At 61.1% G+C, this 57,671-nt stretch carries 43 protein-coding genes; 28 read left to right on the top strand and 15 right to left on the bottom strand.

Annotated features, from left to right (window positions below; translation table 11 throughout):
• Positions 1 to 114 precede the first annotated feature (114 nt).
• Positions 115 to 288 (top strand): DUF2970 domain-containing protein, encoded by a 174-nt coding sequence (locus tag QD356_RS05445; protein WP_082388754.1) that lies wholly within the window; start codon positions 115 to 117, stop codon positions 286 to 288.
• Between the two features lie 189 nt (positions 289 to 477).
• On the opposite strand, the gene QD356_RS05440 is transcribed toward QD356_RS05445, so the two are convergent.
• The 7 genes from QD356_RS05440 to metH all read right to left on the bottom strand — a co-directional run bounded on the left by QD356_RS05440 (position 478) and on the right by metH (position 13,721).
• Positions 478 to 1,029, bottom strand: a complete 552-nt coding sequence (locus tag QD356_RS05440) for a DUF934 domain-containing protein (protein WP_082388755.1) — start codon at positions 1,027 to 1,029, stop codon at positions 478 to 480.
• A complete protein-coding gene (locus QD356_RS05435) occupies positions 1,022 to 2,674 on the bottom strand; it encodes a nitrite/sulfite reductase (RefSeq protein WP_192838809.1) in 1,653 nt (550 codons plus the stop codon). The genes QD356_RS05440 and QD356_RS05435 overlap by 8 nt, the downstream gene beginning before the upstream one ends.
• A gap of 289 nt (positions 2,675 to 2,963) precedes the next feature.
• Positions 2,964 to 5,204 carry a bifunctional diguanylate cyclase/phosphodiesterase gene (locus QD356_RS05430; protein WP_192838808.1) on the bottom strand — a complete coding sequence of 747 codons (2,241 nt, stop codon included), beginning with the start codon at positions 5,202 to 5,204 and terminating at the stop codon, positions 2,964 to 2,966.
• 193 nt (positions 5,205 to 5,397) lie between these two features.
• Positions 5,398 to 6,645, bottom strand: a complete 1,248-nt coding sequence (locus QD356_RS05425; RefSeq protein ID WP_192838807.1) for an ABC transporter substrate-binding protein — start codon at positions 6,643 to 6,645, stop codon at positions 5,398 to 5,400.
• Between the two features lie 77 nt (positions 6,646 to 6,722).
• Positions 6,723 to 8,063 carry an ABC transporter substrate-binding protein gene (locus QD356_RS05420; RefSeq protein WP_192838806.1) on the bottom strand — a complete coding sequence of 447 codons (1,341 nt, stop codon included), beginning with the start codon at positions 8,061 to 8,063 and terminating at the stop codon, positions 6,723 to 6,725.
• 240 nt (positions 8,064 to 8,303) lie between these two features.
• Complete coding sequence (locus tag QD356_RS05415) at positions 8,304 to 9,632, bottom strand: MATE family efflux transporter (RefSeq protein WP_192838805.1); 1,329 nt, start codon at positions 9,630 to 9,632, stop codon at positions 8,304 to 8,306.
• A gap of 363 nt (positions 9,633 to 9,995) precedes the next feature.
• Complete coding sequence (metH, locus tag QD356_RS05410) at positions 9,996 to 13,721, bottom strand: methionine synthase (RefSeq protein ID WP_192838804.1); 3,726 nt, start codon at positions 13,719 to 13,721, stop codon at positions 9,996 to 9,998.
• Between the two features lie 408 nt (positions 13,722 to 14,129).
• On the opposite strand from metH, the gene nfuA reads away from it, so the two are divergent.
• The 6 genes from nfuA to QD356_RS05380 all read left to right on the top strand — a co-directional run bounded on the left by nfuA (position 14,130) and on the right by QD356_RS05380 (position 22,032).
• Positions 14,130 to 14,720: a Fe-S biogenesis protein NfuA gene (gene nfuA / locus QD356_RS05405; RefSeq protein WP_054556652.1), complete on the top strand. Its 591-nt coding sequence runs from the start codon at positions 14,130 to 14,132 to the stop codon at positions 14,718 to 14,720.
• Between the two features lie 320 nt (positions 14,721 to 15,040).
• Positions 15,041 to 16,840 carry a sensor domain-containing diguanylate cyclase gene (locus tag QD356_RS05400; protein ID WP_192838803.1) on the top strand — a complete coding sequence of 600 codons (1,800 nt, stop codon included), beginning with the start codon at positions 15,041 to 15,043 and terminating at the stop codon, positions 16,838 to 16,840.
• 350 nt (positions 16,841 to 17,190) lie between these two features.
• On the top strand, positions 17,191 to 17,754 hold the full coding sequence (gene ectA, locus QD356_RS05395; protein ID WP_225996561.1) for a diaminobutyrate acetyltransferase: 564 nt from the start codon (positions 17,191 to 17,193) through the stop codon (positions 17,752 to 17,754).
• A gap of 286 nt (positions 17,755 to 18,040) precedes the next feature.
• A complete protein-coding gene (gene ectB, locus QD356_RS05390; RefSeq protein ID WP_192838801.1) occupies positions 18,041 to 19,306 on the top strand; it encodes a diaminobutyrate--2-oxoglutarate transaminase in 1,266 nt (421 codons plus the stop codon).
• A 159-nt stretch (positions 19,307 to 19,465) separates the two neighbouring features.
• Positions 19,466 to 19,858: an ectoine synthase gene (locus tag QD356_RS05385; protein WP_043334232.1), complete on the top strand. Its 393-nt coding sequence runs from the start codon at positions 19,466 to 19,468 to the stop codon at positions 19,856 to 19,858.
• Positions 19,859 to 20,136: 278 nt separating this feature from the next.
• Entirely contained in the window at positions 20,137 to 22,032 is a 1,896-nt protein-coding gene (locus QD356_RS05380) for a sensor domain-containing phosphodiesterase (RefSeq protein WP_192838800.1), read from the top strand.
• A 111-nt stretch (positions 22,033 to 22,143) separates the two neighbouring features.
• Here QD356_RS05380 and QD356_RS05375 read toward each other — a convergent pair whose 3' ends face one another.
• Complete coding sequence (locus QD356_RS05375; protein ID WP_264158083.1) at positions 22,144 to 22,659, bottom strand: DUF3833 domain-containing protein; 516 nt, start codon at positions 22,657 to 22,659, stop codon at positions 22,144 to 22,146.
• 1,208 nt (positions 22,660 to 23,867) lie between these two features.
• On the opposite strand from QD356_RS05375, the gene QD356_RS05370 reads away from it, so the two are divergent.
• The 3 genes from QD356_RS05370 (at position 23,868) to QD356_RS05360 (ending at position 27,381) form a co-directional block, all read left to right on the top strand.
• The gene (locus tag QD356_RS05370; protein WP_043334233.1) at positions 23,868 to 24,698 is read left to right on the top strand and encodes an ATP-dependent zinc protease; all 831 of its coding nucleotides are present in this window, start codon (positions 23,868 to 23,870) and stop codon (positions 24,696 to 24,698) included.
• 102 nt (positions 24,699 to 24,800) lie between these two features.
• Complete coding sequence (locus QD356_RS05365) at positions 24,801 to 26,363, top strand: inactive transglutaminase family protein (RefSeq protein ID WP_043334234.1); 1,563 nt, start codon at positions 24,801 to 24,803, stop codon at positions 26,361 to 26,363.
• 1 nt (position 26,364) lies between these two features.
• Positions 26,365 to 27,381 (top strand): alpha-L-glutamate ligase-like protein, encoded by a 1,017-nt coding sequence (locus QD356_RS05360; RefSeq protein ID WP_043334235.1) that lies wholly within the window; start codon positions 26,365 to 26,367, stop codon positions 27,379 to 27,381.
• Between the two features lie 159 nt (positions 27,382 to 27,540).
• On the opposite strand, the gene QD356_RS05355 is transcribed toward QD356_RS05360, so the two are convergent.
• A complete protein-coding gene (locus tag QD356_RS05355) occupies positions 27,541 to 28,254 on the bottom strand; it encodes a DUF1826 domain-containing protein (RefSeq protein ID WP_192838798.1) in 714 nt (237 codons plus the stop codon).
• A 283-nt stretch (positions 28,255 to 28,537) separates the two neighbouring features.
• Here QD356_RS05355 and QD356_RS05350 point away from each other — a divergent pair, with 283 nt between their 5' ends.
• The 9 genes from QD356_RS05350 to QD356_RS05310 all read left to right on the top strand — a co-directional run bounded on the left by QD356_RS05350 (position 28,538) and on the right by QD356_RS05310 (position 35,648).
• Positions 28,538 to 29,005, top strand: a complete 468-nt coding sequence (locus tag QD356_RS05350) for a transcriptional repressor (RefSeq protein ID WP_043334236.1) — start codon at positions 28,538 to 28,540, stop codon at positions 29,003 to 29,005.
• 59 nt (positions 29,006 to 29,064) lie between these two features.
• Positions 29,065 to 30,402 (top strand): dihydroorotase, encoded by a 1,338-nt coding sequence (locus tag QD356_RS05345; RefSeq protein WP_107334788.1) that lies wholly within the window; start codon positions 29,065 to 29,067, stop codon positions 30,400 to 30,402.
• A gap of 76 nt (positions 30,403 to 30,478) precedes the next feature.
• Entirely contained in the window at positions 30,479 to 31,657 is a 1,179-nt protein-coding gene (locus QD356_RS05340; RefSeq protein ID WP_192838797.1) for a zinc ABC transporter substrate-binding protein, read from the top strand.
• A gap of 112 nt (positions 31,658 to 31,769) precedes the next feature.
• Positions 31,770 to 32,600, top strand: coding sequence for a metal ABC transporter ATP-binding protein (locus QD356_RS05335; protein ID WP_192838796.1), 831 nt, complete (start codon positions 31,770 to 31,772; stop codon positions 32,598 to 32,600).
• A 78-nt stretch (positions 32,601 to 32,678) separates the two neighbouring features.
• Entirely contained in the window at positions 32,679 to 33,503 is an 825-nt protein-coding gene (locus tag QD356_RS05330; RefSeq protein ID WP_043334239.1) for a metal ABC transporter permease, read from the top strand.
• A gap of 97 nt (positions 33,504 to 33,600) precedes the next feature.
• A complete protein-coding gene (gene hisI / locus QD356_RS05325) occupies positions 33,601 to 34,047 on the top strand; it encodes a phosphoribosyl-AMP cyclohydrolase (RefSeq protein ID WP_192838795.1) in 447 nt (148 codons plus the stop codon).
• Between the two features lie 37 nt (positions 34,048 to 34,084).
• Positions 34,085 to 34,366, top strand: a complete 282-nt coding sequence (gene yidD / locus QD356_RS05320) for a membrane protein insertion efficiency factor YidD (RefSeq protein ID WP_225996560.1) — start codon at positions 34,085 to 34,087, stop codon at positions 34,364 to 34,366.
• 149 nt (positions 34,367 to 34,515) lie between these two features.
• Positions 34,516 to 34,917: an MbcA/ParS/Xre antitoxin family protein gene (locus QD356_RS05315; RefSeq protein WP_052384668.1), complete on the top strand. Its 402-nt coding sequence runs from the start codon at positions 34,516 to 34,518 to the stop codon at positions 34,915 to 34,917.
• Positions 34,914 to 35,648: an RES family NAD+ phosphorylase gene (locus tag QD356_RS05310; protein WP_192838793.1), complete on the top strand. Its 735-nt coding sequence runs from the start codon at positions 34,914 to 34,916 to the stop codon at positions 35,646 to 35,648. Before QD356_RS05315 ends, QD356_RS05310 begins: the two co-directional genes overlap by 4 nt.
• Positions 35,649 to 35,845: 197 nt before the next feature.
• On the opposite strand, the gene QD356_RS05305 is transcribed toward QD356_RS05310, so the two are convergent.
• Positions 35,846 to 36,277, bottom strand: coding sequence for a SufE family protein (locus QD356_RS05305; protein WP_054556665.1), 432 nt, complete (start codon positions 36,275 to 36,277; stop codon positions 35,846 to 35,848).
• Between the two features lie 111 nt (positions 36,278 to 36,388).
• Complete coding sequence (locus QD356_RS05300; protein WP_279877050.1) at positions 36,389 to 37,651, bottom strand: tyrosine-type recombinase/integrase; 1,263 nt, start codon at positions 37,649 to 37,651, stop codon at positions 36,389 to 36,391.
• A 477-nt stretch (positions 37,652 to 38,128) separates the two neighbouring features.
• Here QD356_RS05300 and QD356_RS05295 point away from each other — a divergent pair, with 477 nt between their 5' ends.
• Positions 38,129 to 39,094 carry a DNA-binding protein gene (locus QD356_RS05295; RefSeq protein WP_192838792.1) on the top strand — a complete coding sequence of 322 codons (966 nt, stop codon included), beginning with the start codon at positions 38,129 to 38,131 and terminating at the stop codon, positions 39,092 to 39,094.
• 188 nt (positions 39,095 to 39,282) lie between these two features.
• On the opposite strand, the gene QD356_RS05290 is transcribed toward QD356_RS05295, so the two are convergent.
• The 4 genes from QD356_RS05290 to gorA form a co-directional block, all read right to left on the bottom strand.
• Positions 39,283 to 40,689 carry a PhoH family protein gene (locus tag QD356_RS05290; protein ID WP_043334244.1) on the bottom strand — a complete coding sequence of 469 codons (1,407 nt, stop codon included), beginning with the start codon at positions 40,687 to 40,689 and terminating at the stop codon, positions 39,283 to 39,285.
• 376 nt (positions 40,690 to 41,065) lie between these two features.
• Positions 41,066 to 43,648, bottom strand: a complete 2,583-nt coding sequence (locus QD356_RS05285) for a TRAP transporter permease (RefSeq protein WP_192838791.1) — start codon at positions 43,646 to 43,648, stop codon at positions 41,066 to 41,068.
• Between the two features lie 528 nt (positions 43,649 to 44,176).
• Entirely contained in the window at positions 44,177 to 45,166 is a 990-nt protein-coding gene (locus tag QD356_RS05280; RefSeq protein ID WP_054556669.1) for a TAXI family TRAP transporter solute-binding subunit, read from the bottom strand.
• Between the two features lie 528 nt (positions 45,167 to 45,694).
• Entirely contained in the window at positions 45,695 to 47,083 is a 1,389-nt protein-coding gene (gorA, locus tag QD356_RS05275) for a glutathione-disulfide reductase (protein WP_192838790.1), read from the bottom strand.
• 384 nt (positions 47,084 to 47,467) lie between these two features.
• Here gorA and can point away from each other — a divergent pair, with 384 nt between their 5' ends.
• The 8 genes from can to pepQ all read left to right on the top strand — a co-directional run.
• Positions 47,468 to 48,121: a carbonate dehydratase gene (gene can / locus QD356_RS05270; protein ID WP_192838789.1), complete on the top strand. Its 654-nt coding sequence runs from the start codon at positions 47,468 to 47,470 to the stop codon at positions 48,119 to 48,121.
• 956 nt (positions 48,122 to 49,077) lie between these two features.
• Positions 49,078 to 50,673, top strand: a complete 1,596-nt coding sequence (locus QD356_RS05265; RefSeq protein WP_107334799.1) for an ABC transporter substrate-binding protein — start codon at positions 49,078 to 49,080, stop codon at positions 50,671 to 50,673.
• 323 nt (positions 50,674 to 50,996) lie between these two features.
• Complete coding sequence (locus QD356_RS05260; protein ID WP_054556671.1) at positions 50,997 to 52,043, top strand: ABC transporter permease; 1,047 nt, start codon at positions 50,997 to 50,999, stop codon at positions 52,041 to 52,043.
• Positions 52,040 to 53,023 carry an ABC transporter permease gene (locus tag QD356_RS05255; protein WP_052384673.1) on the top strand — a complete coding sequence of 328 codons (984 nt, stop codon included), beginning with the start codon at positions 52,040 to 52,042 and terminating at the stop codon, positions 53,021 to 53,023. Before QD356_RS05260 ends, QD356_RS05255 begins: the two co-directional genes overlap by 4 nt.
• A gap of 20 nt (positions 53,024 to 53,043) precedes the next feature.
• Positions 53,044 to 54,096, top strand: coding sequence for an ABC transporter ATP-binding protein (locus QD356_RS05250; protein ID WP_082388765.1), 1,053 nt, complete (start codon positions 53,044 to 53,046; stop codon positions 54,094 to 54,096).
• Positions 54,093 to 55,184, top strand: coding sequence for an oligopeptide/dipeptide ABC transporter ATP-binding protein (locus QD356_RS05245; RefSeq protein WP_192838787.1), 1,092 nt, complete (start codon positions 54,093 to 54,095; stop codon positions 55,182 to 55,184). Before QD356_RS05250 ends, QD356_RS05245 begins: the two co-directional genes overlap by 4 nt.
• 351 nt (positions 55,185 to 55,535) lie before the next feature.
• Positions 55,536 to 56,447 carry a LysR family transcriptional regulator gene (locus QD356_RS05240; protein WP_192838786.1) on the top strand — a complete coding sequence of 304 codons (912 nt, stop codon included), beginning with the start codon at positions 55,536 to 55,538 and terminating at the stop codon, positions 56,445 to 56,447.
• Positions 56,448 to 56,580: 133 nt separating this feature from the next.
• On the top strand, positions 56,581 to 57,671 hold a 1,091-nt coding region (gene pepQ / locus QD356_RS05235), incomplete at its 3' end, for a Xaa-Pro dipeptidase (protein ID WP_279877044.1).

Raw genomic sequence — 57,671 nt, 5'->3', positions numbered from 1 at the left:
CTCCCTCTGCTGGAATGCGCGCGAGCATCCTGTGCTTGTCCCCAGTCAACTCAGGCTTCAACAACCCTGTGCCCAGATGATGAATTGCGTGAGGTCACCGACTAGGAGGCGATCATGATCAATGAAGTCAAATCCGTACTGGCAGCATTTTTTGGTGTCCAGAAGGAGGCCAATCGCAAGCGTGATTTCGAGCACGGCCATGCGCTGGACTTTCTGGTGGTGGGACTGGTGATGGCCGCACTGCTGGTGGGAGGGATGGCGCTGCTGTCCACGGTCGTCGCCGGCTGATGAGCCGCTCAGGCGACAGAGACGAAATGTCAGACAAGATTCTTCAGATACGAAACATCAGACATGGAAAAAGCCCCCGCCCAGGAGGCCATCCTGGACGGGGGCTTTTGCTTGGCTCACTCGACTGCGATTGCCTTCTATCCAGTGTCTATCCGAAGGCAGAAGCAGTGAGTGATCAAGAGCGGGCGATCAGCGACGCGCGAACAGCGGCGTCTTCTGGTCGACGCCGGTCTGGTAGCTGACGCTGAACGAGCTCAGGGCATGCAAGGCATCTTCCACATACTGATCATCACGCAGGGCAAAGGCACTGATGCCGCAACGGCTCATGTAGTGGAGTTGATCCACCAGAACGTCACCGATGGCGCGAATCTCACCCTGGTATCCGAAGCGCTCTCGCATCAGACGGGCGATGGTGTAACCGCGGCCATCATTGAAATTCGGGAAGTCGACCGCCAGCAGCGGTGCGTCCGCCAGTGCCTTACCCAGCTCCGGCGTGAGCTCGGTGTCACTGGCAAGCCAAGGCGCCAGATGATCAGAGCCTTCGCCGGCGGCGACCAGCGCCTGCCATTCTGCCAGCGGCAGCAGGGCGGGTTGCTGATAGCTCGGCAGATTGCCGTCTTCATCCAGACGCACGACCTGCCAGGCATCTTCGCTCACCAGCTGATTCTGACGGATGACGCCACCCTGGCGCTGATCGGTCAATTCACGTGCTGATGTCATTTCTGCAGTCACCTCAGGCATAGACCCGCTCCTTGAACGGCTTCATGCCGATGCGGTGGTAGGTATCGACGAAGACTTCATCTTCCAGACGCTGCTCTACATACACCTGCAGCACCTTGTCGATGACGTTCGGCATGTCTTCGGCATTGAAGGACGGGCCGAGGATCTTGCCGAGCGTGGCGTTGTCGTCGCTGCGCCCGCCCAGCGAGACCTGGTAGAACTCCTGGCCTTTCTTGTCGACACCGAGGATACCGATGTTGCCGACGTGGTGATGGCCACAGGCGTTCATGCAGCCCGAGATGTTCAGGTCCAGCGGGCCGAGGTCGTACAGGAAGTCGAGGTCTTCGAAGCGGTCCTGCAGTGCCTGAGCGATGGGAATCGACTTGGCATTGGCCAGCGAGCAGAAATCGCCACCCGGGCAGCAGATCATGTCCGCCAGCGTGCCCACGGTCGGGTTGGCCATGCCGAGTTCTTCCAGCGCCTTCCAGAGTGTCTCGAGTTCATCGACCGGCACGTCAGACAGCACCAGGTTCTGCTCGTGTGTCACGCGCAGTTCACCGAAGCCATATTGCTCCGCGAGGTCAGCCACGGCGTCCATCTGGTCGGCAGTGACGTCACCCGGGGCCAGTTCACGACGCTTGAGCGACAGGGTGACGGCCTTGTAGCCCGGCACCTTGTGGCCGACGACGTTGTTGGTCACGAAACGCGCGAAGGCACGGTTCTCGCGGCGCAGGGTCTCGTAGGCCTCGATGGCCTCGGAGCTGACTTCACGGCGCTCAGGCTCGGGGAAGTAGCTGGTCGCCTTGGTGACGGCGGAGTCGGTGAGGGTTTCCGGGCCATCCTTGAGGTGGGCCCATTCTTCCTCGACGCGACGACGGAATTCCTCGATTCCCAGTGCCTTGACCAGGATCTTGATGCGCGCCTTGTACTTGTTGTCGCGACGGCCCCACTGGTTGTAGACACGCACGATGGCGTCCAGATAGGTCAGCAGGTGCTGCCAGTCGAGGTCTTCGCGCACGATGTCGCCGACCATCGGCGTACGGCCGAGACCGCCACCCGCCAGGATGGTGGCCTTGACGCTGCCATCGTCGGCGCGGTTGAGACGAATGCCGATATCGTGGACCTGGATGGCAGCACGGTCGGCGCTGGCACCGGTGACGGCAATCTTGAACTTGCGCGGCAGATAGGCAAATTCCGGGTGAAGCGTGGACCACTGACGGATCAGCTCACACCAGGGACGCGGATCGACGGTCTCGTCTTCCGCGATACCGGCGAACTGGTCAGTCGTGGTATTGCGGATGCAGTTGCCGCTGGTCTGGATCGCATGCATCTCGACCTGAGCCAGTTCGGCGAGAATCGCCGGGACATCTTCCAGCTTCGGCCAGTTCAGCTGCAGATTCTGACGGGTGGTGAAGTGTCCATAGGAACGGTCATAACGACGGCTGATGGCCGCCATGGCGCGCAGTTGAACAGCGCTCAACATGCCGTAGGGAATGGCGATACGCAGCATCGGGGCATGACGCTGGATGTAGAGGCCGTTCTGCAGGCGCAGAGGACGGAATTCTTCATCTCCCAGACGGCCCGCCAGATAGCGATCCATCTGGTCCTTGAACTGAGCTACCCGCTCGTCGACCAGTGTCTGGTCGTAGGTGTCATAGCGATACATGTCAGGGGTGTCCTGCGGTCGGGCATCAGATGATCGTCCACTGATGCGAATCTTGTTGATGCTGAAGCCACCATACCCTCTATTCTTTATTCTTTAAAAGAATAAATCCTCATAGTTTTCGATGATGACGTTATTAAGAAGGCGCGTTGAGTTTGCCTACCAGCAGTGAAAAAGAAAAGACCAGACGCCGGAGGGGAGGCGTCTGGTCATGTTGCCCGGGGCCTCACGAAAGGCACGGGCCTGCCGCATGCCGGGCTTGCGCAGAACGGAGGGCCTCAGTCAGACGCCATCAGCCCGGATCATTGCCTGTGCCTGGTGCCCTCCTGACAGGTTTCAGCAGACTGACACGCGCATCCGCGTTGGCGGGAAAGCGCGTCTCGAAGGCCTGCTGCGGCATCGGGCGACCGAAGAGATAGCCCTGGAAGGCGTAGACGCCCATATCCCTGAAGAATTCGGCTTGCCCCCGTTCCTCGACCCCCTCGACAACGATTTGCATACCGAGTGATTGGCCCATCGCGACGATGACCCGTGCCAGCTCCCTGTCCCGGCGACTGGTCTCGACATTCATGACGAAGGAGCGATCGACCTTCAGGATGCCGAAAGGCAGTTCGTGCAGATAAGAGAGGCATGAGAAGCCTGTTCCGAAATCATCCAGCGAAAGGTTGACGCCCAGCCTACGTATGGCCTGCAGTTGATAACGCAGGCTGTCTTTGCTGTCGAGCATCAAGTTCTCGGTGACCTCGACCACCAGCTGCGAGGGACGAATCGGGTAGCGCTCGAGCAGTGACTCGAGCTGGTGCAGAATACCTTGATCCCTGAACTGGATGACGGAGGCATTGACGGACAGATAGCGCTCCTCGATCCCGAGTCGTCGCCATTCGCACAGAATGATGGCAGCCTCTTCCAATACCCAGTTGCCGATCTCGACGATCTGTCCGGTCTTTTCTGCCGCCGCAATGAACTCATCGGGGGGCACCAGGCCGAGCTCAGGGTGCTCAAGGCGGATCAGTGCCTCCGCGCCGAGCAGTTCCGGAGCCTCCAGGTCCGCGCTGGCCGCCCGGAAGATGGGCTGTAGATAAAGGCGGAACCAGCCCATGGTCAAGGCTTCGCGAATCATGCGCTCCTTCAGGAACAACGGCTCACCGTCTTCCAGCGCGCTATCACGGACGCAGGTGCGGTATTGATTGCCCCCCTCGTGCTTGATGTCCACCACGGTAAGTTCCAGCAGACGCATCAGGCGGCTGGGGCTCTCGTCATCTGCCTGCGCCTGCAGGCCCGCCATGCTCAGGCTGAGATGGATGGGTTCGCCAGCCTTGAGCAGCGGATGGGAGAAAGCGATTTGAATCCGGTGGACAAGTGGGCGCAAGTCATTGATAACACAGGTCATGACGAATTCATCACCACCAGTACGTCCGATCCAGTCGGGGTCACACTCCTTGAGTCGTGCGCCAACCTCTTTCAACAGCAGATCGCCGTCCATCGGCCCCAGGTGGTGATTGATGCTGTGGAATCGATCGATATTGACCAGCAGCAAACCAAAGACAGCGTCACGTGCGATCAACTGCTGGACATGCTGATTGAGCGACAGCCGGTTGGGTAACTGCGTCAAGGGGTCAATCAGCTCATGCTCCAACAGCCGTTGCTGGGTCCTGGTCAGTTCGGTGATGTCCGTCAGCAGCATCATCGTGCCCCGGGCCTGGCTGCCATTGGCGGCCGGAATGACCACCTGAACCTGACGGTCTTCCTGGTGTTGGCAGTTCAATGTCATCACCAGGTCGTTGCAGGCATTGCCCAGTCGCAAGGCTGTGCTGATGCGATGGATGTGCTTGCCATTCTGACTGCTGATGAGAGCATGGAAGGGCATGCCGACAAGATGTTCACGAGCCCAACCGGTCACCTCCAGCATTTGCTCGCTGGCATCCTGTACCGTGCCCTTGTCGTCGATCACCAGCAGCAACGCGGGGGTATCACGATAGAAGTGTTGATAGCGCTCTTCGTTATCGCGCAGCGCTTCCATCATGTTGAAGATTCGCTCCCCCAGCTTGTTCAGCTCCACGATGACCTTGTTGATCTCGCGCGAGTGAACGGGGGGGATGCGTTGGAAGGTGGCATGCTGGCCCTCCAGCTGCCGCATGCGCCTCACGGCATTGCTCAAGGGGTCCATCACATAGCGCTTCAACTGCCAGGAAAGCATCAGCAGGATCGACAGAATGATGGTCAGGGCGATCCCGAACAGCACAGCTCCACCCTGATAACGGGCGGCAAGCAACGGGGCGTTGGTGCTCTCCAGCTCAAGCCTGCCAACAGCCTGCGTGACCAGTGAATTCTGGTAGACAAGATTCTTCGAATGCGTGATGGGGTCCAACGCTGTGCCGCTCTTGGCAATCTCCTCGACAAGTTCACCCTCATGATTGAAGTAGCGCACGGCGTGAACGCTGGCGTGGTGACTGAGTGCCTCGAGGTAGACATGAACTTTCTCATCGTCAAAGTTCCATATCGCGTCCGGCATCGACAGCGCCACGATATCCATCATTTCCTGATGGTCATCATGCATGTGCTCGACGGCCTCGCTGGTATACAGGTAATAACTCACGATTCCACTGATGGCACAGATGGCAAACACCAGCGGTGCAAGTATCCGCAGTATGCGCCATCTGAGCGGTGACGCATTCTCGCCATCACTATTGGGCACCGCATCGGGAGTCTTTGTGAGTCTCTGGTCATCAATCATGACGCTGTTCCCCCTCAGTGGCGGAAGCCGGAGGTTCAGGTTTCAATGCACCGGCAGTGGAGGCCTGACGTGGCGATGGCGGCAGGAAAGGCGCGGCGTTGTCGGACAATATCGCCACCACCTCTACCAGATGACTCATCGGCTTGAGCGCCAGCACTTCCAGTGGGATCTCGTCGAGATAAGAGTCGGGGTCAGCACTCGTGGCGAGGCCCATGCTGTAGTAGCGGGTGCCGAGCGCTTCAGGCGTGATCACCTCTTGCTGCACAGCGGCCAGCAACACCAGTGCCCAGGCAGTCGCTAGGGCGCCACCCCCCGCGCTGGCCTCCATTTCACCGGAACGTAGATGGTCTATCCCTTCGCGTGTCCAGCCCATGCCAGCGACAACTACATCCTCGCCCGGACGCAAGCCATTGAGCTTCAGCGCGTCGATCGCGGCGATCGCCATCAGGTCACTGGCAGCCCAGATGACCCGCAGCGGCAAGCTGCCGTCCTGGCGCTTCACATAGCGGTCTACTGCCTTGAATGCATCCTCATAGTTCCAATTGGCTTGAAATGTTCTATCCACGGACAGGTAAGGGGCTTTACGCAGAGCATCCTGCATCCCACGCAGCCTCAGGTGAGTCGCTTCGTCGTGTTGTCCGCCCACAAGGGCGATGCCCGTGCCCTCGGTTTCGCCATGCACTTGGCGATGGCGTTCGATGAGAGCCTGCATGGTGTCATGGCCACCTTGTTGATGATCAGGCGCTACACTGCCCAGCCAATGGGCATGACCGCCGAGGGGTTTGCCCTCGACCTGGTGTTGCTCAGGGGATAGGCTGTTCAGCACTATCATCACTGGAACACCAGTGGTGTCACTGGTGGCCAGTAGCGGAATAGCCAGGCCATGATTGTTGGTGGTGATCAGTAGATCGGGTGGATCCGGGCGCGTCATCACCTCCGTACCCAGACGAATGAATTCATCGGTATTGCGCTTGGCACTGATGACTTCCAATGTCATTCCCAGCGAGGCTGCGGTAGTGGAGGCCGCCTTGATCATCTGTTCCCAGAAGTTTTCTGTAGCATGAGCAGGATTCAGGAATACGACCTCTTTGATGGGCTTGGTCGATATGGCGGTCTCGGCCCCTGGCTCTGCCTGAGCCTGAGCATGGAACATCATGGGGGAGCTTAATAATGCCGTCACGATGCCTGCCCAGACCACATTGAGATACCGAAGTGAAGAAAGCAGACGTGTCAGCTTCATGCTGACTCCGTGATTCAGGCAACGTGGTGAGGTCCAGCGGCGATGAAAGTCGCCCTGCGAGCTCTCCTTGAGCCTCCTCATTGAGGGGCGTCCATGAGCGCGCTGGAACGTGCAGTCTTCCTCTGGGTGGCAGGAGCCTGACGGGGCAATCCGGATGCCGTGGCCTGGTGGCCAAGCATCTGCGTCAATACCCTCATCGGATCAAACTCATAGTCATCCCGCGATGCCTGCAAGCCGAAGGCGGCGAAATCTGCAGCTTCCCAGTCAGGGTTTTCCAGAAGCGGGCCATATCGCGCCACATTGTCATGCGTGATGGCGCTCATCGGGAAGTTGACGGTTCTGGGGGTCCATTCCTCTATATCGGCATGGTCTCTTGCCATCACCATTGCCCAGGCTCCCGCCATGAAATGACCGCCGTCCGTCAACAGCATGCGCTGGTCCTTCACCATGCTGATCCCCTCCGGTGACCAGTTGAGCCCTGCCACCAGCACATCCACGCCGGGCGTGAGGCCCGCTGACTCGAGCGCAAGAATGGCCCCCTCGGCCATGGCATCATTCGCCGCCCAGATCAGATCATTCTGACCGCTTGAGCGGCTGACCCACTTGAGATATTGCGCAGTAAGATGTTCGGCATCCTGAGTATTCCAGCGCGCCTCGAGTATGCGGTCTATCTGGACGTCCTGGTCCTGGGAAAAGCCGACCACCATGCCGGTATTGCGGGCAATCGAGGCAGGGGTTCGGGTATCGCCGATCAAGGCAAGCCCATGCAATTGGCCGGTGGGCGAGCCTTCTCGCGCCACCTTGATCAGCTGGGTCGCCATGCGTTTGCCCGCAGTGTGGTTGTCCGGGATGATGCTGCCGATCCAGGAGGGGTGGAGGGACCCCGGGGTGCCATGGGTCAGCGCCTCTTCGCGGCTCAGTCCGTTCAACAGCATCACGACATGAGTGTCGTGGCCATCCGCAATCGTCAACAACTCGGAGGCCGCCTGCTCTTCATTGACCAGCAGGAGGTAATCCGGAGCGGCAGGGCTTTCCAAAGCCTGATTCGCGAGTTTCTTGAGCAGGTAGGGATTGCGCTCGGCGTAGACGACTTCCAGTGAGATATTCAGGTCCAGGGCGGCTGCTTGCATGGTGTCGGTCACCATGTCCCAGAAGCGTTCGCCACGCAGTCCGGGGTTCACGAAGGTGGCGGTCAGCGGGCGTCCTGGCATCGCCTCCTGTGCACCACGCGCCCTCGATTGGCCTGTAGGGTAGGCAGAGGCTTGAGTGTTTTCGGAGGTTCGAGACGTGAGATCGGAGGAGGAAGAGCCAGAGGATGAGGCGTCGACCAGCCCGCTGAGGGCAAGGCAACCACACAGGACGATCAGCCTTGGCAAGCCAAGTTGTGCTCGTCCTGTCCTGATGGTGGCAGCGGACATGGTGTTCTCCCTAGTGCATTTACTTTTGTTTCTATCAGGGTACGCGACTGGGTAAGCAGGGAATTGACTTCAACAAGGCTGCAATTCACCAATCTTCAACGATTGGGCGGCGTATATCGCTACTCCTAAATATACCATGGGCGGCAGGAGTAAGAGGCTGCAGAGAGCTCTAACGAGGAACAATAGGGAGAATCAAGATGCCCCGTAATACAGCAAGCGATTAGCGCGGCCACAGCACTCTTAAAGGCGCAAGGCTTGCCACGCTCTGCGTTGCCAGATAAGCCCGAAGACGAGCGAGTTGAGCAGGCGATAGGCGAGCTGGATTGCCCAGATGGCGACGAGGCCACCTTCCTGATGGACGCCCCACCACCAGGCCGCGGGCAGAAAGATCAGCCACTGCAGGCTCAAGGTGGCAAGCATCACGGTGCGATGGGCGCCGGCGCCCAGCAGTGCCTGGGCCAGCACGATGGCGGTGCAGTCGAGCACGATCATGGCGGCCGTCATCTGCAGCGGCAGCAGGCCCAGCTCGATCAATGGCGGGCGATGCAGGAACAGCCCGAGCACGCTCTGGGGCGCGACCCACAGCGGCAAGCCCAGCAGCAACAGACACGGCAGTGCCACGCGCACGGTGTCCCACCCCCAGCGATGGGCCTCTTCATGCTCACCGCTGCCCAGTGCCTGACCCACCAGACTCATGGCAGCAAGCCCAAGCCCGACCCCGGGCAATATCAGCAGCAGGGAGAGATTCACCAGCACATGGCCGACCGCGACACTGGCTGCATCGATCTGACCGAGTATCCAGAACAGCATCGCGTAGCCCGCCGCGAACCATAGCTGCTGAAAGGAGTGGGGCACCGCCAGCTTGAGCAGCGTCAGGTAATGCGTCATCGGCGGCCAGGCGTGCAGGACACCGTGCAGACTGCGCTCGCCCAGCGTCGCCTTGATCCACAGCGCCAATGCGACCAGCAGGGACAGCGTCGTACCGGCCCCGGCGCCATCGGCGCCCATCTGCGGGGCGCCGAACAGACCGTGGATCAGGATGATGCTGAGCACGACATTGACCGCCTGGGTGATCAACATGATGCGCAGATAGATGCCGGTGCGCTGCAGGCCATTCCAGAAGCCTCGGAAGCAGAACGCCATGGCGACCGGTATCAGCCCCAGCACGCGCCATTGGAAATACGAGGAGGCCGTTTCATGCACGCCGGGCTGGTCATTGATCAGCGACAGCAGTGGCTCAGCCCAGTGATGGCAGGCGAGGGTGACGGGAATGCCGATCGACAACGCCAGCACGAGACCGGCATTCAGGCCTTCACCACAACGCTCAGGCGCTTCCTCGCCCAGGCGTCGCGAGGTCTGTGCCTGAACGGCGGAGGACAGCCCGAAGATCAGCGCCGTGACCATGAACATGGCATAGCCACCGATCCCCACACCCGCCAGCGCCGTCTCGCCCAGACTGCCGACCAGTGCCGCGTCGATCAGGTTGAGCAGACTCTGCGACAGCATCGCCCCGATGATCGGCAGCGCCAGCTTCAGAATTCGTGTGTTGCGCGCAAGATCCCCCAGCATCAGACGCTCCCACGCGGGGAGTCGGAAAGGTGAGAAGAGCAGGAAGAGTCAAAAGCCTCGACGACGGCTGACAAGCGAGAAACCAGTGAACGGGGCTGCGATGAACAGAACAGCGACAAACCGAGCAGAGACAAACAAGACAGTGATAGGCAGAACAGTGACAAACAAAGCAGTGATAAACAAAGCAGTGACAACGGTAGCACGGGCGACTCACGACAGCGGACAAGGAAGAGCGCCATGATAGCGCGCTCGGCAAACTGAAGACATCGCCTCTCAGACGACAGCGCGCCCCATCTCCTGAGAGGTGAGGCGCGTGGAGCTGACATTGGCTGCATCAACCGGCGGGGCGGCTGATGGAGGGGATCACTCGGCGTCGGGATCGTAGCTCAGCACCGGCGACAGCCAGCGTTCCATCTCGGAAAGCTCCATTGCTTTGCGGCTCGCCAGAGACTGCACCTGATCGCGGGTGATCTTGCCGGTGGAGAAATATTTCGACTCCGGGTGCGCGAAGTACCAGCCAGAGACGGCGGCCGCCGGCCACATGGCGAAGCTCTCGGTCAGCACCATGCCGGCATGCGTCTCCGGTTCGAGCATGCGGAACAGCGTGGCCTTCTCGGTGTGATCCGGACAGGCCGGGTAGCCGGGCGCCGGACGAATGCCGCGATACTTCTCGGCGATCAACGCCTCGTTGTCGAGCACTTCCTGACTATCGTAGCCCCAGAACTCCTTGCGTACGCGTTCGTGCAGGCGCTCGGCAAAGGCTTCGGCGAGACGGTCCGCCAGCGCCTTGACCATGATGGCGTTGTAATCATCGCCCGCCGCCTCGTACTCCCTGGCCAGTTCATCCGCGCCATGTCCGGTGGTCACGGCGAAGCCACCGATCCAGTCCGGCTTGCCACTGTCACGCGGGGCGATGAAGTCGGCAAGACTGTGACAGACGCCATCACGGTTCTTGGTCATCTGCTGACGGATATGATGCAGGCGCTCGACCACCTGGGTGCGTGACTCATCGGCGTAGACTTCCAGGGTGTCGTCGTCGACACAGTTGGCCGGCCAGAAACCGATCACGCCACGTGCCATCAGCACCTTGTCATCGATCAGCTTGCGCAGCATCACCCTGGCATCGGCAAACAGCGAACGCGCCGCTTCCCCGACCGTCTCATCCTGCAGAATCTTCGGGTACTTGCCCGCCAGCTGCCAGCTCATGAAGAAGGGCGTCCAGTCGATGCGCTCGACCAGTTCATTCAGATCGTAGTCATCGAAGACCTTGAGGCCGGTGAAGCTGGGGGCCGGCGGGGTGTAATGCTCCCAGTCCGGCTGGAAACGGCGCTTGCGCGCCTCGCGGTAGTCGAGATCCGCGGCCTTGGGGCGGCGCTTGGCGTTGCGCTCGCGCACCACGGCGTACTCGGTGCGAATCTGATCGACATAGGCTGCCTTGAGTTCCGGCGACAGCAGGCGCGAGGCCACGCCCACCGCGCGCGAGGCGTCGGTGACATAGATGACCGGCTGATCATACTGCGGTTCGATCTTGACGGCGGTGTGAGCCTTGGATGTGGTCGCGCCACCGATCAGCAGCGGCAATTCAAAGCCACGGCGCTGCATCTCCCTGGCGACATTGACCATCTCGTCCAGCGACGGCGTGATCAGCCCCGAAAGCCCGATGATGTCGGCCTTCTCGTCGATGGCGGTCTGCAGGATCTTCTCCGCCGGCACCATCACGCCCAAGTCGATCACCTCATAGTTGTTGCACTGAAGCACCACGCCGACGATGTTCTTGCCGATGTCGTGGACATCGCCCTTGACGGTTGCCATGACGATCTTGCCCTTGGCCTGGGTCTCGCCGCTCTTCTCGGCCTCGATGAAGGGGATCAGGTGGGCGACCGCCTGCTTCATGACGCGCGCCGACTTCACCACCTGGGGCAGGAACATCTTGCCCGCGCCGAACAGGTCGCCGACCACATTCATGCCGTCCATCAGCGGCCCTTCGATGACCTCGATGGGTCGGGCTGCCTGCAGGCGCGCCTCTTCGGTATCTTCCTCGATATGGACGGTGATGCCCTTGACCAGCGCGTGCTCGATGCGCTTGTTGACCGACCAGCTGCGCCATTCGAGGTCTTCCTTCTTCTCACCGCTGCTGCCATCGCCCTTGTACTTGTCGGCGATGTCGAGCAGGCGCTCGGTGCTGTCATCGCGGCGGTTGAGTACCACGTCCTCGACGGCGTCACGCAGCTCATTGGGAAGGTCATCGTAGAGCGCCAGCTGGCCGGCGTTGACGATGCCCATGCTCAGGCCCGCCTGGATGGCGTGATAGAGGAATACCGAGTGGATCGCTTCGCGGACCGGATTGTTGCCGCGGAACGAGAAGGACACGTTGGAGACGCCACCCGAAATCATCGCGTGGGGCAGGTTGTCATGAATCCAGCGCGTGGCCTCGATGAAATCGACCCCGTAGTTGTTGTGCTCCTCGATGCCGGTGGCGATGGCGAAGATGTTGGGGTCGAAGATGATGTCCTCGGCCGGGAAGCCGATGTCATCGACCAGCATCCGGTAGGCGCGCTCACAGATCTCGATCTTGCGCTGATAGGTATCGGCCTGGCCGACATCATCGAAGGCCATGACCACCACGGCGGCGCCGTGACGGCGACAGATCTGCGCCTGCTGCCGGAAGCTTTCCTCGCCTTCCTTGAGCGAGATGGAATTGACCACCGCCTTGCCCTGGATGCATTTCAGGCCCGCCTCGATGATGTCCCACTTCGAGGAGTCGACCATGATCGGCACGCGCGAGATGTCCGGTTCCGAGGCGATCAGGTTCAGGAAGCGCACCATGGCCTCCTGTGACTCCAGCATGCCCTCATCCATGTTGACGTCGATGACCTGGGCGCCGTTCTCAACCTGTTCGAGGGCGACTTCCAGCGCAGTGGTGTAGTCCTCTTCCTTGATCAGACGACGAAAGCGCGCGGAGCCGGTGACGTTGGTACGCTCACCGACATTGACGAACAGCGAGTCCGGCTGGATGTTGAAGGGCTCAAGCCCCGACAGGCGGCAGGCCGGCGCGATCTTTGGCACCTTGCGCGGCGGGTACTGGGCGACCACACGCTTGACCGCCTGGATGTGCTCTGGGGTGGAGCCACAGCAGCCACCGATGATGTTGAGCAGGCCCGCCGCGGCGAAGGAGCCGATGATCTCGGCCATCTCGTCCGGGGTCTGGTCGTACTCGCCGAATTCGTTGGGCAGGCCGGCGTTGGGGTGCGCGGAGACGAAGGTATCGGCCTTCTCGGACAGCTCACGCAGATAGGGGCGCAGCTCCTCGGCGCCCAGCGCGCAGTTGAGGCCGATGCTCAGCGGGCGCGCGTGACGCACCGAGTTCCAGAAGGCTTCGGTGGTCTGGCCGGACAGCGTACGTCCCGAGGCATCGGTGATGGTGCCGGAAATCATCACCGGCAGGCGCGGATGACCTTCGTCGAACAGCTCCTCGAGGGCGTAGATCGCCGCCTTGGCATTCAAGGTGTCGAAGATGGTCTCGATCAGGATCAGGTCCGCGCCGCCCTCGAAGAGCGCCAATGCGGCCTCGCGGTAGTTGTCGCGCAGGATATCGAAGGTGACATTACGCTTGGCGGGGTCATTCACATCCGGCGAGATGGAGCAGGTGCGGCTGGTCGGGCCGAGCACCCCGGCGACGAAGCGCGGGATGCCAGTCTCGGCGGTCACGGCATCCGCCGTCTTGCGCGCCAGGCGCGCCGATTCGAGATTGATCTCGTGGACCAGCGCCTGCATGCCGTAATCGGACTGCGACAGCTGAGTGGCATTGAAGGTGTTGGTCTCGACGATGTCGGCGCCGGCCTCGAAGTAGGCGCGGTGGATCGCCTCGACAATGTCCGGCCGGGTCAGCGCGAGCAGGTCGTTGTTGCCCTTGATGTCGCTTGGCCAGTCGGCGAAGCGCTCGCCACGGAAGTCTTCCTCTTCCAGCCCGTAGCTCTGCAACATGGTGCCCATGCCGCCATCGAGGATCAGGATACGCTCCTGCAGCGCCTGGCTCAGCGCGTCGGGCAGGGGCAGAGAATAGGGTACAGGGGATAGGGCTTGCGCCATGACGGACTCCAGCGTGCGTGACCTGTCGCGTTGTCTCCCGAGCGTGTAGCGTTCTCTGCCAGGCCAATACTTTGCCAAGCCAGTACTTTGCCAAGCCAGTACCTTCTGAGCCCAGTACCTTGCCGAGAAAGTCACACGCCACAGGCGCGAACTCATTGCTATTGAGAGGCGCTGGCGCGGGATCCGTTCACCAAATCCCCGCCTGGCCAGTTTGGGATATCGTATCAGACTGCAGAATCGTCACGATGAGCATGATTCATGCGCAACATGAGTCAGTCAGGAGTGCCGGCAAGGGAGTGGTCGCGCGCAGGACACCAAACCCGAGTGATTTGCTCAGGATTGCGAGTGCAGCAGGTTTTCCTTAACATGGAGCCATTAGTCACCTGACATCAAGAGAGTCTCTGCGCCATGAGTGAGAGCATCCAGATTACCGATAGCGCCCAGGAGTATCTTGCCGAGCTGCTCGAGAAGCAGAACGTCGAAGGTATCGGTGTGCGCATCTTCATCACCCAGCCGGGCACGCCGTATGCCGAGACCTGTCTCGCCTACTGCCGCCCGGGCGAGGAAGAGCCGACGGATGAGATCCTGGATCTACCGAAGCTGAAGGTCTATCTCGACACGCATAGCGTGCCGTTCCTGGAAGAAGCGACCGTCGACTTCAATGCCGATCGCATGGGTGGTCAGCTGACCATCAAGGCGCCGAACGCCAAGATGCCCAAGGTCAACGCCGACAGCCCGCTGGAAGACCGCATCAACTACCTGCTCTACAGCGAGATTAACCCGGGTCTGGCGGCTCACGGTGGCGAGATCAAGCTGGTGCAGCTGACCGAAGAGCAGGTCGCCGTGCTGCAGTTCGGTGGCGGTTGCCAGGGCTGCTCCGCCGTCGATCTTACGCTGAAGGATGGTGTCGAGAAGACGCTGATGGAGCGTATCCCGGAGCTGACCGGTGTGCGTGACGTCACCGATCACACCGACACGACCAACGCCTACTACAGCTGATGTCGGGTCTGGCTTCGGGCCCGATGTCAGGGTCGAAGCCAAGCACAGGCCAGAAACGCAATCTCCCATCGATTTTCGGTGGGAGATTTTTTATGGGCGCGACGTCAGCCTGTCAGGGGCTGAGGCAATCTGACGCGAGCCTGTGACATCCAGGCCAGGGCATACAGCGTATGAAGGGAGGTTCGGGGAAGTTGCTGCGTAAAGTATTAGATTTATCTGGTATCGTGGCAGTATCTTTTTCATGCTGGCAGCGCCCATCGGCTGGCCGGCATGACGCGTTTTCGTCGAACGTTTCCTCCCATCGTCAAGAGATAGCCTTCATGAGTCTGGCCAACCTGCGCTTTCGCACCATCAACATCATCATCTGTGTGCTTTCCGCCTTGGCGGGGCTGGTGTTGCTGGTCGTGTTGGCATTCATTACCCGCAACGTGTCCGACCTGCAGAGCGACTGGCAGGAATATCAGCAGGCACGCTCCGACAAGCCGCGCCTGGAAGGTCAGCTGACCAAGGCCCTGGGCTATGGCGGCATGGTGCATGACTTCAAGAATCTCGTGCTGCGTCAGGACCTCGAGCTGATCGGCGAGGTGCAGAACGAGATCGGTGCCGCTCGCAGCGCTCTGAGCCGTTACCAGAACCTTGGACTGACCCAGGGGGAGGAAAATGCGGTGGCAGGCCTGCGTGCCACCATCAGCCGTTATGAGCTGATGGTGCCCAGAATACGCACGATGATCGAGCAGGGGCGCTCGAGTGCCGATATCGACAAGCTGGTTCAGATCGATGATTTCCAGGCCGTCTCGGGGCTGGATACCCTGCGGCGTATCTCCATCGCGGAGCTGCGTGACAATGACAATCCGCTCGAGAACGGCTTGGGCAAGGCTCGCCTGGTGGCCAACCTGCGCCGTGACCTCGGCTATGGCGAGATGATCCACCACTTCAAGAATTATGTGCTGCGCAGCGACGCCATCTACGGTCAGCAGGCGGCGCAGGACATCGAGTCTCTGCGCGCCACCCTGGCGGCTTATCGTGAGATGGGCATGAACACCGCCGAGCAACGTGCCATCCGCGATATCGCCGATGTCATCCAGTCCTACAGTGACCGCTTGAACAAGGTCAACCAGCTGCATGACGAGCAGGCAGACCTTTCTCCGCGTGAGGTCGATCAGCTGGTCAAGGTCAATGATGCGCCGGCGCTTGACGCACTGGCGGTGCTGGATCACGAAAGCCGCATGCGGATCGCGGCCACCTCTGCCGCGGTCGGCAAGACGCTCAAGCTGCTGGCCACGGTGGCCCCGGTGGTCAATGGCCTGGCACTGGCGATGATCGTGGTGCTGATCGGCATCTCGATGTGGCTGTTCGGGCGTTATGTGCTGGTACCGATCCGTCGTCTGACCCAGACCATGAATACCCTGGCCAATGACGATGTCAGCGTGGTGATCGACAGCACCCAGCACACCAATGAAGTGGGTCAGATGGCGCGGGCGCTGCAGAAGTTCAAGTACAACATCATCGAGAGCAACAACTACAAGAAGCGCATCACGCAACTGGCGATGCATGACTCTCTGACGGGACTGCCCAATCGACAGCATTTCTATGAGCGGGTCGAGCATTGGCTCGAAAGCGTCAATGACGAAGGCGGGCAGCTGGCGTGCCTGATGCTGGACATCGACAAGTTCAAGCCCATCAATGACACCCATGGCCATGCCGCCGGGGATGTGGCGCTCAAGGTGATCGCGGAGCGACTCAACCAGGTGGTGCGCAAGGGCGATTTCGTCGCACGTCTGGGAGGCGATGAGTTCGTGGTGCTGGTCCACAATGCCGACATTCAGGCGAATCTGGGTCGCCACGGGGAACTCGCCCAGCTGGCCCAGCGCATCATCGACAGTCTGGGCAAGCCATTCCTGTATGAAGAGCACAAGCTGGAAGTGGGCTGCAGCATCGGGATTGCCATCGCCCCTCAGCATGGCAGCGATCGTGAACAGCTATCACACAATGCGGACATGGCGCTCTACGCCGCCAAGCATGAGGGACGCAATTGCGCGGTGCAGTTCAGCCGCCATGATGAGCTGGGCCAGATTGTCGCGACCGCCAGCAAGAAACGTGAGGGGCAGAAACAGCAGTGACGGAAGCCCTGGGTTCAAGCCCTGGAGCAGAAGCCGCCTTTGCGGTAATGGAAAGGCAGCGGCAACGCAAGCAAGGCCAGATGCCGCATGAGCATGCAATCAAACGGCGCCCCTCGGGGCGCCGTCTTGCGTCTAGTGGGGACAAATCATCAGCGGCGGTGGGCAAGGGCGAGAGTTGCCCGGTACTGATATTGGTACTGGCCACGGCCTGCACGCTCACCGATACGGGGCTTGGGATAATTCTACGTTATCCATACGCTTCGCGAGAATAATTTATGGTTTGCGATATCCATAACAGTTTGTTATGGTTTATAGCGAATTCGCCAACTGCGAAATATTTTATGAAAACCATGACAATGACTTCCACGATTCAGGGCCTGGCCCACCACACCCATGATGCCGTGATCAACCGCACCAGCGCGCCGTTGTTCATCCGTCAGCCGACTACCGATGATGGTTGGGGCGTCTATGAGCTGGTCAAGGCCTGCCCGCCGCTGGACCTCAATTCAGGGTATTCGTACGTTTTGCTGGCCACGCAGTTCCGTGACAGCTGCGCCATCGCGACAGATGAGGAAGGTGAGGTCGTCGGCTTCGTTTCCGGTTACACCCGCAACGATGCCCCGCAGACCTTCTTCCTGTGGCAGATCGCCGTCGGTGAGAAGGCGCGTGGTACTGGCCTGGCACGCCGCTTGATCGAAGCCGTGATGAAGCGTCCCGAAATGGCGCACGTGCGTCACCTCGAGACCACCATCACGCCGGACAACGAGGCGTCCTGGGCATTGTTCACTCGCCTCGCCGAGCGCTGGCAGGTGCCGCTGCACTCGCGTGAGTACTTCTCTTCAGACCAGCTGGGTGGCGAGCACCTTGCCGAAAACCTGGTGCGCATCGGCCCGTTCCTGCCGAGCGATATCTGAGTGCTCGACGCGCTCAAGGCTCTTGTGCCGCCAGAGCCCATGTACAGCACGGGCGAATAGCAAGCCGCAAGAAGTCCCGGACGGGACGCCGTCATGATTCTTGTGTCGGTCGTCGAGAAGAATCACGTCTCGTCCGGCAGATGTTCACGACAGGAAGGTTGTGACATCTCCTGCTGACCCCATGTGTGAGTGAGGTGGGTAGGGTCAGTGTCATTCGTTGGATCGTCTTTACATTCTGGTATGGCCATTTCAGTAGTCGGCCATCCATCACCAGGGAGGTGACAGCATGAATACGCAGATTCTCGAACAGATGGAATCCGAGGTACGCACTTATTCGCGTTCTTTCCCGACCGTTTTCACCAAGGCGCAGAATGCCCACCTGTTCACCGAGGACGGCAAGCGCTACATCGATTTCCTCGCCGGTGCCGGTGTGCTCAACTACGGGCATAACCATCCGGTACTCAAGAAGGCACTGGTCGATTACATCAGCAATGATGGCATCATCCACGGCCTCGATATGTGGACTTCCGCCAAGCGCGATTTCCTCGAAGCGCTGGAGGAAGTGATCCTCAAGCCGCGTGGTCTGGACTACAAGGTCCACTTCCCGGGGCCGACCGGCACCAACGCGGTCGAAGCTGCCATTCGTCTGGCGCGCAAGGTTTCCGGCCGCCACAACATCGTGTCGTTCACCAACGGCTTCCATGGTGTGACCATGGGTGCCTTGGCCACCACCGGTAACGCCAAGTTCCGTGATGCGGCGGGTCTGCCGGCGCAGGGTGCGCAATTCGTGCCCTACGATGGCTACATGGGTGAGGGCATCGACACCGTTGCCTACCTCGACAAGCTGCTCAAGGATTCCTCCAGCGGCCTGGATCGCCCGGCAGCAGTGCTGGTCGAGACCGTGCAGGGTGAGGGCGGGATCAACCCGGCTTCCATCGAATGGCTCCAGCGTCTGGATGCCTTGTGCAAGGAGCACAAAATCCTGTTGATCGTCGATGATATCCAGGCGGGTTGTGGTCGTACCGGCAAGTTCTTCAGCTTCGAGCACGCCAACATCGTGCCGGATATCGTCTGCAACTCGAAGTCGCTGTCTGCCTCCGGTGTGCCGTTCGCGATGGTGATGATGCGTCCCGAGCTGGACCAGTGGAAGCCGAGCCAGTACAACGGCACCTTCCGTGGCCACGCCCTGGCCTTCGTGACCGGCGCCGCCGCGCTGCGCCACTTCTGGAGTGATGACAAGTTCGAGCGCGATATCCAGCGCAAGGGCCGTATCGTCGAAGATCGCTTCCAGAAGATTGCCGCCAAGGCCCGTGAGAACGGCTTCGAAGCGCACGAGAAGGGCCGTGGCCTGATGCGCGGTATCGATGTCCGTGACGGTGATCTGGCCGATGCCATCACCTCACGCTGCTTCGAGCAGGGCTTGATCATCGAGACCAGTGGTCACTCCGGTCAGGTCGTCAAGTGCCTGTGCCCGCTGACCATCCGCGACGAAGACCTGCTGGAAGCCCTCGATATCATCGAGGAAAACGCTGCCGCAGTGCTGTCCAAGTAACACTGTCTTCCCGCGGGGCGCCCGGTCATCGGCGCCCCGCGGGTCATTGGTGAGCTCTTGGCTTGCCATCCCCACCGATTGCCCATCCAGGTCATCCCTTCGTTACGGTAATCGCCATCTGTCAGCTGTCGATGTCAGGCAGCCTAGTGAGGAAAACACATGATCGTTCGTAATCTCGAAGAAGCCCGCAGCACCGATCGTCTGGTCAAGGCCGAGAATGGCAACTGGGATAGCACGCGCCTGCTGCTCGATGAAGATGGTGGCAAGTGTTCGTTCCACATCACCCGCATCTTTGAAGGTACCGAGACCCACATCCATTACAAGCATCACTATGAAGTGGTGTATTGCATGGAAGGTGAGGGTGAAGTCGAAACCTTGGCTGATGGCAAGATCTGGCCGATCAAGCCGGGCGACATCTATATCCTCAACGAGCATGATGATCACCTGCTGCGTGCCACCAAGACCATGCACCTGGCCTGTGTGTTCACCCCGGGCCTGACCGGCAAGGAAGTCCATCGTGAAGATGGCTCCTATGCACCTGCCGAAGCCTGAGGCCCTGTCTCGTCGTGAGTGAGGCGCGAAGCGTCTGACCTCAAAGGGACAAGCGTCATCCAGAAAGCCCCGTAGCCTTGCTGCGGGGCTTTCTGCGTCGTGGTGGTGAGAAACCACTCCGTGAGGTTGCCGCACAGCAGAGCGTGCAGGGATTTCCACGCTCAATTATCGTTAGTGGTGCGCAGCTTGCCGGCTCTGCCTGTCAACAGTCGAGACGAGTATGCTCAAGTACGAACATGCGGTTATATCTCCTGGAAATTCCAACGAGGCAGTAGGCCATGGCAGATTCCACCCCAAAGACGACCCTCGCGCCGGGTGGCCGGCCCGGCTTCAGGCCGGCGGCACCTCATCCGCGTGAAGAAGAGCGTCTCAATAGTCTGCATTCTCTGCATGTATTGGATAGTGATCATGAAAAGCGTTATGACGATCTGACGCGCCTGGTCGCCGATATCTTTGATGTGCCTATCTGCCTCGTGTCGCTGGTGGATGAAGACCGCCAGTGGTTCAAGGCCCATTGCGGGCTGGATGCACGGCAGACGGGCAGGGATCTCGCCTTCTGCGCCCACGCGCTGCATGAAGAGCGCTTTCTGGTCATCAATGATGCGCGCCAGGATGAACGCTTCTTTGATAACGCCCTGGTGACGGGGCCACCGCATGTCTGCTTCTACGCGGGTGCCGTGCTGCGTGACAGCAGCGGGCTGCCGCTGGGGACTCTGTGCCTGATCGACCACAAGCCCCGTCAACTGGATACGGCCCAGCTGGAGCGGCTGGAGCGCTGTGCACTGCTGGTCGAGAACGAGCTCATCCAGCGTGATGCGCTGCTGGCAGAGCGCGCACGCGCCACCCTGCAAGCCAATATCGACCCGATCACCGGCTACAGTCTGCGTCGTCGCTACCTGCAGCGAATGACGGCCTGGCTGCAGGAGCGCGCCAGCCAGGGGGAGCTGCAGGTCATTCTGGTCAAGCTGCAGAACGCCGAAAGGCTGCGAAAGCAGCAGGGCGTCGACTTCTACGAAGGCGTGCTGCAATCCCTGTCCCACCAGCTCAATGAAAACTTCGATGACGAGGGCCTGCTCAAGGGGCGCGTCAGTCACGACACCCTGATGATCCTGTTGCCGCGTGACCAGGCATTGCACGGCATGCGCTGGCATCGCTTCGTGGAACAACCCTGGTTGCTGCATCTCTCCGCCAACAGCCGGCCTGATCTGTTGATCGGGGCGGGCACCTTTGTTAGCGACAGCATGTCAGCAGCGGAACTGGTCGAGGTGGTGGAAGAGGAGCTTGCCTGTGCCAGTGAGTGGGCGCCAAAAGAGAAGGGCGTCCAGTTCGCGGATCTCACGGACAACCTCAATCTGCGCCTCGAGATGAACAATCGCTTTGCCCAGGCGCTGCGCGACAATGAGCTGTGCATCCACCTGCAGCCCATGGTCACTGCGGGCAGCCAAGGCCTCAGCGGCCAGGAAGTGCTGCTGCGCTGGCAGGACAAGAACCGCTGGATCACCCCCCATCAGATGTTGCGCATCGCCAGACACGCGGGGCTGGATGAGGAACTCGACATCTGGGTGCTGCGCAGAAGCTGCGCCTTGCTGAGTCATTGGCTGGCGACCAGGAAGGGCAACGACAGCCTGTTGCCGCTATCGCTGAACATCACGGCGTCGCGCCTGATCGAAACCGAATACATGGATGCCCTGCGCCGTGTCCTGCGCCTTTACCGGCTCAAGGGAGATTGCCTGCGCCTTGATGTCAGCGGTGTCGAGAGTTTTTCCGCGACGCCCGAGCCATTGGTGCTGGCGATGAAATCGCTGGCCAATGACGGCATCAGCTTCTGTGTCGACCGTTTCGGCCCTGAGCATGACAGCCTGCGCTTGTTGAGCATGCTGCCCATCACCAGCGTGAAACTGCATCCGCGCTGGATCAGTCTGTTGCAGACGGATCCGCGTCAGGCGCGCCTGTTGAAAGCCTGGACGGCGGCCTTGCATGTGTTGGAGATCTCCGCCGTGGCGGTTGGTATCGAACACTCACGCCAGCGCCAGACCATGATAGATCTGGGCTTTGACCAGTTGCAGGGATACGCCTTCGGAGAGCCCATGGCGCCAGAAGAGGATTACGGCAAGTGGCTTTCCAAGGTGGAGACATCGCTCGAGCAGCATGCGGGTGACTCCGCCGCCTCATGAGGGTTGGGCTATCAGAAGCTTGAATCGACAAAGGCTGGCGCTATCGAGGGGTGAAGCTATCAGGCAAGGCTTGAAGCCATCAGGGGCTCACGTCATTGCCGCGCACGAGCGTCATTTCGACTCAGCTGCCGATGAGTCACAGGGACAGCGCTGAAATGCCAGAGTGATACTGGCGGCTTCCAGGCCCAGTTTGCGCATCGAGGTCCGGTTCAGGATGCGACCATCCGGTTGCAGATACATCCAGTCATCCATGCTGAACTCCCAGGTACTGTCGTCGATCGGTACCTGAAGCACGTAGTTCATGCGCAAGGCATTACCGCGGGTCGTCGCTGTCGCTTCGCCCGTCACATCCGCCGCTCGACCAGTCCATTGGCGATCACCCGCCGGGGTAAAGGTCCAGCGGCGGTGTTGTGTCTCGCCATCGGCATAGACGAAGTCTTCCTCCAGAATCAGCTGGTTGCCTTGCATGCTGCCGATGACATCGACCACGAACCGCCGCGTCACCTCGCCACGGTAATCCTGCACCATGCCCCAGCCACGTGTGTGGCCCAGGAAGTAGTCATCGATGCGCAGCTCAGGGCCGCTGCCCGCGTAATCCTCTATCTGAGGCCCGCTACAGGCTGACAATCCCGCTGCCATGATCAACATGGCTGCGCGGCCGCTAAGGCATCGAATGCCGTTGTGCACGAATCCAGAGGTTGCTGACAGGCAGGACGGGAAGGAGGGCATCGCTGACTCCGGTTCGCGCCGATCCGTGAGTCATCACGGCGCGCGGCAATGTTGAGTGACAAGATGAGCGGTGTAGGTCACATGTGGTCCGAATTATTCTACAACACTTGTGCATGAATGCTATCAAGGATAAGTTTGTTCGCGCTCTTGGGCAACGGGCTGTTTGGCACTTGGATCGTGAAACAGGCTATCGCTGATTCAAGCCGACAGGTTCAACTCGCTGGACTTGGCCCGACGACTCGACCTGATGGACCTGACCTGATGGATCAAGGCAACTAACTCTACGGGCGCCCAGGATCACTGATGAAACCTGCATGCCCTTTAGGTCGTATAATATATATTATGTTAAATACGGTGATTCGTGAGCGTGCTCAAGCTGTGTACGTCAATGCTTGAGCGTCAATCTTCAGGCACCTGACCTCCTCCGCGCGAATGTCAGCTTCTGCATGCCTGCTTCTGAATCTCAGGTTCTGCTTGTCATTAAAGCCAGTCGATAAAGTCAGCCGATGGAGTCAGTCGACGTTCCCGCCTATCTTTTGCTGAGTGGCCTGCATTTGATCAGTTTGGCGACAGTCTGACTCGCTTCGTCGGCGGGCTCTCATCCGAGATCGTGTCGTTGCCATGTTGTGATCCCGCGCTGATGATGCGCTTATATCCTGAACAATGCGCAAACAGTGAGGTCTGGCTGTGCAAACTGCCGCGAAGGATGCTCCTGTCTGGGGGCTGGATTCCATCAAGGTTTTCGTCACCTGAAGGCGACGCAAGCCAAGCTGGCGTTATATCTCTAGCCGGCTGACAGCGGCCCTGACCCACGCCTGGCGGGAGCTCGTGTGGCCTGTCCTCGACTGGCGACAGAAAGTGATCGCTACGTTGGTGAATCGCAGGCAATGGCTCGGCGTCAGGTGCTGAAACATGGACAGTCACCATTCGGGCTACGTATGATCGCCCCCAGTAACGCTTCGGTGCTAGAACGCCCAAGCTATACAAGGGAATACCCAGGCATCGTCGGATCAGTGTGCTGACTGACTGACGATGGACAAGAATTATGTCTGCCGTTCACACAGGTTGTAGAGCGGCAGCAAGGCTGAACAGGAACCTTCTCCCCTATGCTGATCCGCAAGCTGCTATTGCCTGTTACCTTGACCAGTGTCGTCGTCATGGCCGGCTGCGTCCCGGCACAACCGCAACCGCAGAAACCGGTATTGACGCCAGATGCCTTCTCGCAGCGCATCGACGCCCTGCAGGAACAGCTGGCAGGCCAATGCAACGTCCAACAGCAGCAACTTGCCGACCAGCAGGCGCTGAGCCGCTCTCTGCGTCGCGACGTGCGGGAAGTCGGCAGTCAGCTGCGCCAGATCCATGCCGAGATGGAACAGCCCGCACAGCCGCAGGCCGTGGAAGCCTGCAAGGCCGTGACCGACAACCCCATCCTCGACAAGACCCTGCTTGGGCGCGTCGAGTGGGTCGGCTTCCCGACCATCAGCAGCTACTTCAAGGCACGTATCGACACCGGGGCCAACACCTCGTCGCTGTCCGCGCGTGATATCACCGAATTCGAGCGCGATGGCGCCAAGTGGGTCAAGTTCAAGCTGGCACTGCGGGATGACGGCAAGTATTTCGTGGCGGGCGACCGTGACAAATGGGTCGAAGCCCAGGTCAGCCGCACGGTGACCATCATCCAGGCCTCCGGTCGCGAAGAGCGTCCCGTCGTCAGCCTGCTGATGACGCTGGGTGACATCAAGCAAAAGGTCGAGTTCACCCTCAATGATCGTCGTGATCTCACCTATCCGGTATTGCTTGGCCGTCGCTTCATGATGGACATCGCTGCGGTGGACGTCAGCCGTACCTTCATCAATGCACGTCCGGAATATCCGGGCAGTGCACCCAGTAACGAAGCGGCCAAGGACGAGGACCCGAACGAAGGCAACCGCGACTGAGTGGCAAGCGCCCTCCTGTCTCCTCTGCCCGGCTTCGCTGCCTGACATGGCTCGGTGCTCCACCGAGCCATCATGACTGCTCCAGACATTTCAAGGACTCCCATGTCGCGTTTTGCTTTCTATCTTCTGGTCGGCCTGTTGATGCTGATCGGTGTGGGCCTGACCGCCTATCGCCATATTTCGTTTGATGTGCCCTGGGTGCCCGGTGCACAGCAGAAAGTGTGGGATATCGAAGCCCAGGTGGCCTTCACGGCCACTGGCGGTCCGGTCAAGGCGTCGCTGGCGCTGCCGGAAAACCAGAAAGGCTACAGCGTTCTGACCGAGAACACGGCGTCCTCGGGCTTCGGGCTGTCCTATCTGGATGACCTGCCGGGCCGTCGTGCCGAATGGTCGATCCGTGAAGCGGCAGGCTCGCAGCTGCTGTATTACACCGTGACCATGCTCGAATCCGACAACGCGACGCCTGCGGCCATCAAGCGCCTGCCGGCCCCTCAGGAAGTCTCCTGGGAGCGTCCCTACGATACCGCCGCGGCTCAGGTCATCGATCAGGCCCGTGAGCGCAGTGCCGATTCCTTTACCTTCGCACGTGAGTTGATCAAGCAGTTCGACAATCAGCGTCAGGGCGAGAATGCGCGCCTGCTGCTGACCCAGTTCGAGCGTCCCGAGCTCATGCTGCGCCTGCTCAATGAGGCCGGTGTCAGTGCGCGTCTGGTCAGCGGCCTGAGCTTGGAAGACGGCCGTCGTCGCCAGACGGTCTCGTCGTGGTTGCAGGTCTTCGCCGAAACGCCGCAAGGCAACGAGGCGGTGGATGTCGAGGCCGCCGATGCTGAAGACATCAACACCGACTGGGTGCTGATCAACCCGGAAACCGGCAAGCAAGGTGAGCCGGACAACCTGCTGCTGTGGGAAGGTCGTGGCGCGCCGATGCTGGAAGTCGAAGGCGGCGTGAATTCCCGCGTCAGCTTCTCGATGATACGTCACAACGAGCCGGCGGCCGTCGCGGTGCGCAACAAGCTGGCCAATGACGAGCTGCTCAACTTCTCGATCCATTCCCTGCCGCTGGAAGAGCAGGCGCTGTTCAAGACCATCCTGCTGATCCCGATCGGCGCGCTGGTCGTGGTGCTGCTGCGTGTGCTGGTCGGTCTCAAGACCTCCGGTACCTTCATGCCGGTATTGATCGCCCTCGCCTTCATCCAGACAAGTCTGGTGACCGGCTTGATCGGCTTCCTGCTGATCGTCGCGACGGGCCTGGTGATCCGCAGTTACCTGTCACGGCTCAATCTGCTGCTGGTGGCGAGGGTCTCGGTGGTCATCATCACGGTGATCGCGATCATCTCGATCTTCTCGGTACTCGCCTATCGCTTCGGTCTGAACGCCGGCCTGACCATCACCTTCTTCCCGATGATCATCCTGTCGTGGACCGTGGAGCGCATGTCGATCCTGTGGGAAGAGGAAGGTCCCAAGGAAGTGCTCAAGCAAGGTGGCGGCAGCCTTCTGACCGCCGTGCTGGCCTATCTGGCGATGAACAACCCGTGGGTGCGTCACCTGACCTTCAACTTCCTCGGTCTGCAACTGGTGCTGATGGCCTTCATCCTGCTGCTCGGCAACTACACCGGCTATCGTCTGCTGGAATTGCGCCGCTTCAAGCCGCTGACGGAGGATTGAGATGCTCTCGTCATGGCTGAATCGCTGGTCGCGCAACTGGACCACGCCGGGCGCCTTGCGCGCCCGGGGGGTTGTCGGCATGAATCGCCGCAACATCGGGTATATCTCGAAATACAACGACCGCCGCCTCTATCCGCTGGTCGATGACAAGCTGCAGACCAAGCTGCTATGTCAGAAGTATGGCCTGGCCTCGCCGGAGATGATCGGCAAGGTAGCCAGCCAGTTCGAGGTCGAACGTGTCGTCGACATGGTGCGCGATCACGCAGGTTTCGTGATCAAGCCGGCCAAGGGCTCAGGCGGCAAGGGGATCCTCGTCATCGAGCACCATGATGGCGAAGAGTATGTGAAGCCCAGCGGCGCGCGCATCACGCGTGCCGACATGGAGCGCCACGTCTCCAACATCCTGTCAGGGCTCTATTCGCTGGGCGGCTCACCGGATGTGGCGCTGGTCGAAGGCTTGATTTCCTTCGATCAGGCCTTCGCCGAGTTCACCTATGAGGGTGTGCCGGACATTCGTGTCATCGTCTTCAAGGGTTATCCCGTGATGGCGATGATGCGCCTGTCGACGGCGGCCTCGGATGGCAAGGCCAACCTTCACCAGGGCGCGGTCGGTGTCGGGTTGGATATCGGCAGTGGCTGGGCGGTGCGCGGCGTGCAGTACGATCGCCCGCAGTTCGCGCACCCCGATACCGGGCACGATATCTTCTCGCTCAAGGTGCCGCAGTGGGACACCCTGCTCGAGCTGGCTGCCGGTTGTTACGAGATGACGGGGCTTGGGTATCTGGGCACCGACATGGTGCTGGATCGTCGCCATGGCCCGATGCTTCTGGAGCTCAACGCCCGACCGGGGCTCGCCATCCAGATGGCCAATGGCGAGGGCCTGCGCAAGCGGCTCGAGCTGATCGAGCGTCAGCCCGACGGCGTGCCGGTCGCCGAGCGTGTCGCCTTTGCGCGCAAGCACTTCTCGCGCAGCAAGGAAGATGTCGCCAATGTCGGCATGGCGCCCATCGCGGACTGATGTCGGTCCCGAATGTTTGCTGACCGATGCCTTGGTTGATCGACTGCTCCAGCGTCTGGAAAGACAGAGACACCCCGCCTCGGCGGGGTGTCTCTGTTTGGTAAGTCGCGAACGTAGCCTCAAGTCTCGACTAAGTAGCCTCAACTACGAAGCCTCGGCTCATCCGGGGTCCATGCTCAACATCAGGCGACTACCATTCGGCACCACCGGTGAGCGATGGATTAGCCCTCGCCCTTCGTTGCCCGGCCAGCACTCGCCCTTGAGCAACGCCAGGCTGCCCGGGCGCAGCTCATGTATCTCGCCGGGGGCCAGGCAGATGTCCTGATGGCCGGGTTGGCCGTGGCCCAGCGCCAGTCTGTCGGCGGCATGTTCCGGCAGCCACTGGGTGCCCGGGCCGTCGTAGGTCGTCACCAATCTGACCGGGATGCGATCGACATGAAAGCGCGGGCACATGGCGCTCTGGGTCATCTCCAGTCGCATGCCGATATCCTTGACCTCGAAGAGCTCGCCCATGGCCTCACCCAGCACGCAGATGTCCTCTATCAGCGCAGCCCCGGCATCCGGTGCGGGAAGGTAGCGCTCCAGCGCCTCACGCAGGTCACTGATAGGGCCGCGCCAGCGCATGCGCAGCGGGTAGGCACCCGAGGATTGGGCCTTCACCGCCATCTTCAATGCCGCATCGATGCGGCGTTGCATCACGGCCAAGCTGATGTCGGGCTCGAAGATCGCCCCCAGGTCATGTGCCTCGTGACCGATATGCCAATGGGTCGCGGGCCTTGGCGCCGACGCGAGAGTCGAAGGTGACGAACTGGCTGCCAGGCGTGGCTCGGGCCGTGTGTGAAGGGGTGGGAGCAGCGCCTCGAACTGGGCCATGAAATCCTCCTGTCAGGGATGGTTGCGGGTCTATCATCGCGACCAGAAAGCGATAATTGTTATGTTATATCATATTGGTCGCTTGTCCACGCTTTCATGTCGGCTCAGCGCCGTGCGTTGCCTTTACGTGACTCACGCAGCCCCGATGCCTTTGTCGGTGGCCCGTCATGGCCCATTTGCCCTAGAATAAGCATCTGGTCATTCAGGCTGCGCGCTGACGCACTTGCCCTCATCGCGCTTGACGCCTTTTGACATCCGGGATTCACGACACTCAGGATTCTTCATGCCAGAGCCACTTTCGCTGATCGACCAGGCCGAACGTCAATGTCTGGCGCGCGGTGTGCGATTTACGCCGATTCGGCGACGTGTACTGGAAATGATCGCGACCAGTCATGGCGCACTCAAGGCGTATGACCTGCTGGATCAGCTCGCCAAGGAACATGGCGCTGCCCGCCCTCCCACGATCTATCGTGCACTGGACTTCCTGCTCGAACAGGGCCTCGTCCATCGCATCGAATCACTCAATGCCTACCTTGCCTGCCACTGCCCGGAACATCAGCACGGCTTTCAGCTGTTGATCTGCCGCGGCTGCGGTCGTGTCGAGGAAATGCATGATGACGATCTCGGCACCCGGCTTGTCGCCAGCGCCGATCGCCATGGTTTCTCGATCGAACGCCAGACCATCGAACTCGAGGGGCGTTGCCAGGATTGCACCTCTCAAGCAGCTGCCATGGCAGAAAACGCTCAGTGAACGGCGCTTGCGAGCGCTTTTGATACGATATAACATTTGCTTCCCACGGAGGACGTCACATGCTGGACATCCGCATCTCACAGGCGCAAGTCGTCAACGAAGGCACCATTTCCACTCAGGATGTGGGCATCAAGGACGGGCGTATTCACGCCATCGGCAGCGACCTGTCTCACCTCGATGCACGTGAAGTGATTGATGCCGCCGGCCGCCATCTGCTGCCGGGCATGATCGATGATCAGGTGCACTTCCGTGAGCCGGGCCTGACCGCCAAGGGCAACATCGCCACCGAGTCAGCCGCTGCCGTGGCCGGGGGGATCACCACCTTCTTCGACATGCCCAACGTCAAGCCGGCGACCCTGGACAGCGATGCACTGGAAGCCAAGTTTGCCGTGGCGGCCGGTCGTGCCCATGCCAACCACGCCTTCTATCTGGGTGCCAGCAACGACAACCTGGAAGCGATCAAGACGCTGGACCCGAACCAGACCTGCGGCATCAAGATCTTCATGGGCGCCTCTACCGGCAACATGCTGGTCGATGATCCGGAGATTCTCGAAGGCATCTTCAAGCATGCCCCGACGCCCATCGTCACGCATTGCGAAGACACGCCGATGATTCTCGAGAACGAGGCGCGCTGGCGTGAGCGTTTCGGGGAAGACGTGCCCTTCTCCGAACACGGTCTGATCCGCTCGCGCGAAGCCTGCATCAAGAGCTCGCGTCTGGCGATCGACCTGGCGACCCGCAACGGTACCCAGCTGCATGTCCTGCACCTGACCACCGCCGAGGAAATGGCGCTGTTCAAGGCCGGCCCGATGAAGGGCAAGCAGATCACCGCCGAAGTCTGCGCGCACCACCTGTGGTTCAGCGACGCCGATTACGACACCCGTGGCAGCCTGATCAAGTGCAACCCGGCCGTGAAGACCGCCGAAGACCGCGCCGCCCTGCGCGCTGCCGTGATGGATGGCCGTATTGACATCATCGCCACCGATCACGCGCCGCATACCTGGGAAGAGAAGCAGAATCCGTACTTCAAGGCGCCTTCCGGCCTGCCGCTGGTGCAGCATGCCCTGCTGTCACTGCTCGATCAGGTTCAGGACGGCATCTACGACCTGGCGACCCTGGTGCAGAAGACCAGCCACAACGTGGCGGATCGCTTCTCCATCGTCGATCGCGGCTACATCCGTGAAGGGGCCTTCGCAGACCTGGTGCTGGTCGACCTCAATGGCGAGACCAGCGTCACGCGTGACAACGTGCTCTACAAGTGTGGTTGGAGCCCCTTCGATGGCGTGACCTTCAAGGCACGTATCGATGCGACCTTCGTCAACGGCGTGAAAGCCTATGACGGCAAGACCGTCAATCCGGTGGCCAACGGCCAGCGTCTCTCGTTCAACCGCGGCTGATGGCGGTCCTGGCGTGCCGGTTCTCGGCACGCCCTGCCCGCATCATGCCGTGATCACTAGCAAAGGAAGTGGTGTCATGAGTATGCATGCGGGCTCTCCCCTGGCGTCTCGCCAAGTGTTGTGTGAAAAGCTGCTGTCCCGGGTCCAGCGCACGCTGGGTCCGCGGGCTGCGCGTGTCCTGCCGCTGAGTGTGCTGGGCGTGCTTGCCGCGTTCGCGACGCCTGCCGCCCACGCCCAGGACAGCGCCCCTCTGCATGTGGCCGTCAGCGTGCCGCCCATCGCGTGGATGGTCGATCAGCTGGCCGGTGAGCATGTCGAGATCACCACGCTGGTCAAGCCGGGCGACAGCCCGCACGCCTACGACCCGACCCCGCGCCAGGTGGCCGAGCTGTCGACGGTTCCGCTCTATCTCGCCATCGGTGTGCCCTTCGAGCAGGTGTGGTTGCCGCGCCTGGTGAAGAACAACGCCGAGATGCAGGTCGTGCATCTGGAAGAGGGTCTCAATACACGCCACTTTGGCAGTGGTGAGGCCCATGACCACGGTCATGATGAAGCGCATGCTCATGAGCAAGAGCATGATGAGCATCACGATGATGATCACACCGACGACCATGATGAACACGACGAGCATCACGGCGAGCACGAAGGTCACGAAGAGCATCACGACGAGCACCATGATGAGAATGCTGATCATCAGGCGCACGCTGATCATCAAGAGCATGGTGCCCAGCATGACGAGGATGAGGACCTCGGCGAAGCCGATCCCCACCTCTGGCTGGACCCGCAGCGCATGCAGACTGTCGTCGAGCGTGCCGCCGAGGTGCTCGAGGCACGCCTGCCGCAGCATGCCAGCGAGATCGATGCCAATGAGCAGCGTCTGCTCAAGACTCTGAGCGAGCTGGATGCGCAGATCGCTCAGACGCTGGCCCCCTACAAGGGCCGCAATTTCCTGATCTTCCATCCCAGCTTCGGCTACTTCGCGGACCGCTACTCGCTCGAGCAGCATGCCATTGAAGTCAGTGGCCGTGAGCCCACGCCGCGCGAGATGGCCACGCTGATCACGCGTGCCAAGGATGAGAACATCGGCACCATCTTCGTCTCGGGGCAGTTCTCCCAGACGGCGGCCAAGCGGATCGCCAGCTCGCTGGAGGCCGAAGTGGCCGTGCTGGACCCGCTGGCAGAGGACTATCTCGACAACCTGAAGCACGCCACCGAAGCGCTGAAGGCGGGTTTCGAGTTGACTGACAGCCAGTAATTGCCGGCCGGGTATTGCGCATATCGTCTGATCTTGCACAATGCCCTGCCCCATCGAAAAGTCAGACGGGCGCTCATGCGCCCGTCTGCGTTGCAACGAGGTAGCTTACGTCATGGTCAGCCCCATCTCCGTCGCGCGCCCGCGCACGGACAGCCATCCGGAGGCGTCAGCCACCGGGCGCAGTGTCGGACCGGTCTTTCGCCCGGTGCCGGCAGATGCACCGGATGCCATTGATATTCGCGGCGTGACCTTCCGGTATGGCGAGCAGGTCATTCTCGACGATGTCGACTTTCAGGTCGGCGCGCGCGAGATCGTGGGACTGATCGGGCCCAACGGTGGCGGCAAGAGCACGCTGCTCAAGCTGATACTCGGTCTTCACAAGCCGGCGGCCGGCTGTGTCCGCGTGCTGGGGCGCACGCCCAGGGCCGCAGCGCGCCATATCGGCTATGTGCCGCAGTTTGCCAACTTCGTGAAGCGCTTCCCCATCCGCGTGGAAGATGTCGTGCTGATGGGGCGCCAGGGGCGTCGTCGTCAGTGGGGCCCCTGGCCACGCGCGGACCGTGAGGCGATCGGTGCGGTGCTGGAAGAAGTCGGCATCAGTCATCTGCGCCGTCGGCACATCGATGCCCTTTCCGGTGGTCAGCTGCAGCGTGTGCTGATCGCCCGCGCCCTGGCGGCCGAGCCTCAGTTGCTGCTGCTGGATGAGCCTACCGCGAGTGTCGACAGCGACGGCGAGCGCTCCCTCTTCGAGCTGTTCAATCGCCTGGCCAATCGCATGAGCGTGGTGGTGATCAGTCACGATCTCGGTTTCATCAGCGATTACGTCGATCGGGTCGCCTGCCTCAATCGCAAGATGATCGTCCATGACACCGAGACGCTCACCGCTGAATCGATCGAGCGACTCTATGGTGAAAACGTCCAGATGATCCATCACCATCACTGATGTCGCGGCCGGTGACTGTCCGTCTGGCCTGTTTCACTTCCTTCACGTCGCCCGCTCTGCACTCTAGGCTTACATTACATGAATTTCATCACCGCCCTGGGCAGCCAGGATTTTCTCCAGAACGCCCTCTTCGCCGGCCTGCTGGCCAGTCTTGCGGCCGGTCTGGTCGGCCCCTATGTCGTGGTACGCCGCATCGGTTATCTGGCCGGGGGTATCGCCCATACCGTGCTTGCCGGCATGGGGATCGCCTACTTCATGGGCGCAAGCCCGCTGGTCGGCGCCTTCATCAGCGCCATTCTCGCCGCCCTGCTGATCGGTTACATCAGTCTCAAGGGCTTTGATCAGGAAGACACCGTCATCGGTGCGCTGTGGGCCATCGGCATGGCCACCGGCATCCTGTTCATCAGTCAGACCCCGGGTTACAAGGTCGACCTGATGAGCTACCTGTTCGGCAACCTGCTGCTGGTGCCCGCGGATGCCATCGGTACCCTGGCCTGGATGGTGGGAGGCCTGGCACTGGTGTTGCTGCTGGTGCATCGCCCGCTGACCGCGGTGATCTTCGATGAAGAGTTCGCGCGTCTGCGGGGCGTGCCGGTCAAGACGCTCTACCTGCTGCTGCTGGTGATGGTGGCGATCACCGTCGTGCTGCTGTTGCAGGCGGTGGGCTTGATCATGGTGCTGGCCTTGCTGTCCTTGCCTGCCGCGCTTGCCGGTCATCATGCGCGCTCACTGGGCATGATGATCGTGATCGCGAGCCTGGCGGCCATGGCCTTCACCACCGGCGGCCTGGCGCTCTCATGGCAGTTCGACCTGCCGGCCGGCGCGACCATCGTGCTGGTGGCCGGTGTCGCCTACCTGCTGTCGCTCATCTGGCGCAGCGCCCGTGGCGGGCTGCGTCGCTGATTCGCGGCTTGTGATATTGAATACTGCGTGAGCCCCTGCCGGCGTGACATGACGCTGACAGGGGCTTCGATATGGACTCTGCAAGGAAACACCCTCGATGGCACAGGATGGACTGCTCAAGTCGCTGGAGAATGCCGACGTCGGCGAGAAGGTCGCGCTGGAGACACTGATCGCCGCCTTGCCCTGGAATGGCGACGGCCTGATTCCCGCCATCGCGCAACAGCATGACAGCGGCGAGGTATTGATGATGGCGTGGATGAACGCCGAAGCCCTGCGCGAGACGCTCTCCACCGGTCGCGTTTGCTACTTCTCACGCTCGCGCAGCAAGCTATGGCGCAAGGGCGAGAGCTCGGGCCAACAGCAGAAGCTGGTCAGTACGCATCTGGACTGCGATGGCGACACCCTGCTGGTCAAGGTCGATCAGACAGGCCCTGCCTGCCATACCGGGCGCAAGAGCTGCTTCTACTGGCGCCTGGATGCTGAAGGCGCCGAGATTACCGATGCACCGATCATTGACCCGAACACCCTGTATGGCAACGCCTGAACGTCGCCACTCCCTCAGGCGCGGCGTGACGTCGGTCATGACGCGCCTGCTGACCGGCTTGCTGCGCGGCTATCAGCTGGTGCTCAGCCCGCTGCTGGGGCCGCGCTGTCGCTTCTACCCTTCCTGCTCCAGTTACGGACTGGAGGCCATCAAGGTGTATGGGCCCCTCAAGGGGTGCTGGCTCACGGCCAGGCGTCTGTCACGCTGCCACCCGCTGGGCGGGCCGGGTGGCGTGGACCCCGTGCCACCGCGCAAGGATCACACCTCGTCTGCCAGCTGCTGTGATGCGCATGATCAGGACGACGCGCCCAGGCCTTGAGGACGTATGCCCTGCGAGTGACTGGGTCGTGTGCCCTGAGAGCGGCGGAGTCTTGCGGCTGGCTGCACGCATGTGAAGTGTTTCTGTGCTATCATTCACATGTGTATGGCGTCAGCTGTGATGCCATCGTCAGTCAGCAGGAGAATGTCATGTCCACCGCAGCCGCCCTCGATCGTGTGTCCCCGACCAGCCCCAGTGCGGGCCGCGTTGCCCTCAAGTCCTTCTTCAACATCATGGAGAAGTGGCAGTGCAGCGCGGCGGATCAGCGCGTGCTGTTGGGGGGCATCGGCACCACCACCTATCACAAGTATCGCAAGCTGCCGGAAGTGCGCCTGCCCAACGACACCCTGGAGCGTATCTCCTACGTGATGGGGATCCACAAGGCCCTGCGCATCCTGTTCAGCAATACGCCCGAGATGGCCCATGAATGGGTGCGGCGCCCCAATCGGGCGGCGCCCTTCAACGGCCAGAGTGCGCTGGACTACATGCTGGCCGGCCAGGTGGTCTCGCTGGCCGACACTCGCCGTTATCTCGACGGAGTGCGTGGATGAGCGAATGGACGAGCGAAGGCAAGCATGTCGATGACGCCGCCCTGCCCGCGCTGACGCTGCCGGACTGGCAGAGCGCCTGGCGCGTGATCTCCAGCGCCTTTCCGCCCATTTCGGTATTCGAGGATATTCTCGAGCCTGATGAGCTGGAGATGGCGTTTGCCATCGAGGCGCTGACCAATGACCGCCTGCGCGAAGAAGCCGGCGAGCTGAGTCGCGTCGCGCCGCAAGACCGCATCAGCGGGCCGGGCTCCACGCCGGTGATGGCAGCCTTCACGCACATCGGGCGTGCCTCGCGCTTCACCGATGGCAGTTTCGGGGTCTATTACTGCGCCAGTACGTTGGATACCGCGATCAGCGAGACCCGCTTCCACATGGCGCGCTTTCTGGCCGATACCGCGCAGCCCAGTCAGGAAATGACCATGCGCAGCTACGTCAATCGCGTGACGCAGCCACTGCATGACATTCGCGAGGGCCATGACGCCCTTTGCCAGCCAGACATGGCCAGCTACCCCGCCGGTCAGGCCTTTGCCGCCAGACTGAGGGAGGCTGGCAGCTTCGGCCTGCTCTACCCCAGCGTGCGCCACGCTCAGGTGGATGCAAGCGCCGAGTGCGCTGCCATCCTGCGTCCGCCGGCGGTCAGCATCCCCATTCAGGGGCCGCACCTGCGCTATGTCTGGGATGGCCAGCATCAGGCCATGACCCATGTGCTGGAAGTGCGCGAGCATTGCTGAGAACGTGCAGCGCCTTGCTGAGCGACCTGAGAAAGCCCTGAGAAATTCTTGAGAAAAACCCAAAAAAGACGCCCGCCATTCCGCTCGAAATCTCGAGACTGAAATGGCGGGCGTCTTGCGTTACTCGTGTCGGCCCAGACCTGAAGCATCAGAGCTGAAGCGTCAGGCCTGGAGCATCGGAGCTAAAACGCCAGGCCTCAGGCGTTGGCGTGCAGCTCGGCCACACCGTAGATACGCTTGAGCATCGCATGCAGACCGTTGGAGCGCGTCGGCGACAGGTGCTTGTCGAGGCCGAGCTCATTGAGGAAGGTCGGCTGGGTGGCGACGATTTCCTGCGGCGTCCGGTCGTTGTAGATGCGCAGCACCACGGCGATCAAGCCTGCCACGATGGCGGCGTCCGAGGTCGCCTGGAAATGCAGGCGCTGCTCGCTGCCTTCGCCACGCACTTCAGGATGAATCCAGACGTTGGACTGGCAGCCGTCGATCTTGGTCTCAGGGCCTTTCAGCGCTTCCGGGTATTCCGGCAGCGCCTTGCCCATGTCGATGATGTACTGATAGCGGTCCATCCAGTTGTCGAAGAAGCTGAATTCCTCGACCAGTTCCGCCTGCGCTTGTTGCGCGTCGCTCATGCTGACTCCCGATGATGTCACTGCAAAGTGTCTGAAGATACGCTGTCGCCATGATAACGCCTGGCCTTGCCTGACGCACGGCGCCTTGGGGTCTGAGCGTGGTGACAGCGCTCATGGGTCGTGTTCTGGCGCCTTGGGCGGATGGCCTGACGTCGCCAGAGAATGCCTGGCCATCTGCTGCTGCCACTCGCTGTCCTCGGCGTGCAGATAGCGCGATGTCGTATCCAGTCGCGAGTGTCTGGCGGAGCGCGACAGAAAGCGCAGCTCTACCCCGGCCTGTGCCTGATGGGTGATCGCGGTGTGGCGCAGCCAGTGAGGGCTTGCCTGATCGAGAGTGCGTGCCATCAGCTCGCTGGCGTCGCCGGGACTCTGGATTCGCTGGCGCATGTCAGCGGCTGCCTGTGTGAATGTTTGCTTGATCAAGCGGTAGAGCTGGTTGTCGCCGAGCGGTGTCGTGCCATCCAGGCGCGCCAGCAGCGGCAGCGACTCGTCGGCGGGCAGTGCCTGCGGCAGATCACTGAGCCCGCGCAGGCGTCGCCAGCGAACCAGCGCCTCGAGCATCGGCGGCGGCAATGGAATCTCGGCCAGCTTGGCGCCCTTGCCTATCACGCGCCACCACCATTGGCCTTCCCGCTTGATGATATCGCCCATCCTCGCGGCGGCCATTTCCGCGATGCGCGGCGCCATCAAGTAGGCGAATGCGAACAGAAAGCGCTGGCGCTCGGCTGCGAAGCGCTCGCGGGACACCCCGTCCTCAGGCGAAGCACCGACCGGTGTCAGCTCCTCGCAATGCGCTTCGATACGCCCCCACAACCAGTCCCACAAGGGGCGCTCGAGATAGCGTTCGATGCGCAGCGTGCGGTTGTCCATGCGGCGCTTGTCGCGCATCAGGCGGAACGGGTTGCGTGACAGGTAGCCGGCCTCGATCAGCCAGGCATACATGCCCTGCAGAATCACCAGGCTCTGACGGCGGCTGGCGGGGGCCAGCGGGCCGCGAAAGGGTCGCCACTGCGGATGCTTGCGGGCGCGCACGCTGCCAATCCAGACCTCTGCAGGCCGAGGGTCGGCCAGAAACGTCTCGAAGTGCTCGAGGCGTTCGCGATCCAGACTGGCCAGGGCAGATTCTCTGCCCTGCTCTCCCTCGGCCTTGAGCCATAGCAGTAGGCGCTCCGCCTCCTTGCGATAGGCACGCAACGTCTGAACACTGTGCCGGTATTCATTGAGCCAGGCGGCCACAGCTTCGACATCCGTGCGGGCGCGAATTAATGAGCGATCGTCAGCGGTCGTCAGCTGGGCATGCCGCTGCATTCTGGATAGCTCGCCCTCCAGATGCCCGACCAGCGCGGTGATACCGTCATGCGTGCTTTCTTCCACCGATCAACTCCCGTTGCAGAATCTTGGCCGTATATCGCCCGTCTGGCGCGTCATATCAGGCGTGCGCCGCTCTGTGGCGCCCCTTTCCTGCTCTATCCTTCCCTGTTCTGACCAGGCTTGGCCTGTCCTCGGGGCTGATTGTGACTTTACGGCCATGATAATTCAAGATAAGGCGCGTAATCATGAATTTATAGCTCTATTCGTATCGTAAATTACGTATTACGTAATATGTAATTATCTTTATCTTGTCAGAAAACATCGCTAAGATGGGCACCAGGCTGGCAGTGGACTGATGGCAGAAGAAGGCGAGCGGCATCCACGGTGACGCTCTCGTCAGATGGCGTGCCCCATCCGCTGCCTTTACGTGTACGAGAGTGCGTGCTGGAGAGTGGTAGTTGGCCGCGCTTCGTGGCGTAATGGCGGTCAAGCAGCAACGACTGACGACGTATCAATGACAGACTACGGACGGAGATTCCCATGGCGCGCACTGGCGTCCAGTACGAGGATGTACAACGAGCCATCGAGTCACTGATGGCACGGGGCGAGGCCCCGAGCGTGCAGAAGATTCGTGAAGTGCTGGGGACCGGCAGCTTCACCACCATCAGCGATCACCTGCGTGACTGGCGCCAGCGGCGCGCCGAGAAGCGTGATGAGCCGCTGAGCCAGGCCATGCCTGACAGTCTCACCGAGACCCTGGCCACGGTCTGGAAGGAGGCGCAGTCACTGGCCAATGAAAGCCTGGTGCACTATCGCCAGGAAGCGGACAAGCAGACCATCGAGGCGCGTGAGGCCGAAGCGCAGGCACAGCGCCGCGCGGAAGATGCCGAACAGCGCCTCAGCGCCCTGTCCGAGCAATTGGCCCAGGTGCAGGCGCGCCTTGAAGAGCGCGTGCAGGCCTTGGCGACGCTGACCAATGAGCAGGAACATTGGCAGCAGCTGCAGGACAAGCTCGAAAAGCGTCTGACCCTGGCCCAGGAAGATATCGCGGCCATGGAGCGCACGCGTGAAGTGGACCATGAGCGCCATCAGCAGGCGATTCAGGCGCAGGAAAGCGAGTGGAAGGAACGCCTCGCGCAGGAAGAGGCGCGTCATGAAGCCAGTGAAACGCGGCTGATGAAGATGCTGGATGATGCACGTCTCGAGAAGAGCGAGCTCGACAAGCAGCATCGACGTCGTCAGGAGCAGCTCGAGAAGCGCGTCGAGCGTCTCGATGCCCAGGCGGCCGAGCAACGCAAGCAGCTGCAGGAAGAAGAGCGTCGCCGCTTTGAGGAGACCTCGGCTCGCCAGCAGCGCGAGACGGAGCTCAAGGACATGCGTGCGCAGCTGGAGCACTCCTCGGCGGAATACTCACGCCTGGAGGCCCAGCTCGGGCAGCTGACGCACGAGAACAAACTGCTCAAGGAACGGCTGGCCTTTGCGCCCTTGCCGCCCTTCGTATGCTGAAAGCCTTGTCGGGTGATCACCACGCACTTGCGGCGAGATCTCCGTGACTGACATGACGCAATGCACACGAAAACGCCGCCCTGATGGGCGGCGTTTTTTGTCAGTGCTGCTGAGATATCAAAACCGTCAGTGTCGTGATGGCGGGGCCATCGGGTGGCTATCAGGTCGTCGAAGGTGTGGCGAACATCTCACAGCAGCTCTTCCGCGACCAGCGCCAGACGTGAGCGCTCGACGCACTTGAGTGTCACGTGACTGGCATGCGGCCACGAGCTGAAGCGCTGCACTGCGACCGCAAGGCCACAGGTGTTGGCGGTCAGGTAGGGAGTGTCTATCTGGCCCACATTGCCCAGCAGTACCACCTTGGTGTTGGCGCCCGCCCGTGTCAGCAGGCCCTTGAGCTGCTTGGGTGTCAGGTTCTGGGCTTCATCGATGATCAGAAAGGTGTCGCTCAGCGTGCGGCCACGCATGAAGGACGGTGAGCGAATCTGGACACGATTGCCGATCCAGGCGCGCGTGGCCTCCTCGTTCCAGGCGCTGGTGCCTTCCCCCTCCTTGCGCAGCAGGTTGTCCATGTTGTCGTGGAAGGCCCCCATCCACGGCGACATCTTCTCTTCTTCGGTGCCAGGCAGGAAGCCGATCTCTTCACCCATCGCGATCGGCGCGCGGGTGAAGATGATGCGCTCGAAACGCTTCTTCTCCAGTGTCTGCTCGAACGCGGCAGCCAGCGTCATGTAGGTCTTGCCGGTGCCTGCACTGCCCGCGATCGACACCATGTCGACGCTGTCGTCCATCAGCAGGTTGAGGGCGAAGTTCTGGCGACTGTCATGGGCATTCACCCCCCAGGCGCTGCGCTCGTTGCGATAGTTCTGCAGCACTTCCAGGCGTGCATAATCGTGCTCCAGCTCGCGCACGATGGCCTCGAAACTGGCGCCATCATCCCCATCGCAATCCGCGATCAGCATGCCCGGGTACCAGTCCTTGGGCATCTGGCCTGACAGTTCATAGAAGGTGCGATGGTGCTCGCGCGTGACGGTGACATCGACCTGCATGTCGTCCCAGACGCCCTGGCCGTCGTGGCCGGCCTCATGAAAGAGCTTGACGCCCTCGATCATGGCGTCGCTGTCGGTGAAGGCGCGATCCGTCAGATAGTCTTCCACCGCCATGCCCAGGGCGGCGGCCTTGATGCGTAGATTGATGTCCTTGGTCACCAGGATGACCGAGGCGTCCTGACAGCGTGCAGACAGGCTGCGGGTCTCGGCAAGAATGCGATTGTCGGCACAGGCGTCGCTCTGATCGACATGGCCGGAGAGGAAGTGAAGGTTGCCCGCGCCATTCATGGAAGGCGGGAGCGGAATTCCACGCAGGATTTCCTGAGGTGTGACATCCGCGGTGAGATCGGACAACGTACGGCTGATCTGGCGGGCGGTATGGGCAATCTCCTTGTTGCCATTCTTGTGCTTGTCCAGCTCCTCCAGCACCGTCATCGGGATGACGACATCATGCTCGTCAAACTGGAACAGGGCTGAGGGGTCGTGAATCAGCACGTTGGTATCGAGGACGTACAGACGACGGGACTGCTTCTCGACTCTTACCATTGGCGACATGCCTTCCGTTGGAGTGTGCCCCTTGAAGCTAGCACGCTGAATATGTCGATCGTGTTGCAAAAACGCGTTCATATTTCACGCTAGCCTTGCAGACAGGTCACGCAAGGCAGGCGCATACTGTTGCTCCCTCATGAAATGCCCCCTTGCCTGGTGGTGAACAGCGTCATGCTGAGCAGCGCCACCTGGCAGCAGAGAGAGCCAGCCGCGCCGCACGCAAAGTCAGCGCCTCAGGTATAAGACAGCGCCGCAGGCATGAAAAAGCCGCTCACCGAGCATCTCGGGGGCGGCTTTTGTTTAGGCCCTCACGGCATCGGCCGTGAGGGTTGGCGCTCAAACGCTATCTTGTCGCGCGGATAGCGCTGCGGCGTCAGGCAACGGCGGGTTGCTGACGGCGTCGACGTACCTGCAGGAAGCCGATCAGCCACAGCAATGCCAGTGCCGGCAGCATGGCGATTTCCTTCGGCGGACGCTCAGCCGTCTGCTGGATGCCATCGATGGTGAAGTCGAAATCGATGCCGGCCTGCTGTGCCACGCTGCCGTACTCGATCATGCTGACCAGTACCTGCTCGTCGCTGATATCCAGCGTCAGGCCGACATCGGTCAGACGGGCTTCGCCACTCTCGGCATCAGAGACCGGCAGCAACACGGTCTTGGAGACCTCGTCGCCATCCAGATTGATGCCCGAGACGTGAATCGGCAGCTTGCTGTCCACCGGCGCTTCGGCGATCAGCGCTTCAATCTGCTGCGGCGCGGCCATGGTGGTCGGCGGATAGATCATGTCCCACCAGTAACCCGGACGGAACAGCGTGAAGGTGATCAGCAGCAGACCGATGGTCTCGTACCAGCGCGTGCGCGTCAGCCAGTAGCCTTGCGTCGCCGCCGCGAAGACCAGCATCGCCGCGACGGCCGAGGCCACCGTGATCGCCAGGTGCCAGTAGCTGTCGATGTTCATCAGCAACAGGTTGGTATTGAAGATGAACATGAACGGCAGGATCGCGGTGCGGATATCGTAGGTGAAGCCCTGGATACCGGTCTTGATCGGATCTGCCTTGGCGATCGCGGCCGCCGCGAAGGCGGCTAGCCCCACCGGTGGCGTGTCATCGGCCAATATCCCGAAGTAGAACACGAACAGGTGCACGGCGATCAGCGGCACGATCAAGCCGTTTTCCGCGCCCAGATTGACGATGACCGGCGCCATCAGCGTCGAGACGACGATGTAGTTGGCGGTCGTCGGCAGGCCCATGCCCAGGATCAGGCTGATCACGGCGGTGAAGATCAGGATCAGCATCAGGTTGCCGGCCGAGATGAACTCGACGAAGGCGGTCATCTTGAGGCCCAGCCCGGTCAGGGTTACGGTGCCCACGACGATACCTGCCGCCGCGGTGGCCACGCCGATGCCGATCATGTTCTTGGCGCCGATCACCAGGCCATGGAAGAGGTCTTCGCCACCGCGTTGCGCGGCGCCACCGACATTGCCTTCCTTGCGGAAGATGGCCACCAGCGGACGCTGGGTCACGGTGATGAAGATCATGAACAGCACGGCCCAGAAGGCCGACAGTCCCGGTGACATGCGCTCGACGGTCAGGCACCACACCAGTACCACGACCGGCAGCAGGAAGTAGAGACCGACCTTGACGGTCGGGCCGACCGGCGGCAGTTCATCGATGTCGCCTTCCCCAAGTTCCGGGAAGCGTGCCGAATAGGCGATCAGTGCCACATAGGAGGCCAGCAGCAGCGGCAGCACGATCCAGACCGCTCCATCCCCCGCCAGGGTCTTGATCCAGCCGATGCCGTAGTAGACGACCAGCGTGAGTATTCCCATGCCGATGAAGACGGTCAGGAAGGTCAGCAAGGTCGCGATCATGCTGGTCTTCTGGGTGCGCTTGAGGCCTTCCATGCCGGCCTTGCACGCTTCCAGGTGCACGATGTAGATCAGGGCGATGTAGGAGATCAATGCCGGCAGCAAGGCATGCTTGATGACGTCAAGGTAAGGAATGCCGACGTATTCAACCATCAGGAAGGCCGCGGCACCCATGATCGGCGGCGTCAGCTGGCCATTGGTGGACGCGGCCACTTCCACGGCGCCCGCCTTGGTGGCCGGGAAGCCGACCTTCTTCATCAGCGGGATGGTGAAGGTGCCGGTGGTGACGACGTTGGCGATGGAGGAGCCGGAGATGATGCCGGACAGGCCAGAGGCGACGACGGCGGCCTTGGCCGGTCCGCCCCGCATGTGGCCGAGCATGGAGAAGGCCATGCGGATGAAGTAGTTGCCGGCGCCTGCACGTTCCAGCAAGGCACCGAACAGCACGAACAGGAACACGAAGTCGGTGGAAACGCCGAGCGCGACCCCGAATACCCCTTCCGTGGTCAGCCACTGGTGGCCGAGCAGCTTGTTGAGACTGGCCCCGGCATGCGCGATGACATCGGGCATGTAGGCGCCGAACAGGCTGTAGAGCAGAAAGACGCTGGCGACGACCGCAAGGGGCGGCCCGAGTGCGCGCCGTGTGGCTTCCAGCAGCAGGACCAGGCCGATTCCCGAGAACACCAGGTCCACGGTGGTATAGGCGCCAGCGCGACGTGCCAGTTCATCACTGAAGATCAGCACATAGGCGACACCCGCCACGGCGAAGATCGCCAGGGCCCAGTCATAGAGGGGAATGCGGTTGGCGGGAGCCCCCTTGTAGGCCGGGTACGCCACGAAGGCCAGCGAGATGGCAAAACAGAGATGCACGGCGCGCGCGGTGTCGGAATTGAGCAGTGACAGCGGCGAGGCGTGATAAAGCTGAAACAACGACCATGCCAGTGGAATCAGCCACATGAAGTGGCGGCCCACGAAGCCCACGGGATGACGGCCGCCGGTTTCCGACTCCAGCATCTCGAGGACTTCAGCATCATGATGCGTCTCGGCGTCTGGCGCCTGAGACGTTGCTGCAGTTTGGGTTTTGGTCATTTTTTGTGATCCGGTACGCGAGTCAGGCGATGGCTGACAGGTCTCCTTCTTGCTCGACCAGAAGGCCCTGCTCAACCACATGCTTATCAAGCTGGTTACGTCTTCAGTATGTCCGGCCTGACAGATGTTTCCATTGATTCACCCGATCAGGGCGTAAATTTCCTGAACGATTTCCTGAACGGGCAGTGAGCTAGGCTCGTGACGAGCGTGAGACCTTGCCCGGTCACGCTTGTCCATGCTGCGGCTGCCGTCACGCCACTTGCCACTCGCAGGCAAGTCTTGATTGCGCAATGACGGCGGGTGTCTCTGCTGCGCTTTCCCTGCTCGGCCTTTTCCTGGTTGGCCCTTTCCTGCGCGGCCTTTTCCTGCTCGACTTAAGTGGCCGCCCGGGAATGCAGACTTTCCACAAGCACGGAGACCGCAACGAGTGCGGTCTCCGGGAATTCCCTGTGCTCCCTGTGCTCGGATCCCTGAGCGCAGGATGAGCGCTCATGCACGGCGCCTCGCAGGCGAGGCGCGCAGGGCATATCACTCGCTCAGCAGGCCAGCTTCCTTGTAGTACTGCTTGGCGCCATCGTGCAGCGGCGCTGTCAGGGAAGCATTGACCATCTCTTCCTTCTTCAGGACCTGGAACGCCGGGTGCAGGCGCTGGAACTGATCGAAGTTGTCGAACACGGCCTTGACCACTTCGTAGGCGACGCGGTCTTCGACTTCGGCACTGGAAACGATGGTGGCGCGGACACCGAAGGTGGTCACGTCGTCATCGTTGCCGCGGTACATGCCACCCGGGATGGTCGCGACGGAGAAGTAAGGCTTCTCTTCGACCAGCTTGGTGACGGCGTCGCCGGTGACATTGACGATGTTGGCGTCACAGGTGGTGGTCGCTTCCTTGATGGAACCGGACGGGTGACCCACGACGTAGACGTAACCGTCGATCTTGTTGTCACACAGTGCGGAAGACATCTCGGAGGCCTTGAGCTCGGAGGCCACGGAATACACGCTGGTGTCCTTGTCCTGAGAGGACAGCAGAGTGTCGATGGTCGAACGCTGACCGGACCCCGGGTTGCCGATGTTCATGCGCTTGCCTTCCAGCTGGTCGAACTCGGTCACGCCGCTGTCCTTGCGAGCGACGACGGTGAACGGTTCCGGGTGCAGGGAGAACAGTGAACGCAGGTCCTTGTTCGGGCCGAAGTCTTCGAAATCGCCCTTGCCTTCATAGGCATTGTAATGCGCGTCAGACTGGGCAACGCCCATGTCCAGCTCGCCGGTACGGATGCTGTTCAGGTTGTAGCCGGAACCGCCCGTGGACTCGACGCTGCAGCGAATGCCGTGTTCGGCCTTGCCACGGTTGACCAAGCGGCAGATTGCACCACCAGCCGGATAGTAAACGCCTGTTACACCGCCGGTGCCGATGGTTACGAAGGTCTGCTCGGCGGCGCTGGCGCCTCCGGAGATCCCCATCAGGCCAAGACCTGCGGTCGCGACCGCCGCTGTCAGCGACTTCTTGATCATGGTCATGTTGAAACTCCCTTTGCTGGCTTGTTATTGGTCTTGCCGTCGTGCACCTCGATACCGGCCAAGCCCTTGCTTGTATCGCGTGTGAAACAGGCCGATTTTCAGGCTTATCCACTGCCACATGGCTGATATTTCAGTAATTTGAGGTGCATAACGCTGCACTGAGACTAGCATAGCTGAAGTGCGCGAGTACCAGCTTGTCATGCTTTATGCTACGAAAGGTGTAGGTGTTGGCAGTGAACTGCGCAGACAACGACTTGTCCCCGCCAGACGAGAATTGCCGCTTCCTCATTGCGTGCAACTTTCAGCGCGGATTCAGATAGTCGCTGCTGCTGACTGTGTAACCTGCACCGTTACTCAGTAACCATGACTCCCCTTTCTCAGTTGATTTGCTCCTGGGAGCACGCAGAAGACGCATGCAAAAACGCCCCACGGCAAGGCCGTGGGGCGTTCTGTTTTCGATGTTCTGTTTCGACGTTCAGTCTTTTCGAAGCTCGGTCATTTCGACGAGCCGTCTTTGCGACTGGCTTGTCAGGTGCGCGTGACACTGCGCATGGTGACGAACTCTTCCGCTGCCGTCGGGTGAATGCCCACGGTCAGGTCGAAGTCGGCCTTGGTCAGGCCGGCACGCACGGCGATGCCGATGCCCTGCATGATCTCACCGGCTTCATCACCGACCATGTGCACGCCGACGACCTTGTCGCTGGCATCATCGACGATCAGCTTCATCAGGCTGCGCTCATCGCTGCCGGACAGGGTGTGCTTGAGCGGACGGAAGTCAGCGGTGTAGACGCGGATGCTGTCGAACTTCTCGCGCGCCGCTTCCTCGCTGAGGCCGACGGTACCGATGTTCGGATGACAGAATACCGCTGTCGCGATGCTGTCGTAGTCCAGACCACCCACGACGCCGTCGCCGAAGTGCGCACGTACCAGGTGCATGGCTTCTTCAAGTGCCACCGGCGTCAGTTCCGGGCCACCGATGATGTCGCCCAGCGCGAGGATGGACGGGGTGGTGGTCTCGAAGCGCTCGTTGACGCGCACGGTGCCATCGACATTCAGCGCCACATCGACATTCTCGAGCCCCAGGCCTTCGATGTTCGGCTTGCGACCGGTGGCGGCGAGGATGCAATCCACTTCCAGCACCTGGCCATCGCTCAGGCGCACGCTGTAGATGTCGCCCTGTTTGTCGATGGACTCGACCGTGGTGTTGAAGTGCAGGTTGACGCCTTTCTTGGCCATCTCGTCACGCGTGAACTCGCGCACTTCGTTGTCGAAGCCGCGCAGGAACAGGTCACCGCGATAGCTTAGGTGCGTCTCGGCACCCAGACCATTGAAGATGCTGGCGAACTCGACGGCGATATAGCCGCCACCGATGACGAAGAAGCGCTTCGGGAAGCTTTCCAGATCGAAGATGCGGTTGGAATCCAGCGCATGTTCACGACCCGGGAAGTCCGGCAGGAACGGCCAGCCACCGGTGGCGACCAGGATCTTGGCCGCGGTGTGACGCTCGCCATTGACGACGACGGTGTTGGCATCGGCGATGCTGGCACGGCCTTCGATCAGCGTGGCGCCGGAATTGTTGAGCAGATTGCGATAGATACCGTTCAGACGAGAGATCTCGGCGGTCTTGCGATCGCGCAGGGTCGCCCAGTCAAAGCGCGGGGCGTCGCCTAGATCCCAACCGAAGCCGGCGCTGTCCTTGAAGGAATCATGGTAGTGGGCAGCATAGGAGTAGAGCTTCTTGGGCACGCAACCGACATTGACACAGGTACCGCCGAGGTAGCGGTCTTCTGCCACGGCAACGCGGGCGCCGGTCGCGGCGGCGGTCCGGGCAGCGCGAACGCCGCCGGAGCCGGCACCAATGACGAACAGGTCGAAGTCAAACTGGCCTGTCGCAGGCTGATGGGTCTGATCGGTCACGGGAATCTCCTTGATGAATTGGCCACATGGTATCAGGACTCGCGCGGCCTCGGGAGTCCCGTGTCGCTGGGCACGGTTACCCGCGTATCGGCCTTCAGGTTGACCCTGTGGCCTCTGACACGGTAAATATGTCCAACAAGCATGTTAGACAAAAGTTACAACGTGCTGGCACAGTGGCTAGCACCGTCATTGGCGAAGCGCTCCGCGGACGCGTAACATTGTTGCTCGTAACCATAGCGCTTTGACGTCTTGCCTGACGCTGCCGTGAACGCCTGTCTCATGGGCCTGAGCCAAGAGGCTCTGCGCCCGAGAGGCGCCACGGCCAACGCCCCTGTGCGACAACCGTCCCCTGCCCCCGTCATTTGAAAAAGTGGTCTCCCTGCCATGAGCAATATCGAAAAGCTGCTTGAGCAAAACAAGGTCTGGGCTCAATCCATGACCGAGCGCGACCCTGAGTTCTTCAAGCGCCTCTCGGACCAGCAGAATCCTGACTTTCTGTGGATCGGCTGCTCGGATTCCCGCGTACCGGCCAACCAGATCATCGACCTGCCGCCCGGCGAAGTCTTCGTTCATCGTAATGTCGCCAACCTGATCCACTACAACGACATGAACGCGTTGTCGGTCATCCAGTACGCCGTCGATGTGCTGAAGGTCGAACACATCATGATCGTCGGCCATTACGGTTGTGGTGGCGTGCGTGCCTCGATCACCGGCGGTGACAATGGCATGGTCGACTACTGGTTGCACACCCTGCGTGAGCTCTACAACCTGCACTATGACGAGCTCAAGCACCTGCCGCTGGATGAGCAGGTTGATCGCATGTGCGAACTCAATGTCCGCTCTCAGGTGCAGAACCTGGCCAGAACCAAGATCCTGCAGCGTGCCTGGGAGCGCGGTCAGAAGCTGGAAGTGCACGGCTGGGTCTACGGCCTGTCCGATGGTCGAGTGAACAACCTCGATTGCACCATCAGCAACCTGTCACAGGTGCCGCAGCTGTATCGTGTGGACCGCATCGAGCCTTTGCCGCAGCAGGACTGATCAGGCCGACGTGATCCAGCTGCCGGTGCTCAGGATGCCGGTAGCAACATCAGCGCCCTCCAACGCGCCTCCCATTCAGGAGGCGCGTCGCGTTTCAGGCCTCCCTCTTATCAAGACCGACCCTCCAGCGCCTTTCTCCCACTGTCAGTGCCTTCCTGCATCGACTGCCTTGGCGTCTATTGAATGGAACCAGACCTAGCAGACACCAGCGCTGGAAAGTCTTTCACGTGTTTTCAGCGCAGCGTTTGGGATTTTTACAGCGCAGTATCGCCCTTGCAGGCCTTCGTGGAGGGCCTCTGAGGCGCAACTTTGGTCGCAGAACGCCATGCGCACCAATCAAGTGCAGAGACTGCACGCATTGGAAAATCACTGCCTATCCTGTCGGCTTTTCTGCCGCTGATGGTGTGTGTTTATCGCCAGGTGGCCTGAAGTCTGGGTGGCGGTATTCAGCGTACGCAATGTCTCTCAACCAGCAGCGGTCGGCTGACGGAACTGATACACACCACGGCCATGCAGCGCCAGATAACCCCCTCAAATCTCGATTATCGTACTTGCTTCAAATAGTTGATTCTATTGGAATTTAATTGTCGTTAAGGCTTGCAGTGTGAACGAGACAGGTCAGTGTCACGGCGGCTTGCCCAGCATATGGCAGTGCTGAATTGCTCCGTATTGCCCTAAGAGGAAGCGCCCTCAGCTCGCGGCGTTATTGAGGTGAAAAATGGCGACGCCGTGTGACATCCGAGGTGTCGCCTCGTCCATTGCGCGCCCTGCACCAGCCTGGATGACGTTGCGTGGTCAGGAAAAGGCTATTCACCACCTGCATCCGGCTACTCAACATTTCGATTGTCCCGCGACCAAGTGACTCTCTACTGTTAGAACGCATCCTGCGCGTCTGCCTCGACAGCCGCGCAGGATCGCCACAACAACAATCAAACTACACAAGCAAAGGGATGCTCATGACCCGTCAGAATGCCCTCCAGTCTTTCTTGCCCAAGAAGACCCTGTGTGCGCTGATCGGCAGCGCGACATTGGCCATGGCGGCTCCGGCAATGGCCGAAGACGTCACCCTGCGCATGGCCTACGACGCTGACCCCGTGACCCTCGATATCCACGAACAGCTCTCCGGCGGCACCCTGCAGCTGTCGCACATGGTCTACGATCCGCTGATTCGCTGGAACAAGGACCTCGGCTTCGATGGCCGCCTGGCCAAGAGCTGGGAGCGTGTCGATGACAACACCATGCGCTTCCACCTGCGCGAAGGCGTCAAGTTCCACTCCGGCAATGACTTCTCCGCCAAGGATGTGGTCTGGACCATCGAGCGCCTCAAGAAGAGTGCCGACTTCAAGGCCATCTTCGCGCCGTTCACCGACGTCAAGGCCGTCGATGACTACACCGTGGATCTGGTGACTGACAAGCCGTTCCCGCTGGTGCTGAATGCCGCCACCTACATCTTCCCGATGGACAGCGCGTTCTATTCCGGCGAGACCGAAGACGGCAAGGCCAAGGATGAGATCGCCAAGGCGGCCAACACCTTCGCCTCACGCAACGAGTCCGGCACGGGCCCCTACAAGGTCGCGGACCGTCAGCAGGGCGTGAAGATCAGTTTTGAGCGCTTCGAGGATTACTGGGATACCGAGTCGCCGGGTAACGTCGATGACATCGTGCTGACGCCGATCAAGGAAAATGCCACGCGTGTCGCGGCGCTGCTCTCCGGCGACATGGACTTCATCGCGCCGGTACCGCCGACCGATCTGGAACGCATTCGCAAGCAGGACGGCGTGCACCTAGTCGAGATGGGCGGCACCCGCATCATCACCTTCCAGATGAACCAGGAGCGTGTCGAAGCCTTCAAGGACAAGCGTGTCCGTCAGGCCGTCAACTACGCCATCAATCAGGAAGGCATCGCCCAGAAGCTGATGAAAGGCTTCGCGACCCCCGCCGCCCAGATGTCGCCGGATGGCTATCAGGGCCACAACCCCGAGCTGACGCCGCGCTATGACGTGGCCAAGGCCAAGGAGCTGATGAAGGAAGCCGGCTACGAGGATGGCTTCGAGATCAGCATGATGGCGCCCAACAACCGCTATGTGAACGACGCCAAGATCGCCCAGGCCGTGGCTTCTATGCTGGCCAGGATCAACATCACAGTGGATTTGAAGACCCTGCCCAAGGCCCAGTACTGGCCGGAATATGATGCGCGCGCGGCCGACATGATGATGATCGGTTGGCACTCGGACACCGAAGACAGTGCCAACTTCTTCGAATTCCTGACCTTCTGCCCGGATGCCGACAGCGGTGTCGGTCAGTACAACTCCGGCAACTACTGCAATCCGGACGTCGACAAGATGGTCACCGAGGCCAACCTGGAGACCGACACCGAGAAGCGCGCCAAGATGCTGCAGGCCGCCGAGAAAGCCGTCTACGACGATGCCGGTTTCGTGCCGCTGCACTGGCAGAACCTGGCCTGGGGCGCGCGTGATGGCGTCAACATCGAGCCGGTCCTCAACGTGATGAACTTCCCGTACCTGGGGGATCTGGTCATCGACCAGGAGTGATCCCACCGCGTGAGTGAGTGACAGGCACTGAACCGCCTTGCATCGTTCAGCGCCATGTTCCTGGCCACGCACCCCTCGCGACAGGCAAGTCAGGCAACCGGAGATAGCCTAAGCGAACTCTCTGGTTGCCCTGCTGACCTGAACGCGACGACTTACCCCCGCCTGTCGTTTTCCTCGCCATCGCCTGTCGGTGATGGGTTGGGGAGCCTGTGCCCGATGGCAGGCCAGCGACAGGCGGGATACCTGACACCCAGCGTGATCGGCCAGCATGGATAGGACCGACGCGCGCGAGACCGTGATGTTCACGAGGAAGGTGGCGATCCATGATTGCCTTTCTGATCAAACGCCTGATGCACGCCGTACTGGTCATGTTCGTGATCAGCATCATCAGCTTCGCCATCCAGGACAACCTGGGCGACCCGCTGCGCGAGATGACCGGCCAGGCCGTGTCGGAAGCCCAGCGTGAAGTCATGCGCGATGAAATGGGCCTCAACGACCCCTTCATCACCCAATATCTGCGTTTTGCCGGCAATGCCCTGCAGGGCGATCTCGGCAACTCGTACTTCTACAAGCAGCCGGCGACCGAGGTGATTCTCAAGCACCTGCCCGCCACGCTGGAACTGGTGATGGCCTCGAGCCTGATCATCATCCTGCTCTCGGCCCCCATCGGGGTGTTCGCGGCGATTCGCCCGCGCAACTGGCTGTCACGCCTGTTCATGGGCACCTCGATCATTGGCATCTCTGTGCCGGTCTTCCTGACCGCCATCGTGTTGATCCAGCTGTTCGCGATCGGCGTGACGGTGGACTGGTTCCCCAGCGACACCACCTGGGGCAGTGTCCTGAACGGCATGCTGTCCACCGATGGCGGCATGCCCTCCTACGGGCGCGGTGAGCTGGTGCACGTCGCGGGCACCTGGTCGAGCGGCTTCTTCACCGCCGATGGCCTCTGGCACCTGGTCCTACCGGCTATCTCGCTGGCCTCGATCATGCTGCCGCTGTTCATCCGCCTGATTCGTGCCGAGATGATGGAAGTGCTGCAGTCGGACTACATCAAGTTCGCGCGCGCCAAGGGCATCGGCCTCAAGCGTATCTACTTCCTGCACGCACTGAAGAACACCATGCTGCCGGTGATCACCGTCGGCGGCGTGCAGATCGGCACCATGGTCGCCTACACCATCCTGACCGAGACCGTCTTCCAGTGGCCGGGCATGGGCCTGATGTTCCTCGAGGCCATCACCCGCTCCGACATCCCGCTGATCGTGGCCTACCTGATGATGGTCGGCGTGATCTTCGTGATCACCAACACCCTCGTCGATCTGATCTACGGACTGGTCAACCCCACCGTCAAGCTTGCGGGGAAACCGGCATGAGCCAATCCAATACCCAATCAAGCAACGCCCCCGTCACCCCGAAGACCAGCTCCATCGTGGTCCCCGGCCGTTGGCAGCGTTTCCGTGAGTCCTATCTGGTCTACAGCTTCAAGCGAGACTGGATGGCTCAGGCCTGTCTGCTGGTGTTCATCGCCATGGTGCTCGGGGCCTTCCTCGCGCCGTGGATCGCTCCGGCTGATCCCTATGACCTGGCCAGTATCGACATCATGAATTCGGAGCTGCCGCCGGCGTGGATGGCGGGCGGTGATCCGGCCTTCCTGCTGGGCACCGATGCCCAGGGGCGTGATCTGCTCTCCACCATCCTCTACGGCACGCGCGTGTCGCTGTTGATCGGCTTCGGCGCGGTCATCCTTCAGGCATTGCTCGGCGTGACCTTCGGGCTGCTGGCGGGCTATCTGGGCGGGCGCATCGATGCCTTCCTGATGCGCATGGCCGATATCCAGCTGTCATTCTCGACCCTGATGGTGGCCATCGTGGTGGGCGCCATCATCAAGGCGACCTTCGGTGGCGCCGCCTTCTCGGATTACGCGCTGATCCTGTTGATCCTGATCATCGGGCTGGCGGAATGGCCGCAGTATGCGCGTACCGTCCGCGCCTCGGTGCTGGCGGAGAAGAACAAGGAATACGTCGATGCCGCGCGGGTGATGGGCTTCCGCTCCCGTCGCATCATGTTCCGTCACATCCTGCCCAACACCCTGTCGCCGATCTTCGTCATCTCCACGGTGCAGATCGCCAACGCGATCATCTCGGAGGCGGCGCTGTCCTTCCTCGGTCTCGGCATGCCGGAGACCCAGCCGTCGCTGGGGTCACTGATCAAGTCCGGCTTCGACTACCTGCAGTCAGGTAGCTGGTGGATCACGCTGATCCCCGGTGGCGTGCTGATCGTGCTGGTCCTGGTCATCAACCTGCTGGGCGACTGGCTGCGTGATGTCATGAACCCGCGTCTCTACAAGGGCTGAAGCCGAGAGGAGTCAAGACAATGGCACTACTTGAAGTCAACAACCTCGACGTCCGCTTCGCCATGCGAGGCGGTGAGGTGCGCGCCCTGCGCGACGTCAGTTTCACCCTGGAACGCGGTGAGCGTCTGGGAATCGTCGGTGAATCAGGGGCTGGCAAGTCGGTCGCGGCCTTCACCATCCTGAATCTGATCGCCAAGCCCGGCTACATCGCCGGCGGCGAGATCAAGTTCGATGGCGAAGTGCTCAACACCCTCAAGCCCAAGGCGATGCAGTCGATTCGCGGCAACCGCATCTCGATGATCTTCCAGGACCCGATGATGACGCTCAATCCGGTGCTGACCATCGGCGAGCAGATGATCGAGTGCCTGAAGGCGCACCGCCGCATCTCGCGCAAGGATGCGCGCGCCATCGCCCTGCACAAGCTCAATCAGGTCTTCATTCCCTCACCGGAAAAGCGCCTGGATCAGTACCCCCATGAGCTGTCCGGTGGCATGCGTCAGCGCATTATCATCGCCATCGCGCTGCTGCTGGACCCGGACATCATCGTCGCCGATGAGCCGACCACCGCGCTGGATGTGACCATCCAGGCCGAGATCATGGAGCTGTTGCTGCTGCTGTGCGAGAAGCACAACGTCGGGCTGATCCTGATCACCCACGACCTGGGCGTGGTCAGCCAGGTCACCCAGCGCACCCTGGTGATGTATGCCGGGCGCGTCATCGAGCAGGGACCGACCCGCGAGATCATCAATGATGCTCAGCACCCCTACACCCAGGGGTTGATCAACGCCCTGCCCCAGATGGCCACTCCGGGCAGCCGTCTGAACCAGATTCGTGGCTCGATGCCGACCCTGACCAAGATTCCAGCCGGCTGCGCCTTCAATCCGCGCTGTGATTTCGCGGCGAATATCTGCCTCGAGAAGGTGCCGGCCTTTGCCCATTCCGGCAACTGCAAGGTGGCCTGTCATATGGTCGATGCCATGGTGGCCGGCGAGCGCTGGACCCCGATCATCACCGATGCCAACGGCAATGGCGCCACTCCCACTGATAGCCACCGCACGGAGGTGAACGCATGAGCGCGGCAATTCTGAAGGACGCTCAGTCCTCCTCCCTGTCCTCCTCCCAGGCCTCCACGCGTGTGGATAGCGCCGAGCTTGGCGAAACCCTGGTGGAAATTCGTGATCTCGAGAAGCGCTTCTCGTTGTCCGGCGACTTTCTCGAACAGCTGACCTTCGAGAAGGGACGCCTGCGTCGCAAGCAGGAATACGTGCACGCCATCAATGGCGTCACGCTGGACGTCAAACGCGGTGAGGCGCTGTGCGTGGTCGGGGAATCCGGCTGCGGCAAGTCGACGGTCGCGCGCACGGTGATGGGGCTGCTCAAGCCCAGTGGTGGCGAGGTCCGTTTTGACGGCACCCGCATCGACAATATGGCCCCGCGGGACCTGCTGCCCTACCGCCGTCGCATGCAGATGATCTTCCAGAATCCCTATGCGTCGCTGAATCCGCGCATGACCATCCAGCAGACGCTGGAGGAGCCGCTGCGCTTCCATCAGCCAACGCTCAAGGATGGCGAGGTGCGCGACAAGATCGAGGAGGTGATGCGCTCGGTGGGCATCGACCCGGACTGGGGCAAGCGCTTCGCCCACGAATTCTCCGGCGGTCAGCGTCAGCGAATCTCCATCGCCCGCGCGCTGGCGGTGGACCCGGAATTCATCGTCGCCGATGAGCCGATCTCGGCGCTGGACGTGTCGATCCAGGCGCAGGTGCTCAACCTGATGATGGAGGCGCAGGAGCAACGCAACCTGACGTATCTGTTCATCACCCACGACCTCGCCGTGGTCGAGCACTTCGGCACCCGCGTCGCGGTGATGTATCTGGGCACGCTGTGCGAGCTGGCGGACACCCGTTCACTGTTCGCCCGCCCGCGTCACCCCTACACCCAGGCGTTGATGTCGGCGATCCCGCGGCTGCACGATGACAAGCCCAACCACATTCGCCTCGAGGGTGAGGTGCCGACGCCGGTCAATCTGCCTTCGGGCTGTGTCTTCCATGGCCGTTGTCCGCATGCCAATCAGCGTTGCCGCACGGAGATTCCGCGCCTGATCGCCACGGAAACTGGTCAGGTCGCCTGCCACGCCGTGGAAGAAGGCCGCATCGACTGAAGTGATGGCAGTGACGAAAGTGATGACGGCGATGTGATGGGCGCCATCGATCATTGTGTTTCCGGCCCCAAGCAAGGAAAGACCGCGCAAGGTTGCCATTGTCATCGGCAACCTTGCGTCTTGCGCTCATTGACGATTGCATCTCGCGTTTTGTGTGGGCAAGATTTCGCACATCCATCACTGACCAACAGGTCAATTGGCGCCATTGCCCACGATGCTTGAAGAAGATTCAGCGTGGCACCGGGCCTCGATGACGCATCCCCAAGATACTCTGGTGTGACACGTCCGAAGAGATGTGCGCCCGACCTCCTGACATGGCCTGTTTCCAGGCCGACGAGGCACTCCGATTACATGGAAATTCGCTGGCTCGAAGATTTCATCGTTCTGGCTCAGACCCGACATTTCTCGCGGGCGGCCGATGCACAGAATGTCTCTCAGCCCACCTTTTCCCGCCGCATCAAGTTGCTGGAAGAGGAGATGGGCACCACCTTGATCAATCGTCAGACCCTGCCGCTGTCGCTGACTCCCGCCGGAGACGAGTTTCTCCAGCTGTGTGAGCAGATCACCGAGCGCGTGCGCATCACACGCGAACGCCTGCAGGACATGGCCCAGCAGCAAGCCAGCAAGATATCGCTGGGGGCACCGCAGTCTCTGGTGTCCCACTTCCTGCCTGATTGGCTCGATCAGCTTCAGTTGCGTGAACAGGTGCTGCCCTATCTGCGTGCCACCGGCTGGCTGGCGGCCGACTACTTCCACGGGCTGGATCGCGGCGAATGTGATCTGGCGCTGTGCTATTGGCCCCAGGCACGGGTGGACCTGGGCTTTGAGCTGGACAGTTACCAATACCTGGTAGTCGGCGAAGAAACCTTCATTCCGCTGTGCGCGCCCGGCGCGGATGGCAGTCCCCGCCATCAGTTGCCGGGCACGCGGCGCAATCCGCTGCCGTTCATCAGCCCGCATCCGCGCGCCGTCATCGCCACCTCACTGATGGCCCATCTCGCTCAGGTCCCGATTCAGGCGCATCTGGTCACCATGAACGAGAATATCCAGGCGGCCAACATCAAGGCGCTGGTGTTGCAGGGCTATGGCATCGGCTGGTTGCCGCAGCGGCTGGCCGCAGAGGAAATCGCCAGCGGCAAGCTGGTGCGTGCCGGTGACCCGCGCTGGGATCTGAGCCTGCATATCCGCCTGTATCGCCCGCGCGTGCCGCGCCACGACAGTGTCAGTGAACTCTGGCACCAGCTGGAAGCCCGTTTCTCGTGAGTCATCCGGGCAGGAGGGTCGACGGTGCCGACTCAGCGGCGCTCTCCCCTTCATTCCTACATTCTCCCTCACCTCACGCCATTGACGTTCACTCCTCCAGGTCAGGCGTGCCGACCGTTTGCAAGGAAACATGATGTCTGACAGCCAGCTCAACGACCCGACACTCACCCACGCCGCGGCACACCGCGCGCATCTGGCGGCGCTGCAATCCGGCTACGAAGTTGCCATGCAGCAGCATGATCTGGACGCCATCGTGCTGCACAGTGGCAAGCCGAAGCGGCATTTCGCCGATGACCAGGATGCCAGCTTCAAGTCGCATGCCCATTTCCTGCACTGGGTGCCGATGGCGGGCCTCAGCGATAGCTGGCTGGTGATTCGTCCGGGCGAGCGCCCGACGCTCTACCTCTATGCCCCCGATGATTTCTGGCATCTGTCACCCAGCCTGCCGACGCCGGACACTGCGCCCTGGGCCGAGCAGTTCGAGATCGTCCATCTGCGCAAGCCGACACTGCCAGAGCGTCCCGAGGGTCGCGTGGCGTTGCTGGGTGAGATCGCAGAGCTTCAGCCGCAGGTGGTCAGTGAGCTTGAGGCACTGCCCAACCCGGTCGGCCTGGTGCGCCAGCTCGACGAGGGGCGCGTCTGCAAGAGCGAATTCGAGATCGCCTGTCTTGAAGAAGCCAGCCTGCGCGCCGCGCGTGGCCATCTGGCTGCCCGGCGCACCTTCATGGAGGGCGGCGCGGAGCTCGATATCCAGCTGGCCTATCTCGGCGCGTCGCGCCAACGGGAATCGGATGTGCCCTACGGCAATATCGTTGGTCTAAACGCGCATGCCGCGGTCCTGCATTACCAGCATTATGGCTTGCAGGCCCCCGCCGCCCGTCACAGCCTGCTGGTGGATGCCGGCGCCAGCGTGCACGGCTATGCCTCTGACATCACACGCAGCTGGGCGGGCGATGATGCGCTGCCGCTCTATCGCGCGCTGATCGAGGGCGTAGAGGCGCTGCAGAAGCGTCTGATCGCAAGACTCGCGCCCGGGGTGGACTACGTCGACCTGCACCTCGAGATGCATCGCGAGCTGGGTGAGCTGCTGCGGGAACTGGGCGTGGTGTCCCTGCCCGCCGAGGATCAGGTCGCACAAGGCATCACCGCAGCCTTCTGCCCGCATGGTCTCGGGCATCTGCTGGGGCTGCAGGTCCATGATGTGGCGGGTCGCATTCCTGACCA

It is taken from the genome of Cobetia sp. 2AS, assembly GCF_029846355.1.
GTDB lineage: Bacteria > Pseudomonadota > Gammaproteobacteria > Pseudomonadales > Halomonadaceae > Cobetia > Cobetia amphilecti.
Note: the sequence above shows the minus strand (reverse complement) of the source record. Positions and strands in the feature narration are given on the sequence as shown.

Bases quoted from the DNA above. Each gene is read 5' to 3' on its own strand.
- QD356_RS05445 (WP_082388754.1), top strand. From the start codon at position 115: ATGATCAATGAAGTCAAATCCGTACTGGCAGCATTTTTTGGTGTCCAG.
- QD356_RS05440 (WP_082388755.1), bottom strand. From the start codon at position 1,029: ATGCCTGAGGTGACTGCAGAAATGACATCAGCACGTGAATTGACCGAT.
- QD356_RS05435 (WP_192838809.1), bottom strand. From the start codon at position 2,674: ATGTATCGCTATGACACCTACGACCAGACACTGGTCGACGAGCGGGTA.
- QD356_RS05430 (WP_192838808.1), bottom strand. From the start codon at position 5,204: ATGGATATCGTGGCGCTGTCGATGCCGGACGCGATATGGAACTTTGAC.
- QD356_RS05425 (WP_192838807.1), bottom strand. From the start codon at position 6,645: ATGAAGCTGACACGTCTGCTTTCTTCACTTCGGTATCTCAATGTGGTC.
- QD356_RS05420 (WP_192838806.1), bottom strand. From the start codon at position 8,063: ATGTCCGCTGCCACCATCAGGACAGGACGAGCACAACTTGGCTTGCCA.
- QD356_RS05415 (WP_192838805.1), bottom strand. From the start codon at position 9,632: ATGCTGGGGGATCTTGCGCGCAACACACGAATTCTGAAGCTGGCGCTG.
- metH (WP_192838804.1), bottom strand. From the start codon at position 13,721: ATGGCGCAAGCCCTATCCCCTGTACCCTATTCTCTGCCCCTGCCCGAC.
- nfuA (WP_054556652.1), top strand. From the start codon at position 14,130: ATGAGTGAGAGCATCCAGATTACCGATAGCGCCCAGGAGTATCTTGCC.
- QD356_RS05400 (WP_192838803.1), top strand. From the start codon at position 15,041: ATGAGTCTGGCCAACCTGCGCTTTCGCACCATCAACATCATCATCTGT.
- ectA (WP_225996561.1), top strand. From the start codon at position 17,191: ATGACAATGACTTCCACGATTCAGGGCCTGGCCCACCACACCCATGAT.
- ectB (WP_192838801.1), top strand. From the start codon at position 18,041: ATGAATACGCAGATTCTCGAACAGATGGAATCCGAGGTACGCACTTAT.
- QD356_RS05385 (WP_043334232.1), top strand. From the start codon at position 19,466: ATGATCGTTCGTAATCTCGAAGAAGCCCGCAGCACCGATCGTCTGGTC.
- QD356_RS05380 (WP_192838800.1), top strand. From the start codon at position 20,137: ATGGCAGATTCCACCCCAAAGACGACCCTCGCGCCGGGTGGCCGGCCC.
- QD356_RS05370 (WP_043334233.1), top strand. From the start codon at position 23,868: ATGCTGATCCGCAAGCTGCTATTGCCTGTTACCTTGACCAGTGTCGTC.
- QD356_RS05365 (WP_043334234.1), top strand. From the start codon at position 24,801: ATGTCGCGTTTTGCTTTCTATCTTCTGGTCGGCCTGTTGATGCTGATC.
- QD356_RS05360 (WP_043334235.1), top strand. From the start codon at position 26,365: ATGCTCTCGTCATGGCTGAATCGCTGGTCGCGCAACTGGACCACGCCG.
- QD356_RS05355 (WP_192838798.1), bottom strand. From the start codon at position 28,254: ATGGCCCAGTTCGAGGCGCTGCTCCCACCCCTTCACACACGGCCCGAG.
- QD356_RS05350 (WP_043334236.1), top strand. From the start codon at position 28,538: ATGCCAGAGCCACTTTCGCTGATCGACCAGGCCGAACGTCAATGTCTG.
- QD356_RS05345 (WP_107334788.1), top strand. From the start codon at position 29,065: ATGCTGGACATCCGCATCTCACAGGCGCAAGTCGTCAACGAAGGCACC.
- QD356_RS05340 (WP_192838797.1), top strand. From the start codon at position 30,479: ATGAGTATGCATGCGGGCTCTCCCCTGGCGTCTCGCCAAGTGTTGTGT.
- QD356_RS05335 (WP_192838796.1), top strand. From the start codon at position 31,770: ATGGTCAGCCCCATCTCCGTCGCGCGCCCGCGCACGGACAGCCATCCG.
- QD356_RS05330 (WP_043334239.1), top strand. From the start codon at position 32,679: ATGAATTTCATCACCGCCCTGGGCAGCCAGGATTTTCTCCAGAACGCC.
- hisI (WP_192838795.1), top strand. From the start codon at position 33,601: ATGGCACAGGATGGACTGCTCAAGTCGCTGGAGAATGCCGACGTCGGC.
- yidD (WP_225996560.1), top strand. From the start codon at position 34,085: ATGACGCGCCTGCTGACCGGCTTGCTGCGCGGCTATCAGCTGGTGCTC.
- QD356_RS05315 (WP_052384668.1), top strand. From the start codon at position 34,516: ATGTCCACCGCAGCCGCCCTCGATCGTGTGTCCCCGACCAGCCCCAGT.
- QD356_RS05310 (WP_192838793.1), top strand. From the start codon at position 34,914: ATGAGCGAATGGACGAGCGAAGGCAAGCATGTCGATGACGCCGCCCTG.
- QD356_RS05305 (WP_054556665.1), bottom strand. From the start codon at position 36,277: ATGAGCGACGCGCAACAAGCGCAGGCGGAACTGGTCGAGGAATTCAGC.
- QD356_RS05295 (WP_192838792.1), top strand. From the start codon at position 38,129: ATGGCGCGCACTGGCGTCCAGTACGAGGATGTACAACGAGCCATCGAG.
- QD356_RS05290 (WP_043334244.1), bottom strand. From the start codon at position 40,689: ATGGTAAGAGTCGAGAAGCAGTCCCGTCGTCTGTACGTCCTCGATACC.
- QD356_RS05285 (WP_192838791.1), bottom strand. From the start codon at position 43,648: ATGACCAAAACCCAAACTGCAGCAACGTCTCAGGCGCCAGACGCCGAG.
- QD356_RS05280 (WP_054556669.1), bottom strand. From the start codon at position 45,166: ATGACCATGATCAAGAAGTCGCTGACAGCGGCGGTCGCGACCGCAGGT.
- can (WP_192838789.1), top strand. From the start codon at position 47,468: ATGAGCAATATCGAAAAGCTGCTTGAGCAAAACAAGGTCTGGGCTCAA.
- QD356_RS05265 (WP_107334799.1), top strand. From the start codon at position 49,078: ATGACCCGTCAGAATGCCCTCCAGTCTTTCTTGCCCAAGAAGACCCTG.
- QD356_RS05260 (WP_054556671.1), top strand. From the start codon at position 50,997: ATGATTGCCTTTCTGATCAAACGCCTGATGCACGCCGTACTGGTCATG.
- QD356_RS05255 (WP_052384673.1), top strand. From the start codon at position 52,040: ATGAGCCAATCCAATACCCAATCAAGCAACGCCCCCGTCACCCCGAAG.
- QD356_RS05250 (WP_082388765.1), top strand. From the start codon at position 53,044: ATGGCACTACTTGAAGTCAACAACCTCGACGTCCGCTTCGCCATGCGA.
- QD356_RS05245 (WP_192838787.1), top strand. From the start codon at position 54,093: ATGAGCGCGGCAATTCTGAAGGACGCTCAGTCCTCCTCCCTGTCCTCC.
- QD356_RS05240 (WP_192838786.1), top strand. From the start codon at position 55,536: ATGGAAATTCGCTGGCTCGAAGATTTCATCGTTCTGGCTCAGACCCGA.